The organism is Microcoleus sp. D2_18a_B4 (assembly GCF_036702475.1).
GTDB lineage: Bacteria > Cyanobacteriota > Cyanobacteriia > Cyanobacteriales > Microcoleaceae > Microcoleus.
Genome location: NZ_JAUBTL010000017.1, coordinates 63,059 through 112,207, shown reverse-complemented (window position 1 = coordinate 112,207; position 49,149 = coordinate 63,059). Strand labels below are relative to the sequence as shown.

Annotated in this window: 40 protein-coding genes; 23 read left to right on the top strand and 17 right to left on the bottom strand. The window is 45.3% G+C overall.

Annotation, left to right across the window (positions count from 1 at the left end):
* Positions 1 to 299: 299 nt before the first annotated feature.
* Entirely contained in the window at positions 300 to 986 is a 687-nt protein-coding gene (gene bchM / locus QUB04_RS12875) for a magnesium protoporphyrin IX methyltransferase (RefSeq protein WP_333144434.1), read from the bottom strand.
* Between the two features lie 318 nt (positions 987 to 1,304).
* Between bchM and QUB04_RS12870 the strand changes: the two genes are divergently transcribed.
* Positions 1,305 to 2,036 carry a DUF4058 family protein gene (locus tag QUB04_RS12870; RefSeq protein WP_333284709.1) on the top strand — a complete coding sequence of 244 codons (732 nt, stop codon included), beginning with the start codon at positions 1,305 to 1,307 and terminating at the stop codon, positions 2,034 to 2,036.
* A 74-nt stretch (positions 2,037 to 2,110) separates the two neighbouring features.
* Here QUB04_RS12870 and nagA read toward each other — a convergent pair whose 3' ends face one another.
* A complete protein-coding gene (gene nagA, locus QUB04_RS12865) occupies positions 2,111 to 3,340 on the bottom strand; it encodes an N-acetylglucosamine-6-phosphate deacetylase (protein ID WP_333284707.1) in 1,230 nt (409 codons plus the stop codon).
* Positions 3,341 to 3,736: 396 nt separating this feature from the next.
* Here nagA and purE point away from each other — a divergent pair, with 396 nt between their 5' ends.
* Both purE and QUB04_RS12855 read left to right on the top strand, forming a co-directional pair.
* Complete coding sequence (gene purE / locus QUB04_RS12860) at positions 3,737 to 4,258, top strand: 5-(carboxyamino)imidazole ribonucleotide mutase (protein ID WP_333284705.1); 522 nt, start codon at positions 3,737 to 3,739, stop codon at positions 4,256 to 4,258.
* Between the two features lie 83 nt (positions 4,259 to 4,341).
* Positions 4,342 to 5,943, top strand: coding sequence for an ammonium transporter (locus tag QUB04_RS12855; protein ID WP_333284703.1), 1,602 nt, complete (start codon positions 4,342 to 4,344; stop codon positions 5,941 to 5,943).
* Between the two features lie 422 nt (positions 5,944 to 6,365).
* Here the strand turns inward: QUB04_RS12855 and QUB04_RS12850 are convergent, their stop codons facing one another.
* Positions 6,366 to 6,968 carry an IS607 family transposase gene (locus QUB04_RS12850; protein ID WP_333284701.1) on the bottom strand — a complete coding sequence of 201 codons (603 nt, stop codon included), beginning with the start codon at positions 6,966 to 6,968 and terminating at the stop codon, positions 6,366 to 6,368.
* A gap of 280 nt (positions 6,969 to 7,248) precedes the next feature.
* Between QUB04_RS12850 and QUB04_RS12845 the strand changes: the two genes are divergently transcribed.
* Both QUB04_RS12845 and QUB04_RS12840 read left to right on the top strand, forming a co-directional pair.
* The gene (locus QUB04_RS12845) at positions 7,249 to 8,166 is read left to right on the top strand and encodes an SGNH/GDSL hydrolase family protein (RefSeq protein WP_333284700.1); all 918 of its coding nucleotides are present in this window, start codon (positions 7,249 to 7,251) and stop codon (positions 8,164 to 8,166) included.
* A 499-nt stretch (positions 8,167 to 8,665) separates the two neighbouring features.
* Complete coding sequence (locus QUB04_RS12840; protein ID WP_333284699.1) at positions 8,666 to 10,102, top strand: ammonium transporter; 1,437 nt, start codon at positions 8,666 to 8,668, stop codon at positions 10,100 to 10,102.
* A gap of 125 nt (positions 10,103 to 10,227) precedes the next feature.
* On the opposite strand, the gene QUB04_RS12835 is transcribed toward QUB04_RS12840, so the two are convergent.
* The gene (locus QUB04_RS12835) at positions 10,228 to 10,761 is read right to left on the bottom strand and encodes a GxxExxY protein (protein WP_333284697.1); all 534 of its coding nucleotides are present in this window, start codon (positions 10,759 to 10,761) and stop codon (positions 10,228 to 10,230) included.
* Between the two features lie 33 nt (positions 10,762 to 10,794).
* Here QUB04_RS12835 and QUB04_RS12830 point away from each other — a divergent pair, with 33 nt between their 5' ends.
* From QUB04_RS12830 to QUB04_RS12815, 4 genes are all read left to right on the top strand, one after another.
* Complete coding sequence (locus QUB04_RS12830) at positions 10,795 to 12,003, top strand: 4-hydroxy-3-methylbut-2-enyl diphosphate reductase (protein ID WP_333284695.1); 1,209 nt, start codon at positions 10,795 to 10,797, stop codon at positions 12,001 to 12,003.
* An 839-nt stretch (positions 12,004 to 12,842) separates the two neighbouring features.
* Positions 12,843 to 14,801 carry a CHASE3 domain-containing protein gene (locus tag QUB04_RS12825; protein ID WP_333284693.1) on the top strand — a complete coding sequence of 653 codons (1,959 nt, stop codon included), beginning with the start codon at positions 12,843 to 12,845 and terminating at the stop codon, positions 14,799 to 14,801.
* Positions 14,764 to 15,225: a response regulator gene (locus tag QUB04_RS12820; protein WP_333284691.1), complete on the top strand. Its 462-nt coding sequence runs from the start codon at positions 14,764 to 14,766 to the stop codon at positions 15,223 to 15,225. Before QUB04_RS12825 ends, QUB04_RS12820 begins: the two co-directional genes overlap by 38 nt.
* A 287-nt stretch (positions 15,226 to 15,512) precedes the next feature.
* A complete protein-coding gene (locus tag QUB04_RS12815) occupies positions 15,513 to 16,484 on the top strand; it encodes a response regulator (RefSeq protein WP_333284689.1) in 972 nt (323 codons plus the stop codon).
* Between the two features lie 12 nt (positions 16,485 to 16,496).
* Here the strand turns inward: QUB04_RS12815 and QUB04_RS12810 are convergent, their stop codons facing one another.
* The gene (locus QUB04_RS12810; RefSeq protein ID WP_333284688.1) at positions 16,497 to 17,768 is read right to left on the bottom strand and encodes a transposase; all 1,272 of its coding nucleotides are present in this window, start codon (positions 17,766 to 17,768) and stop codon (positions 16,497 to 16,499) included.
* A 90-nt stretch (positions 17,769 to 17,858) separates the two neighbouring features.
* Here QUB04_RS12810 and QUB04_RS12805 point away from each other — a divergent pair, with 90 nt between their 5' ends.
* The 4 genes from QUB04_RS12805 to QUB04_RS12790 all read left to right on the top strand — a co-directional run bounded on the left by QUB04_RS12805 (position 17,859) and on the right by QUB04_RS12790 (position 22,681).
* On the top strand, positions 17,859 to 18,149 hold the full coding sequence (locus QUB04_RS12805) for a hypothetical protein (protein WP_333284686.1): 291 nt from the start codon (positions 17,859 to 17,861) through the stop codon (positions 18,147 to 18,149).
* Positions 18,127 to 18,249: a hypothetical protein gene (locus QUB04_RS12800; protein ID WP_333284684.1), complete on the top strand. Its 123-nt coding sequence runs from the start codon at positions 18,127 to 18,129 to the stop codon at positions 18,247 to 18,249. Before QUB04_RS12805 ends, QUB04_RS12800 begins: the two co-directional genes overlap by 23 nt.
* 565 nt (positions 18,250 to 18,814) lie before the next feature.
* Positions 18,815 to 21,733 (top strand): response regulator, encoded by a 2,919-nt coding sequence (locus QUB04_RS12795; RefSeq protein ID WP_333284682.1) that lies wholly within the window; start codon positions 18,815 to 18,817, stop codon positions 21,731 to 21,733.
* Positions 21,734 to 22,183: 450 nt separating this feature from the next.
* Positions 22,184 to 22,681, top strand: a complete 498-nt coding sequence (locus QUB04_RS12790) for a hypothetical protein (RefSeq protein WP_333150221.1) — start codon at positions 22,184 to 22,186, stop codon at positions 22,679 to 22,681.
* 65 nt (positions 22,682 to 22,746) lie between these two features.
* On the opposite strand, the gene QUB04_RS12785 is transcribed toward QUB04_RS12790, so the two are convergent.
* A complete protein-coding gene (locus tag QUB04_RS12785; protein WP_039886668.1) occupies positions 22,747 to 23,112 on the bottom strand; it encodes a response regulator transcription factor in 366 nt (121 codons plus the stop codon).
* Between the two features lie 201 nt (positions 23,113 to 23,313).
* On the opposite strand from QUB04_RS12785, the gene QUB04_RS12780 reads away from it, so the two are divergent.
* Positions 23,314 to 23,595, top strand: a complete 282-nt coding sequence (locus tag QUB04_RS12780) for a hypothetical protein (protein ID WP_333284680.1) — start codon at positions 23,314 to 23,316, stop codon at positions 23,593 to 23,595.
* A 24-nt stretch (positions 23,596 to 23,619) separates the two neighbouring features.
* Here the strand turns inward: QUB04_RS12780 and QUB04_RS12775 are convergent, their stop codons facing one another.
* Together QUB04_RS12775 and QUB04_RS12770 are read right to left on the bottom strand one after the other, a co-directional pair.
* Positions 23,620 to 25,956: a polysaccharide biosynthesis tyrosine autokinase gene (locus QUB04_RS12775; protein WP_333284678.1), complete on the bottom strand. Its 2,337-nt coding sequence runs from the start codon at positions 25,954 to 25,956 to the stop codon at positions 23,620 to 23,622.
* Positions 25,957 to 26,091: 135 nt separating this feature from the next.
* Positions 26,092 to 27,564: a polysaccharide biosynthesis/export family protein gene (locus QUB04_RS12770; RefSeq protein WP_333284676.1), complete on the bottom strand. Its 1,473-nt coding sequence runs from the start codon at positions 27,562 to 27,564 to the stop codon at positions 26,092 to 26,094.
* Positions 27,565 to 27,769: 205 nt separating this feature from the next.
* Between QUB04_RS12770 and QUB04_RS12765 the strand changes: the two genes are divergently transcribed.
* From QUB04_RS12765 to QUB04_RS12755, 3 genes are all read left to right on the top strand, one after another.
* The gene (locus tag QUB04_RS12765; RefSeq protein WP_333284674.1) at positions 27,770 to 29,191 is read left to right on the top strand and encodes an O-antigen ligase family protein; all 1,422 of its coding nucleotides are present in this window, start codon (positions 27,770 to 27,772) and stop codon (positions 29,189 to 29,191) included.
* 267 nt (positions 29,192 to 29,458) lie between these two features.
* Positions 29,459 to 30,796 (top strand): flippase, encoded by a 1,338-nt coding sequence (locus QUB04_RS12760; RefSeq protein WP_333284672.1) that lies wholly within the window; start codon positions 29,459 to 29,461, stop codon positions 30,794 to 30,796.
* A gap of 161 nt (positions 30,797 to 30,957) precedes the next feature.
* The gene (locus QUB04_RS12755; RefSeq protein ID WP_333284670.1) at positions 30,958 to 31,989 is read left to right on the top strand and encodes a hypothetical protein; all 1,032 of its coding nucleotides are present in this window, start codon (positions 30,958 to 30,960) and stop codon (positions 31,987 to 31,989) included.
* A 39-nt stretch (positions 31,990 to 32,028) separates the two neighbouring features.
* Here the strand turns inward: QUB04_RS12755 and QUB04_RS12750 are convergent, their stop codons facing one another.
* Both QUB04_RS12750 and QUB04_RS12745 read right to left on the bottom strand, forming a co-directional pair.
* Positions 32,029 to 32,730: a CatB-related O-acetyltransferase gene (locus QUB04_RS12750; protein WP_333057259.1), complete on the bottom strand. Its 702-nt coding sequence runs from the start codon at positions 32,728 to 32,730 to the stop codon at positions 32,029 to 32,031.
* 13 nt (positions 32,731 to 32,743) lie between these two features.
* Complete coding sequence (locus QUB04_RS12745; protein ID WP_333284668.1) at positions 32,744 to 33,637, bottom strand: glycosyltransferase family 2 protein; 894 nt, start codon at positions 33,635 to 33,637, stop codon at positions 32,744 to 32,746.
* Between the two features lie 443 nt (positions 33,638 to 34,080).
* Between QUB04_RS12745 and QUB04_RS12740 the strand changes: the two genes are divergently transcribed.
* From QUB04_RS12740 to QUB04_RS12720, 5 genes are all read left to right on the top strand, one after another.
* Positions 34,081 to 34,989, top strand: coding sequence for a glycosyltransferase family 2 protein (locus QUB04_RS12740; protein WP_333284666.1), 909 nt, complete (start codon positions 34,081 to 34,083; stop codon positions 34,987 to 34,989).
* A gap of 1 nt (position 34,990) precedes the next feature.
* Positions 34,991 to 36,151 (top strand): glycosyltransferase family 4 protein, encoded by a 1,161-nt coding sequence (locus QUB04_RS12735; protein WP_333284664.1) that lies wholly within the window; start codon positions 34,991 to 34,993, stop codon positions 36,149 to 36,151.
* Between the two features lie 99 nt (positions 36,152 to 36,250).
* Positions 36,251 to 37,480, top strand: a complete 1,230-nt coding sequence (locus tag QUB04_RS12730; protein ID WP_333284662.1) for a glycosyltransferase — start codon at positions 36,251 to 36,253, stop codon at positions 37,478 to 37,480.
* A gap of 59 nt (positions 37,481 to 37,539) precedes the next feature.
* Positions 37,540 to 38,622: an NAD-dependent epimerase/dehydratase family protein gene (locus tag QUB04_RS12725; RefSeq protein WP_333150197.1), complete on the top strand. Its 1,083-nt coding sequence runs from the start codon at positions 37,540 to 37,542 to the stop codon at positions 38,620 to 38,622.
* Positions 38,623 to 38,700: 78 nt separating this feature from the next.
* Positions 38,701 to 39,546 carry a WecB/TagA/CpsF family glycosyltransferase gene (locus tag QUB04_RS12720; RefSeq protein WP_333284660.1) on the top strand — a complete coding sequence of 282 codons (846 nt, stop codon included), beginning with the start codon at positions 38,701 to 38,703 and terminating at the stop codon, positions 39,544 to 39,546.
* 610 nt (positions 39,547 to 40,156) lie between these two features.
* Here the strand turns inward: QUB04_RS12720 and QUB04_RS12715 are convergent.
* The 7 genes from QUB04_RS12715 to QUB04_RS12685 form a co-directional block, all read right to left on the bottom strand.
* Positions 40,157 to 41,095: a class I SAM-dependent methyltransferase gene (locus tag QUB04_RS12715; protein ID WP_333284657.1), complete on the bottom strand. Its 939-nt coding sequence runs from the start codon at positions 41,093 to 41,095 to the stop codon at positions 40,157 to 40,159.
* A 633-nt stretch (positions 41,096 to 41,728) separates the two neighbouring features.
* A complete protein-coding gene (locus QUB04_RS12710) occupies positions 41,729 to 42,688 on the bottom strand; it encodes a DUF362 domain-containing protein (protein ID WP_333284655.1) in 960 nt (319 codons plus the stop codon).
* 125 nt (positions 42,689 to 42,813) lie between these two features.
* Positions 42,814 to 43,140: a hypothetical protein gene (locus QUB04_RS12705; RefSeq protein ID WP_333284653.1), complete on the bottom strand. Its 327-nt coding sequence runs from the start codon at positions 43,138 to 43,140 to the stop codon at positions 42,814 to 42,816.
* 173 nt (positions 43,141 to 43,313) lie between these two features.
* Entirely contained in the window at positions 43,314 to 44,738 is a 1,425-nt protein-coding gene (locus QUB04_RS12700) for an aspartate ammonia-lyase (RefSeq protein ID WP_333284720.1), read from the bottom strand.
* Between the two features lie 605 nt (positions 44,739 to 45,343).
* Positions 45,344 to 45,988 carry a peptidase M15 gene (locus QUB04_RS12695; protein ID WP_333284651.1) on the bottom strand — a complete coding sequence of 215 codons (645 nt, stop codon included), beginning with the start codon at positions 45,986 to 45,988 and terminating at the stop codon, positions 45,344 to 45,346.
* Positions 45,989 to 46,178: 190 nt separating this feature from the next.
* Positions 46,179 to 46,385, bottom strand: a complete 207-nt coding sequence (locus QUB04_RS12690) for a hypothetical protein (protein ID WP_006631417.1) — start codon at positions 46,383 to 46,385, stop codon at positions 46,179 to 46,181.
* A 5-nt stretch (positions 46,386 to 46,390) separates the two neighbouring features.
* Complete coding sequence (locus QUB04_RS12685; RefSeq protein WP_333284649.1) at positions 46,391 to 46,810, bottom strand: GIY-YIG nuclease family protein; 420 nt, start codon at positions 46,808 to 46,810, stop codon at positions 46,391 to 46,393.
* A gap of 315 nt (positions 46,811 to 47,125) precedes the next feature.
* Between QUB04_RS12685 and QUB04_RS12680 the strand changes: the two genes are divergently transcribed.
* A partial coding sequence (locus QUB04_RS12680) for a WD40 domain-containing protein (RefSeq protein WP_333284647.1) occupies positions 47,126 to 49,149 on the top strand: 2,024 nt, incomplete at its 3' end.

The following is a 49,149-nucleotide window of genomic DNA, read 5'->3' as shown; positions in this document are numbered from 1 at the left end:
GAAGAAGGAAGAAGGAAGAAGGAAGAAGGAAGAAGGAAGAAGGAAGAAGGAAGAAGGAAGAAGGAAGAAGGAAGAAGAAAGAAGGAAGAAGGAAGAAGGAAGAAGAAAGAAGGAGGAGGAGGGAAAAATATCTAATTGTTGAGCGGGAAAGTGCGCGGTGCGTGCCTTAGTTGTCATTGCGAGCCTCCGCGAAGCAATCGCATAGTAGAGATGTTCACTGGCCTAACTCTGGGAAGGGAAGGTGCGCTAGGCGCACCCTAGGCTGATGAGAAATTAGCTTTTTTGCAGATATTTTTAACCTATTTCCGCACAGCTTCCAGCAAGCGAGAATAGTAAAAGCTAGTGCTAGTCATCGCTGTTCTGTTAATAACAAAACCATTGTTTTCTAAGATTTTGATAATATCAGCTTCGCGGTGCTGGTAAGCGCGGGTAGTTTTGCTCGGGCCGGGGAAAAGTTCGCCAAATTTTTTGAGGGCGGTGAGTGCTAAAGTTTTGGGGGCAAAACTGATAATTAGTCGCGATTGGGCGATCGAACTTAGGTGAGCGATCATTTCCGCAGCCTTATCTTGAGGATAGTGGATCAGCACGTCCAAACAAATGACAGTGTGAAATTTGCCCGTTAAAGCTTCCAAATCTTGGGCGGCGAAGGAGATGTTGTAGAGCTTGCCGGGAACGGCTGTCGATCGAGCGTAGGCTTCTGCTACCATCTTTTCAGAGATATCGCTAGCGCAAACAATTGCCCCAGCCTCAGCCAGAGGAATGCTCAGAGATCCCACACCGCAGCCGGCATCGCAGACACAAAGCCCGGGTAAATTGCCGTCAGCTTGCAGCCATTCGATGACTGTATCCACCGTTTTCTGGTGCCCGGTGCGGATGTCTAGCTGAACTTTATTGACTTTGCCGTCGCCGTAAATTCGCTGCCACCGATCGAATCCCGTCGAGTTAAAATACTGTCTAACTATAGTCTTGTCGTCTACCAAATTCATCGATCTGCCTGCTGCTGAGTTATTGCCAACGGTTAAATATTATAAAGCCGCAGCGACAGTTATTGTTGACCGAAAGTAATTTAATCCGGGGCCCCCGGATTTATCAGTGGGCTAAGTTCTTCAATTTTAAATCTAAAATCTAAAATCTAAAATCTAAAATCCATTGACACTCCCCACCCAATTAAATTGAGTTAAATTTACTTATACGGGCGATCGCAACTCGAACAATCCCGAATTGAGAAACTAATTCCATAAAAACCGAGTTCAGCCGATCGCACATTCTAGCGATAATTTTAATCAGCCCTAAATTTAAAAAATATGGTGCTACAAGACCATTTCCGCCCGCCGCTGTCGGTTCGCCGTCACTGGCACGCCTTTCACAACGCCTGGGCGACTTACATTGCATCGGATTTGAATGCCAAATTACCCGCAAATTACTTTGCCGAACCCAACGTGCAGTTTGGGATTGAAATTGATGTAGCAGCTTTTGAGGAACCTCTACCGGAGTTTGATTGTCCAGAGACGGTAATTCGTTTGCAAAGAGATTTCCCAAACAATTGGATGTCACCCCCAGCCCAAAGCGTGCCTTTTCTAACTGCAGCGGAAACCGTGCAAGTCAGTATTTTTAACACTGAAGCCGGCCCGGTATTAGCCGGTGCAATTGAATTAGTAAGTCCTGCCAACAAAGATCGTTCTACTCATCGCGGTGCTTTTGTTTCTAAGTGCGAGACGTATTTGCGCCAGGGAATTGGGTTGGTAATAGTTGATGTTGTGACGGGAAGGAAGGCAAATCTTCATAATGAATTGTTAGCCCGTCTGGCGGGAGGAAGCGCTTTGCCCTTCGACGCTGAACTTTATGCTACAGCTTATCGACCGATCGAGCGAGACGGCAACCAATGCCTCGATATTTGGCAGGAAAAACTCGCTGTGGGCTGCGCGCTTCCTGCTTTACCGCTGTGGCTGCGGGGCGAGATTTGCTTGGCTGTGGAATTAAATAATATTTACGATCGAACTTGCCGAGAACACCGAATTGCTGTTAGCAGCGCTTAGCATAAGGACTCTTCGTCCTCACTACGAATTCTACTGTGCGAGAAACTAATGGCATGGAAACTAAATGGAATCACTTAAAACAACCGATGCCAAGCCAATTCTTTTGTCGGTTCATTTAAATTCCAGCGCAATAATTGAGTTGCTGAATTGCCGATAATTCCCGAAAGTCCGATCGCCTTTCTTGGAGATTCAGTTGCCAGGGCGATCGCACTTTCGGCATCGCAAATCCCCCACTCCACCAAATTCTGAACTCCCGCCAACAGCGGCAGAGTAGTACCTGCCAAAGTAGCACATTCCAGGGTCGAGTGATAATCTAATCTTACCCAAGCTGTACCTTTTCTGACTTCAATTTGTCGGGAATCCCAAGGATAAACACCGTCAGGCAAACCCAAAGGAGCCAAAGCATCGCTCACTAAAAAAACGCCTTTTTGATACCTACCAGCGCGTAGCAAAAAATCAATCATTGTCGGAGAAACGTGTTTCCCGTCAGCAATTAAACCGCATTTTACGCCCGGATAAACAATCGCCGCTCCCAACAAACCCGGTTCTCTGTGGTGCAAACTCGGCATCGCATTAAAAGCGTGAGTTACCATTGAAGCTCCCCGCTCAAATGCTTGTTGCGCTTGCTCTCCCGTCGCTTGGGAGTGTCCGAGACTGACGCAAATTCCCAAACTTTGCAAATAGGAAATGACTTCGCCAGTGCTGTCTAGCTCCGGCGCTAAAGTAATTATTTTGACAATATCGGCACAATCTCCTAAAACTTGCTTGACATTTTCTATAGTTAGCGGTAACAAAAACTCAACTGGGTGAGCTCCTCGCTTCTGGGGGTTGAGAAAAGGGCCTTCGAGATGAACGCCGAGAATTTCCGCTGTTTTGGGTTTAATTGTTGCGCGATCTGCGGTTTGTACAGTGCGGATATAATCAGCTATAGTCGAGAGCGATCGCCTAAACTTATCCAACGAAGTTGTCACCAAAGTAGGCAAAAAAGCATCGACTCCCTGATTCCACAAAAATTGACAAATTTTCGGCAAAATTTCAATATGCTTGCTTTCTAAATCGGGAAAAGCAAAACCGAGGGCGCCGTTAATCTGCAAGTCAACACCGCCCAGAGAAAGCCAATCGCCTCCTACATCAACCACGTGCAAATGGGGAGGACAAATCCGTTTAAATACGGCGTCCATCGGCAAAACTTCTTGAATGATTCCCGTTTCGTCAACAGCAAGCATCTGCAAATCCTTGCAACCGGGGAGGCGAGCATTGAGAATATCTGTGGGGGTGGCAGTTGGGGTTGTGGCTTCAGTCATCCGATTTTAGATTTTAGATTTTAGATTTTAGATTTAATATTCGCTACGGATAAATCCGGTGGCTGGCGATGAGGATGGGGAGCTTTTTGCTTTTTGCTGGCTCCAGGGCGGCTCAGACGGGGGATTGTGGCCAAATTGCTTTTAAGGGTCAGTTTCAGTCATCCGATTTTAGATTTTAGATTTTAGATTTTAGACTTAATATTCGCTACGGATAAATCCGGGGGCTGGCGATGAGGATGGGGAGCTTTTTGCTTTTTGCTGGCTCCAGGCCGGCTCAGACGGGGGCTTGTGGCCAAATTGCTTTTAAGGGTCAGTTTGGGTACAAAATATCTAAATTTGAGTTAACGCAATCATTTAAAATTAGCATTTATCTGAAATCTCACATCGGAAAATTTTATGAATCAAGCGACAGTTGGAATTATCATGGGTAGCGATTCGGATTTGCCAACCATGAAAGATGCGATCGCAGTTTGCGAAGAATTCAACGTTGCTTGCTCCGTGGCGATCGTCTCGGCGCACCGTACCCCCGATCGCATGGTGGAATACGCCCAAACCGCTCACCAACGAGGCTTGAAAGTCATTATCGCAGGTGCCGGGGGAGCGGCGCACCTCCCAGGTATGGTAGCATCTTTAACGCCCTTGCCCGTAATTGGGGTGCCCGTACCGAGCCGCCACCTGCAAGGGGTAGATTCGCTGTACTCGATCGTGCAAATGCCAGCCGGGATACCCGTAGCAACAGTGGGGATCGGCAACGCTAAGAATGCTGGCTTGCTGGCAGTTCAGATACTGGCAGCTCATCAGCCAGAATTGCTAGAGCGAGTTTTGCATTACCGCAAAACTTTGTCCGAATCTGTACTGAAAAAACAAAATCAACTAGAAGAGCTAGGCTATCATAACTATCTCAATCTCAAAAAATAATCCATAAACTTTTGTAGTAAGATTGGAAAGTTTTCCGAATATTGCTGAGCTTACTAGCCGTAAAGAGGGTAAAAGTGATTAAAATGACTGTCGGAAAGAAAAAGTCGAAACCCGTCAGGCGGGAGTCTTTAAATTTGTCAGCAGCTAATTTTTTTACGAAAGTCAACAGGTTGAAGAAGTTACAAAGGGCGATCGCCCGCCTCACTCCAAGTTGGCAAGCCTGTATACCTTTAGCTGCAATCATCGTCTTGGTGTGGGGATATGCGGCGGTAGCCCAAACAGCTCCCGCACCAACCACCGAGGAACAATTAGCAAGCCTTAAGGTGGGCATGGATACCATGTGGGTCATGGTGGCGGCGATGCTAGTGTTCTTTATGAACGCGGGTTTCTGTATGTTGGAAACCGGTTTTTGTCGCCAAAAAAATGCCGTCAACGTGCTGTCCAAAAACTTGATTGTTTTTGCGCTTTCTACGATCGCATATTGGGCGATCGGCTTTGCCTTAATGTTCAGTGACGGCAACGGTTTTATCGGCACCAGCGGCGGATTTTTCCTGTGGAACGTAGCTGACAACAGCCCCGCCACAGGAGAGGCTTATCAAGGCATTTTCGACTCGCTTAACTGGACGGGAGTGCCTCTTAACGCTAAATTCTTTTTCCAATTAGTTTTTGCGGGAACTGCTGCGACGATCGTTTCTGGAGCCGTTGCAGAGAGAATTAAATTCCTTGAATTCTTAATTTTCAGCTTGCTGCTAGTAGGCATTGCTTACCCAATTACCGGACACTGGATTTGGGGCGGCGGCTGGCTGGCAAAAGCAGGCTTCTGGGATTTTGCCGGTTCGACAGTGATTCACTCGGTAGGCGGTTGGGCTGCTTTGATGGGAGCGGCATTTTTGGGGCCGCGGATCGGCAAGTACCGCGACGGCGATACTGTGGCGATGCCGGGACACAATATGAGCATTGCCACCCTGGGCTGTTTGATTCTGTGGTTGGGTTGGTTCGGGTTCAATCCCGGTTCGACAATGGCAGTCGATCCAAATGCGATCGCCCACATTGCGCTCACCACCAACACCGCCGGTGCCTTCGGGGGAGCTGCTGCAACCATTACTGCTTGGCTGTACCTGGGCAAACCCGACCTTTCGATGATTATCAACGGCATCCTTGCCGGCTTAGTCGGCGTAACAGCGAGCTGCGCTTGGATCAACTTGCCCAACTCTGCCATAATCGGCACGATCGCCGGTATCCTGGTAGTTTTCGCCGTAACTTTCTTCGACAACTTGAAAATTGACGACCCTGTAGGCGCAACTTCAGTTCACTTAGTCTGCGGCATCTGGGGAACTCTGGCAGTTGGCTTATTTGCTGACGGGCCTACAACTGGACTTTATACCGCAGGCCCGGCAGCCGGATTGCTTGTGGGCGGAGGTTTCGGTCAACTATGGGCGCAGTTGGTTGGCATTATCTCTGTAGGCGGGATGACCGTGCTGCTGACTACGATTTTTTGGATGGCACTCAAAGCTTTGCTGGGTATCCGCGTTTCTGCTTTAGAGGAGGCTGAAGGTTTGGATATCGGCGAACACGGGATGGAAGCTTACACCGGGTTTGTGAAGGAAACGAGCTTGGATAACAGAAGTGAGAGCGGCTACGGCGTTTATGGTGGGGGTTCTGGTGGGAGGCCTAACAAAATGTAGAGCGTGCGAAGAGATCGATCTATTCAGCTTTCGTGTCCTAAATTAGCTATTTATCAGCTAATTCACCCCTTTATTCAGAAACACCCGAATCTGAAATACCCGCCAACTTAAGGCTGTCTATCGTTGTGCTCGCGTTTCAATCTTCGATACGAACGCGGGCATATTTTTATTTTTAGTTGACCTTTAATGGCTGACATATGGCGTTGCACAATTTGAGGATGATTATGCTGAGGTGTCCCGCCTGCTGTGAAAATACACGCCTTCGAGCTACGAGAGTCCATCCGACAAAAAAATCAAAATCATCCCGCTATTATGCAACACCTTACATACAGTAGTTTTCGATTGCATGAGATGTGCGCCGCTAATTGGTAATTGGTAATTGAGAATCTGTAACTAACGAACTTTGCAAACGGGTGTATTGATTAGAGTTTACCCGCAATTGCTTTCAGTTCTTCAACGACGCGCTTGTTCTTGGGATTCCTGCTGCCATCAAGGCGGGCGGAGACAACAGTGATTATTTCTAGTATATCTTTAGCTAAATCCTCGTCACAGCTAGTATTTTCGGTTTGATTTATAATCACTACCTCTGTCCCAAAGTGTTCGCACAAATTAAAAATTAGTTCAGACCCAAATCTCAGCAGTCTGTCTTTGTGAGTTAATACCAACCTTTCTACTTGATTGTCTGCGATCGCCCGAATTAGATGTTGTAAACCCCCCTTACTGTAATTAACCCCAGAACCTACATCCTCAATGATTTGGAATTGCCATCCCTGAGATGCACAAAACAATTCCAAAACTTGTTTTTGTCTGTCTAAATCATCTTTTTGGTTTTGACTGCTAACCCGAGCGTAAGCTATGGTTAAAGCGCCGTTGGGTTTTAAGCCGAGAAGATGAGCTAGGTCATAGCGTCTGTGACCATTAGCGGTGCGTTCGGGTATTAGCTTGCCTTCGGCTTCCCACCGGCGCAAGGTGGAAGCGCTCACACCTTTAAGTTTGGCTGCTTCTGTTATAGTTAATTTTTTCATTTTTGGATTTTAGCATCAGAAATGGGTAATTTCGGTAAGTTTTAGATATATTTTTGTCCCGGTCTGCGGGTTGGGCAAATCCGATTTATGGCAAGAAAGTTTGGTAGGCAGATTTTTTATGGTAAAGTAGTGCGAAAAAGCAAAGTTCTGCATCGCCGTCGCGCCCAACACAGCACAGTGCTTGATTATTACAAGAATTGAGGCTTTAATTGAGCGGTAAAGTTTGATGCAGCAATCAGTGCAAATTATTCGGTGTGATGGCTGCAAATAGCTTGAGTTTATGGAGAAGTTTGGAGGAGGTAGCAGAAGTAGAACTCATAAATCCCTCTTAGGGATGGAAGTTAGCCGATCGAAAACTGTTCCGGTTTGGGCTTTGCTATCTTTGGTGACGAACGGGGTACTGATACTTACAGTCGCTCAACTACTGCTGCGGGGAAACAACTTGACAGAAAGCTTCCAGGCGAATGATGCGGTGACGGCAGAAGTGGCCCAGGAACAAATTGACCAACCGGCGATCTCTGCAAAGGCAGTGCTAGACGTGCCCGTTCCCGGGCCGCGACATAAATGGACTTACCAGCAGTGGGTGACGCAGTTGGGTCGCGAAGCTGAGGCGGTGGCGGCGAATCGACCCTCAAGACTGAGTGTTTTGGCTGGGGATTCTCTGAGTATGTGGTTTCCGACAAAGCTGTTACCAGTCGATCGAATTTGGCTGAATCAAGGGATTTCGGGGGAGACTTCCGTGGGTTTGCTGAAGCGGTTGCAGTTGTTCGATCGAACTGCCCCGGATACGGTGTTTGTGATGATCGGGATTAACGATTTGTTGCGGGGGGCCAGCGACGAAGGGATTTTGGACAACCAGCGGCAGATTATTCGCGATTTGCGGTGGGCTCACCCCAAAGCACAAGTAGTTGTGCAGTCGATTTTGCCCCACAGCGGGGAACAAGCTACTTGGGAAAATCGCGATCGGCTGTTGGCGATTCCTAACAGTCGGATTAGGGCAATAAATCGACGGCTGAAAGAAATTGCTAGTTCGGAAAATGTTTTGTATCTGGATTTGTACCCGCTGTTTGCGGATGCTGAGGGCAATTTGCCAACTGAACTCAGCACAGATGGCTTGCACCTTAACGATCAAGGTTATCTGGTTTGGCGATCGGCCCTGCAACTGTTCGATCAGATGCAGTTGAAAAATGAGTCATGAATCATTAGTTATTAGTCATTAGTCATTAGTCCTTAGTCATTAGTCCTTAGTCATTAGTCCTTAGTCATGAGTCCTTAGTCATGAGTCCTTAGTCATGAGTCCTTAGTCATTAGTCCTTAGTTAGAAAAATAAAGGATGAAGTCCTATTCTCCCCAACTCTCCCCCTCTCCGATTACTGTGTTGTTACTGGCTATGTCAAGTAGCGACTGATACATTAAGAAATATGATAGTTAGCTATTTAGTATAGGGTGATACAGAATAACTGTTTGTACAAATGGTGCAATCCAAAAGGCATAGACCATTAGATTGATAGTTGACGAATTTAGATGAGTCCGGCTATACGAAGTCGGGAGGTTGAGGATTGGGGAATTATCTATTGAAGATTTGTTCCGCTAAAACACGGACTTAAAACCAAATAACTATTGCATCTAAAATCCTCGCATCTAAAATCGGCTCGGTCTTCCCTGAAAATTGCTGAGTATGAAAAGGTACAACTAACGTGATCAAAAAAAGTTTAACGATCGGCATCATGGCGCTGTGGCTGTTAAGCGGGCCGCTGATGGACAATGCCTTAGCTCAAGATGCTGGTGCCGCGGCTGCGGTGGCGCCGAATCCGATCAACAGCGGCGATACGGCCTGGATGTTGGTTTCCTCAGCACTGGTATTGCTGATGACACCGGGGCTGGCGTTTTTCTACGGGGGACTGGTGCGATCGCGCAACGTCCTCAACACCATGATGATGAGCTTGGTGATGATGGGAACGATCGGCGTCACCTGGACGTTGTGGGGGTACAGTTTAGCCTTTGATGTCACCGCCAGCAACCTCAATGATAAAGGGTTTGGTCAAGGGATCGAAAGCTTCATCGGCGGTTTCGACTGGATGTTCTTGAACAACGTCACGGCGGACACCCCAGATCCGATCGGCTACGCACCGACAATACCCCACCAAGTCTTCATGGTTTACCAGATGATGTTCGCCATCATCACTCCAGCCTTGATTTCCGGGGCGATCGTCGAAAGGGTAACATTTAAAACCTATTTCTGGTTCGTGCTGCTGTGGTCTACCTTCATCTACTCTCCTTTAGCCCACTGGGTTTGGGGTAGAGGCTGGCTGGCGGCGATCGGATCTCTGGACTTTGCCGGCGGCACAGTCGTACACATTAGTTCCGGTGTTTCTGCCGTTGTCGCAGCTTGGATGATCGGGCCCCGCAAAGACCACTTGAACAAGCCCCACACCCCTCACAACGTACCCTACGTCTTGCTGGGAATTGGGATGCTGTGGTTCGGCTGGTTTGGCTTCAACGGCGGTAGCGCTTTGGGATCTGGTTCTTTAGCAACAGTGGCTTTTGTCACCACGATGATTTCTGCAGCAGCCGGCGGTTTAACTTGGACAATTGTGGAATGGGTGCTCAGAGGCAAACCGACAGCAGTGGGAATTGCTAGCGGTTTCCTCGCGGGATTGGTGGGAATCACACCTGCGGCTGGATTCGTGCTGCCAGTGGGAGCGCTTTTGATCGGATCGATCACTTCGGTTTGCTGCTTCTTTGCCGTTAGTTTCCGGGCTAAGCTGGGATTTGACGACTCCTTGGATACCTTCCCGGTTCACGGCGTCGGCGGAACTGTGGGCGCGATTCTGACTGGCGTGTTTGCGACTAAAGCCGTTAACGCAGCCGGAAATAACGGGCTGTTTGCCGGGAATCCGGGGCTAATTGTGACCCAGTTTGTAGGCGTTCTAGTTACTTACCTGTTTGCGGCTGTCGGCACTTTTGTGATCCTGAAAATTTTGGAACAGTTTATGGAACTGCGAGTGCCCTCATCTGCTGAAGACCAAGGTTTGGATATCGGCCAGCACGGGGAAGAAGCTTACGGTGAGGATTTCGCCGGCGGTTTCAGTTCGTTTGAATCGAGTTCTCCTTTTGCGCCGAAGAAGGTTTGAAGCTGATTTTCTGTGGGAGTTCGATCGTGCAGAGACTCAGCAATCTTGGTCTCTGCAATTTTTTTAAGTTTTTTTTAACGAACCGCGAAGGCGCGAAGAGCGCGAAGAAGGAAGAGGAAGAAGGGTTAAGATGAGAGAATTATGCGTTTGATGCCTTCTTTGAGGATCGGAACGTTGAAGTTGATCAGAAGGCCTAGGGTGTTTTTGGTCATTTTAAGATAGGAGATAACTTGGGCTTCATGGATGGGAGCTAGCTTTTCGACAGCTTTTAATTCGACAATGAGGATATCGCCAACCAGAAAGTCTAATTGACCTTCGCCCACTGGATAACCTTTGTAAGTGATTGCTACTGGCTTTTTAGGGTGACAAGCTATCCCCCGCATCCGAAATTCAACTTCTAAGGATTCCTGATACACTGATTCTAAAAATCCTGGCCCCAAAAGCCGATGCACCTCAATAGCCGCCCCAATCACTCTATAAGCCAACTGTTCTAGCTGTTCGCCCAATTGTCTCATTCTTCTTTCTTCTTCCTTCGCGTTCTTCGCGTCTTCGCGGTTCATTCCTTCTTCCCTGTCCATGTGTCGATCGTATAAATAGCATATCCCCTCTTCGCTACTGAGCCAATAAGCCCGATCGCACCCCAGGCATTCTAAAATCAAAGGTAATTAACCTAGATTTCTACTCGATACCGCATGGATACTAAAGCTTTTAAACGATCGCTCCAACAGTCGGAAAACTACCACCGCAAGGGTTTCGGACACGAAGCTGAGGTAGCTGGGGTAATGCAGACGGCTTATCAAAGCAGTCTGATCCAGCAAATTCGCGACAATAATTACAGGCTGGAACGCGGCGCAGTCACGATCCGACTCGCTCAGGCTTTTGGGTTTTGCTGGGGGGTGGAACGCGCTGTAGCTATTGCTTACGAGACTCGCCAGCATTTCCCCTCGGAACGGATTTGGATTACTAATGAGATTATTCATAATCCGTCTGTGAATCAGCATTTGCGCGATATGGAAGTTGGTTTTATTGCTGTTGAAAAGGGGCAGAAAGATTTTTCGGTTGTCGATAGTGGCGATGTGGTAATTTTACCTGCTTTTGGAGCGAGTGTCCAAGAAATGCAGTTGCTTAATGATAAGGGCTGCAAGATTGTTGATACTACTTGTCCTTGGGTTTCTAAGGTTTGGAATACTGTTGAAAAGCACAAAAAAAAGGATTACACTTCGATTATTCACGGTCAGTACAAGCATGAGGAAACTGTTGCTACGAGTTCTTTTGCTGATAAGTATTTGATTGTGCTGAATTGGCAAGAAGCTGAATATGTCAGCAATTATATATTGCATGGGGGCGATCGCGCTGAGTTTCTTGCTAAGTTTAGTAAGGCTTATTCTGTTGGTTTTGACCCGGATCGGGATTTGGAAAGCGTTGGGATTGCTAACCAAACTACTATGCTCAAAACTGAGACAGAGAATATTGGCAAGTTGTTTGAAAAAACGATGATGCGGAAGTTCGGGCCGGAGAATTTGAACGAGCATTTTCAGAGTTTTAATACTATCTGCGATGCGACTCAGGAACGCCAAGATGCTATGTTGAGTTTGGTTGAAGAAAAGTTGGATTTGATGCTGGTGATTGGGGGTTTTAATTCTTCTAATACTACGCATTTGCAGGAAATTGCGATCGACAAAACTGTTCCTTCTTATCACATTGATTGTGCGGAGCGCATTTTACCGGGAAATCGGATCGAACACAAGCCTTTGGGGGGAGATTTGGTCGTAACTGAAGGTTGGCTACCGGATGGTAAAATTGTGGTGGGCGTGACTTCGGGTGCTTCTACGCCTGATAAGGTTGTTGAAGATGCGATCGATCGCATTTTCGCGATGAAATCAGCGGCTGCGATTGTGTAATTATATTGTTTCGGCACTGCACTCGGAATCATAATTTTCTCAGTTAATTTTCTCAGTGCAGCGCGAGTGTCTCTTTGCCAGTGCGATCGAGACGCTCGCTCGTAAAAAGATATAATTCCGATGTTAAACTATAGCCTTTCTCAGAAAGATGAGGTACTCATGGGCATAGGGCATAGGGCATAGGGCATAGGGCATAGGGCATACCTCACTACGCTTGAGAACCGCTATAATTTCAACCCCTTAATTCTCCCCAATTACCCGATCGCTCGCATTTCTGATTTCTGATACTATTCACCCGCGTCATCGCTTCTGTGAATTTCTCCCTCCCTCCAAAAGATTATTTTTTAAATAATATATTAAAAATTCGCCTTTTTTTTGGGGGTAAAAAGCTTGACTTGGCTATTTTGATAATGTATTATTTAATAATGGGAATAGTAGCAAAATTTAAATTTATGTCACCACTTCCATTATTTAAAATATACCCCAAAAATCAACTGGAGTCAATAGGTAAAAACTCTTTTCTTTGCGCCGCAATTTGAAACTGCCCAAGGAACAGGAACGATACAAAAATTGATGCAAAAAAAGGCGAATTAAGCTTTGCAGGCTATCCTAGATTGTCTGGTGTCTGCCTGAATCACGAGACGCAAGAGAGCGATTTATGCCATCTCCGACTTAAGGGGGATGCGAAGAGGAGCGAGGCTAAATTAGAAACAAGATCGATCGCACATTTGAGCCTTCAATTTATAGCCTTTAGTCGCCGTCTCTGACCGCCCCCAAAATTCGAGTAGTCCGTATCCAGCTAAAATAAAAAAAAGCAGGACTCGCGTGCCGAGTATTTCATGAAACAATCCCTGACTCGCCAAATCACCGCAGGTATCGGAATGGCCGTGGCGCTGCTGATTTTCAATGCGACTACTTCCTATCGCAATACTCTCAAGTTAGTCGAAAACGAACGCCGGGTAGGCCACACTCACCGAGTTTTAACCGAACTCGAAGCTACGCTTTCCACCTTAAAAGATGCTGAAACCGGACAGCGCGGTTATTTGCTGACGGGAGAAGAACGGTATTTAGAACCCTATCACAGCGCGATCGCCCGCATCAACGAGCAAGTAGTCGAATTGCAGCAGCTAACGGCTGACAATAATCGGCAGCAACAGCGCATTCGCAACTTGAAAATTGCGATCGACTCTAAATTAGCCGAACTTGAAGGAACCATAAATCTGCGACGCCAACAAAAGTTAGAAGCAGCCCTGCGGGAAGTAAAATCCGGTAGGGGAAAGCAAATCATGGGCGGCATTCGGCAGCAGATAGCCACCATGACTGCGGAAGAAACTCAGCTATTGCAGCAGCGTGCCCGAGAATCTCAAACGAGCGCTACTTTGACAATCCTGACTTTTACCGTTGCCACTTTAGTAAATTTCCTGTTGATGCTGTTGGTTTACTATTTGGTGAAGCGCGATCGAACTTTGCGCGACAATGCCGAAATCAAGCAAAATCAACTCTTAGAACAGCTAGAACACGATCGCCACTTCCTACAATTAACCGAAGAACGTTTCCGCCTCGCCATTCTCAACGCACCGCTGCCCATTATGCTGCACGCTGAAAACGGACAAGTTTTGCAAATTAACTGCGCTTGGACAGAACTCTCAGGGTACGAATACTCAGAAATTCCCACAATTGAAGATTGGACAGAAAAAGCTTACCACAACCGCAAATCGCTAGTGCAAGCAGATATCGATCGGCTGCACCAATTAAACACGCGCATTTCTGAAGGCGAATATATGATTGCCACAGCCAGTGGCGAAACTCGAATTTGGGACTTTTATTCCGCACCTTTAGGCGAGCTTTCCGACGGCAGAAGTTTAGTAATTAGTACCGCCATTGACATAACTGCGCGCAAACAAGCAGAAGCAGAAATTCGGATGCTCAACGCTACCTTAGAAAGGCGAGTGGAACTCCGCACAAATCAACTTCAAGCAGCTAACGAAGAATTAGAAGCTTTTACCTATACCGTCGCCCACGATTTGCGGGCTCCCCTGCGGGGAATGCAGGGATTAGCTGAAGCTTTATTAGAAGATTACCGTGACATCCTCGACGAACTTGGTCAAGAATACGCCCAGCAAATTGTTAATTCTGGGCAACAACTAGAAGAATTAATCGAAGATTTGCTAGCTTACAGCCGCCTGAGCCGCACTGATTTATCGCTGCAAGTTTTAGACTTAGAATCTGCTGTGGCCGAGGCAATTGCTATGGTAAAAGCCGACGCTAAATCCAGCCACGCTCAAATCAGTGTTCAATCACCCTTGCCTGCGGTAATTGCCCACCGCGTTACTTTAGTTCAAGTAATCGCCAATCTGCTCACCAATGCTATAAAATTTGTGGAAGGCGTATCACCCCAAGTGGAGATATGGGCCGAGGAACTGGAGCTGCCTCAAGAGGGACAGACAGACAGGGATACAGGGGGAGAATTGGAAAGGGGAACTGTGGGACAGTGGGAGCATTCTCAGTTACTTATGACCAGCCCTCTATTGCCAGTCGGCTTCATCCGTCTTTGGGTAGAAGACAACGGCATCGGTATTGCTCCAGAACATCAAAAACGCATTTTTGGGGTTTTTGAACGGCTGCACGGTATTGAGTCTTACCCCGGAACTGGTATAGGATTAGCTATTGTAAAAAAAGGAGTCGATCGCATGGGCGGTCAAGTTGGAGTGGAATCTCAATTAGGACAAGGCAGTCGATTTTGGATACAACTGAGGAAGCATGACCGAAACGCAGACGATTTTGCTGGTGGAAGATAACCCTGTTGATATTCTATTGATGCAGCGGGCATTTCGCCATGAGACTTTTGCTAATACTTCGCTGCAAATTGTGCGAGATGGAGATGCAGCGGTTTTTTATTTAAATGGGGACGGAGAATACGGCGATCGCGATCGCTATCCTTTACCTGCGATAATTTTACTAGACTTGAAATTGCCCAGGCGATCCGGTCACGAAGTTCTAGTTTGGCTGAGGCAGCAGCCGGAACTAAAACGCTTGCCGGTGGTTATGCTTACTTCTTCTAGGCAAACACTTGATGTCAAGCGCGCTTACGATTTAGGGGTAAATTCTTATTTGGTTAAACCGGTCGGGTTTGCTTCTTTATTGGAAATGATGCAGAGTTTTAGCGAGTATTGGCTCAACTATAGCGAACTGCCGGAACCTAGAGAATTGTCTGGTTTGTAGTAGCCGTTTCCCGGTTTTTATTGCTTGTTTACTCGTTACCAGGCTCTTTCGGGTAACGAGTAAATTAAGTTTCTAGTGAGTAAGCTGTTCTGCCTTTAAATTGTATGTCAAAAACATTTAAAGTCTTGTGGGGAGTAGGGGTTGGGCGTCGCGCCCGCCCTGAATATACAGTTTAAATGCGCGACAGCTTAAGCCCGTCCTGTATCATCTTAAAGGGGCGATTTCTAACATTTTTATGATAATATATATCGCCACTCTAGCTAATAGCAAAATTATTAATTGTTACAGTGCTACACATTTTGGTAATTGACGACAACCCAACAGATAGGCTGCTGGTCAAACGCGAATTAGATCGGCAATTCTCGCAATTGCAAATAACGGAAATTTTTGACGATAGATTATTCGGAGAAGCACTGAATCGAGGGGGATTCCATCTGGTAATTACTGATTACCAACTACGCTGGACGAACGGTTTAGATGTGCTGAAAACTATTAAAGCTAGTTATCCAGAATGCCCGATTGTAATGTTTACGAATACTGGCAACGAAGAAATTGCTGTAGAGGCAATGAAATCAGGATTGGACGACTACATTATCAAGTCGCCGAAGCACTATGTCCGCCTTTGCGTTACGGTTCGCGCAGTGCTCGATCGAGTTGCCGCCTGGGAACGAGTCGCCCGACTGGAAAATCAACTTCATTCTCTGCTAGAACACTTAAATGTCGGAGTTTTTCGAGCGACTTCCGAGGGGCAGCTTTTGGAAAGCAATCAAGCTTTTTTGCGCTTGTTTGATGCCAGCAATTTAGCAGATGTCCAAGGGATTTATCTTCAGAAATTGTTTGTGCAACCCCTAGATTCCGGGGAGTCTCGGTCTCAAAATATCGAAATTACATTTCCTTTGCCAGACGGTCGAGTAAAATGGATTCGGTTTACTCAATATCTCTACAGCGCAGAAGGTGAAAGTACCATTGAGGGATTGGTTGAAGATATTACTGAGCTCAAGCAGGCTGAACTTGCTTTGCGGGAATTTAATGAAACTTTGGAAGAGCGGGTGAGAGAGCGTACTGCTGAGTTAGAAGAAGTTAATGCACAGCTCGAATCGTTTACCTATTCAGTTTCTCACGACTTGCGCGCTCCTCTGCGGGGAATTTCGTTTTTTGCTGAAATGTTGCTTAAAGATAAAGCCAGCGAGTTGGAGGCTACCGCACAGGATTACTTGTATCGGATTAAGGACGCTGCAAGTCTGATGAATAGCTGGTAAAAGTATAGTCGTTTATGACATGGCATGGGAGGCATTAAGTCCCTCCCCTTTCACTTTTACTTTGAGCGGATTGACCCGCCTCGGCTGAACTACGCAGCTCTCTATCCCATTGCTAAACGCATTTGGGATTGCTTTTCTGAGGATATTGTAAGACCCGTTGACATCGGAGTTGATTAATTGACCGATTGATGTTCTGTACAAACCTCTCTTGATTCGCTTACCGCTAAATGCGACATCATCAGTGCCAGTATGCCCGTACAGAGGAATCGGATCTAGATTCAGGAAGTTCGACTTAGATGTGTAAGATTCTTCTTGCACGATCACCTTAATCCCAACCAGTCGAGCTTTGTATTCCAACATCTCAATTAATCGAGCGTGAGGAATACTGACGAAGTTTTGGTTGGTTTGCTTTCCTAAATCAATCTCGGTTTTCCATTGTGCATTCTTGCCAATTACTAGCGTCCCAATTTGTTTGGCGACCAAGATACCGATTATTAGCCGACTGGCGTGATGCAAGTAATTATCGACTTTTTGGTTGCGACAGCGAGTTATGCGCTGAATGCGAGGTGAACTTTTGCGACTTCCTTTCAATTGGGACTGTAACTGTGCTTTACGTTTGTTGTAGAACTGGTTGATTGATTTCAATGGTCGCCCGTTAATCAGGAGAGGGACGAAACCCGGCTGATTTGAAGTTAGCGCCACCAAATTATTCAGTCCTAAATCAATACTAGCTATAGATTTATCGTCGCTGACGGTGGACTCCGGCTCATCATAAATTACCTCAATCACATAGGAATCGCACTTGGGAACCAGTCTAACTTGGCAAATTAGATCGGGTTTCACTTTGGTTTTTATCAAAATTGCCATACCCGAAAGTTTAATAATTCCTTTCTTTAATTGCTGGCTACTAATCGCCTGAACTGTATAGACAAGAATATTCCGACCCTTGACTTTATCTTTATACTTCGGTAGCTTAGGGCGACCAGTAAATTTAGAGGAATCAATTTTGTAAGCTTTAACCGCTTCAAAAAACGATTTCCAATTCTTGTCCAATACCATCAAGATTTGTTGACTGACTTTAGCTGGTAAAGCCTTGTATGCTTGATGAGATTTCATCAAACGGTTCATTGCATTATAGTTGATATAACCCCATCCATAGACAAAACTCTGACGAATGACGTAGTTAGCGGCATTGTAGAGATTCTTGGATTTAAAAGCTAATTCATCAATCAGTGCGAACCGGTGTTCCGTAGATTTAATGATGTGCCTCTCTGCTAGTTGCATTTAAGGTTTCCATCCTTTAAGTCATGTGTTTTTTACTCGACTACTATGATAATATGATACTACTGTTGTTGATTGATGCTTACAAACTTAATGAAGTTTCACAATACTTTAATCGAAAATTTGCTAGAGTACAGCCGCCTCAGCAAAGCTAACTTGCCACTAAAAGCAGTCTCTCTTCATTTAATTGTGGCTCGATCGATCGCGCAACTAGAGGCGGAAATTGCCGAAAAACAAGCTCGGATAACGGTTGTTCAACCCCTACCTACGGTGTTGGCCCATCCTGCTACGCTGCTGCAAGTCTTGACTAACTTGCTTTCCAACGCTCCACCAGTTCGTGCAGCCTGGGATAGAGCCGCAGGTGCGAGTTTATGCAGAAGCTGAGGAAGAATATATCTATCTTTGGGTAGAAGACAACGGCATTGGTATTGCAGAAAGATTTCAAGAGAGGATTTTTGGGTTGTTCGATCGCCTGCACGCTTAAGAAGTGTATCCAGGGACGAGAATAGGGCTGGCGATAGCGAACAAAGGAGTCGATCGGATGGGGGGTGCGATCGGGCTGAAATCGACTCTGGGAATCGGTACCAGCTTCTGGGTAAAATTACGCAAGTGCCAGAGTTGAGGAAGCAAGTTCGGCAACGCGCAGTGAATCGGGATTTAAAAGATGAGGTTCTAGGGAAGAGGGTTTTAACAGCAATATTCTGCTGTAACTCCAAGAATCAATCAACCCGCTTGTGCACACCAGAAGACAGAATAAACAATTAGTATAGTAAAAGTTAAGTAATCTCTTGCACCTTTCCCGCCAGAGCCGGCTTTCTGATCTGTTTGACAACAACTTACTTAATTAATTAATTTGCTTGTGGACAGGCCCCTAAAAGGCCTGTTGAGGATATTACTAGCTTTAAAATATAATAAAATACAAGCAAATACAATAAAATTATTGGCAAGTCTAATTAACCCACCAAGTACATATTTAAATTGTCGAGATTGCTCAATAACATATTGTTAGATTTAAGAATGTTTGCGCCCATACAAAAACTAAAAGGCTAATGGTGTCTATTCTATTAATCGACGACAACCCGAACGATCGCCTGATGATCGAGCGAGAACTGAGAAAAACTTTTCCAGATTTAGAAATTAAGTCCGTTATTGATATCCAAAGTCTCGAACAAATCCTGACTGCCGGGGGTTTTGATATAGTAATTACCGACTACCAACTGCACTGGAGCGACGGATTAACTATTCTCCGCAAAGTTCACAGCCTCTACCCAAATTGTCCGGTAATTATGTGTACTGACAGTGGCAGCGAACAAGTGGCAGTCGAAGCTATGAAAGCGGGTTTGAGCGATTACGTGTTCAAAGGGCGACACTTAAAGCGGCTGGCGGCGGCAGTGGGCGAAAGCTTGAAAAATCAGCAGTTGCGCGAGAAATACGCGAAAACGTCGGCGCAGTTGGCAATTTCGGAGGAAAGGCTGAGGTTGGCGATCGAAGCCTCGAAAATGGGAACTTGGGATTGGAATTTATTAAATGGCGAGGTGGTTTGGTCGGAGGGACACGAACTGTTATTCGGGCTGGAAAAAGGCAGTTTTGCGGGAACTTACGAAGCTTTTTTTAGCTGCATTCACCCGGATGACCAGGCCTCGATCGCCCGGGCTGTTACCTTGGCTTTAGAAAACAAAATAGAATACCAATACGAATTTAGAGTCATTTGGCCTGACGGCAGCTTGCACTGGATCGCGAGTAGGGGCAAGTTTTTTGATGATGATACGGGTAAATCGGTGCGATCGAGCGGGGTGGTTTGGGATATTACCGATCGTAAATTATCGGAAGCCCGGGTGCAAGAAAGCGAGGAAAACTTGCGCTTTGCCCTAGAAGCAGCTAATACGATCGCTTTTAGCTGGGATGTGGCATCCGGGGAAGTCCGCCGTTCGCCCAATGCCGAAACACAGATGGGTTTGGGCCCAGACAGCACCTTTGGTACTTTTGAGCAAAAAAAGAATACGGTGCATCCAGAAGACCGCGAAAGCTTTTTGGCAGATTTGGATGCCGCACTCAGCGGGACGGGAGTCTACGAGTCGGAATACCGCCACGTGCGCCCCGACGGCTCAGTGATTTGGCTTCACGACAAAGGGCGGGTGGTTTTTGACCCATCGGGCACACCCCTTCGGCTGTTCGGCGTGGCGATCGACATTACGGATCGCAAACAGTTAGAATACGAGCGCTCGCGCGCGTTGGCCCGCGAGCGCTCGTATTTGCGCCGCCTGCAAAAGTTAACCTCCGCGTCAGTTGCTATCAACTCCACGCTGTCGGTGGCAGAAATACTTCAGTTAGCTGCCGATAGCGCCCGCCAAATTCTGGAAGTCCACCAGGTAGCGGTCAACCTCAACCCGGCGGCTAACTGGGATGCGGGAATTAGCAAGTTTTCCATGTCAGAAAAATACGCCGCGTGGCAAGATTACTGCGAAGAACCAGACGGTACGGGCATTTACCAACAAGTTTGTCAGCAGCAACAGGCGATGCGAATGACTCAAAGCGAGTTAGAGGCTCACCCGGCCTGGCGGGAGTTCGGCAAGGCTGCAGGGAAGCGCCCGCCGATGCGGGGCTGGCTGGCTGTACCGCTGACGGGTCGGGACGGCAGAAATCTGGGATTGATTCAGTTGTCGGACAAGTATGAGGGGGAGTTTGCCGAAGATGATGAAACTATTTTAATGCAGTTGGCTCAGGCTGTGTCGGGGGCGATCGACAATGCCCGACTTTACGAGGAATCTCAGCAAGCAAATCGAATGAAAGATGAGTTTTTGGCAACTCTTTCTCACGAGTTGCGATCGCCCTTAAACGCGATTTTGGGCTGGGCGCAACTGCTGCGGCACCGCAGTTTTAGTCCGGCTGCTACTGGGCGAGCTTTAGAAACGATCGAGCGAAATGCTAAATTGCAAACTCAATTGATTGATGATTTGCTGGATATTTCTAGAATTATTCGCGGCAAGTTGACTTTGAATCCTTGTGCGGTAAATTTGATTTCGATGGTGGAAGCAGCGGTGAATACGGTGCGGTTGGCCGCCGATGCTAAGTCGATCGATTTACGGTTTGCAATTGTAGATTTGGGCTTGGAGACTGCAGAGTTTTCCGAAGCCGGGGAGATTTCTGGCAATCCTGAATCTCCGTTAAATCCGAAATTTTGGGTATCAGGAGACCCCGGCCGCTTGCAGCAAGTGATTTGGAATTTGCTGACGAATGCGATTAAGTTTACGCCGCGCGGGGGGCGAGTTGAAATCCGGCTTTCGAGAGTTGATTCGGATGTTGAGTTGGCTGTTACCGACACGGGAATTGGGGTTGCACCGAATTTTTTGCCTTACGTGTTTGAGTCTTTCCGCCAAGCGGATGCTACGATTACTCGCAATTATAGCGGTTTGGGGCTGGGTCTGGCGATCGTCCGGCAGTTGGTGGAACTCCACGGCGGCACGGTTTGGGCGAGCAGTCCGGGACTGGATATGGGATCGACTTTTACTTTCCGTCTCCCTGCGATGCAGGTAAATTCGATCGCCGGCGAGGAAGCGCAGGTTTTGGCTGGCGCTGGTAATTTACTGGGAGTTAAGGTTTTGCTGGTTGATGACGAGGTTGATTCGCGGGAATTTATGAGGTTTGTCTTGGGGGATTCCGGGGCCACTGTCAGGGCTGCATCGTCTGCTGCTGAGGCGTTTGAGGTGGCTTCGCAGTTTGAGCCGGATGTTGTGGTCAGCGATATCGGAATGCCGGAGGAAGACGGCTATTCGCTGCTACGAAGGCTGCGTTCTTGGAACACGCAGACAGGGAAATTTTGGGCGATCGCTCTGACGGCTTATGCTAGGGATGAAGACCGCGATCGTGCTTTTGCTGCGGGTTTCGATCGGCATCTGTCTAAACCTGTGCAACCCGATGTGTTGGTAGAGACTATAGTCAAGTTGAGGCAGCAAGGGCTAACAACATAAAAAATTCTATTAATAAATGGTAAATGGTAAATGGTAAATGGTAAATGGTAAATGGTAAATGGTAATTGGTAATTGGTAATTGGTAAATGGTAAATGGTAAATGGTAAATGGTAAATGGTAAATGGTAAATGGTAAATGGTAAATGGTAAATGGTAAATGGGAATTGTGTTTGTAGTGGCGACTTTAATCCTCGTAAAACTCGCTCGTACTTGCCTTCCTCACTACCAATCTATAATGCTGATTTTACCGGACACCACCTGATTAACCGGACTGGATATCGACGGAATCGCTCAACTGAGAAATATAAAAATTTGTATTTTTCAAACTCTTCAACTTCTGCTTGTGGGGCTTTGCTTCTAGCCCGCCTAAAATATGCAATTTCTATGCCGATTAGGTGATTGGTTTGTGTTAATATGCTAAAATATCCAACAACCACGCGGTAATAATTAGGTGGACAAACTTCAAACAGATATAGAGGCAATTTACTCTCAAATTGAGGAATTGCGCCTGGAACGCCAGCAGCTTAGTATTGCCGATGTTGTCCCAGCCGGTGATTCGCCCCAAGCGATCGCCGATGCTTATCGTCGTCACGCGAGGGAAACAGCACAAGTGTCGGCAGAAGTCAAGGGTATAGATGACGCGATCGCGGCTCTGTCTGCTCAACTAAGTCAGAAACAGCAGCAGTCGGTAAAGTTGCAAAGAATCACTCCGATGGAGGAGCAAGTTGAAGAAGGAAGATTACTAGCTCAGGGACACGCGGAACGGATTAATGAACTGGCGGCGGAACTGGCGGCGGAAGTGAAGGGACTCAAAGCCATCGCCGACCAAATTAGTCCCAGCTACTGGCAGGTTTATTACAAGCCTTTTATTACGGGTTTTAAGAGTATTTCAGTTCCCTACGTGCGATCGGACGGGGATGTTTGGACTATTGTCAATCGAGTAGTTTAGAGAGGCTGCGGGAGCAGAAATAATCAGCGCTCAAGACATTTTTTTCCTGTCCCTATTCCTCTACCTCAACCTCGCAGCAATTGCTTAATAGTCCCGACCAATTCTTGAGGGTGAAATGGCTTGGCGATGTAAGCGTCGGCTCCTTGTTTCATTCCCCAATAGCGATCGAACTCTTCGCTTTTGCTCGAACACATTACCACCGGCAAATTTTGGGTTTTAGGGTCGCTTTTGAGCCGGCGACAGACTTCGTAGCCGTTCATCCGGGGCATCACGATATCCAGAACGACTAAATCTGGGCGGTTAGCCTTGATTTGCTCTAGAGCTTCTACGCCATCACTCGCTACGGTGACGTTGAGTCCTCTACCTTTGAGCAAGTCGGCGATCATCTCCCGCAGAGTGACGCTATCATCAACAACCATAACTGTACTCATAGAATAATCCCTACCAAGTTTCTGGGTTGAAACGTTCTCATTAACGTTTACACTAACGTTCACCTTCAAAGGTGTCTTTTCCTGATTGAGATTGCGCTCTGCTAAATGTAGTTTACCCACTTTTGCTGATTTCTCAATCATTTTCTGAGTAATTTCGGCCAAATTTAAAGTTCCGCGCAATCTCGGTTGACACAGGAGGCTATGTCCGTTAGTCTATCATTTTCTTTCTCAAATGGTACTATTATCAAAAAATCAGGGTATAGCTTGGTTGTGCGTTTCCGGTTGAGGACGGCGGCCCTCGGCTGCCTGCATCAACGGGAGCATCTCAATGAAAGCAGCCCTCCGCTAGAAATTGGAGTTTTGAGGCAGAAGGCAGGAGGCAGAAGGCAGGAGGAAAGAGGAAGAAGGAAAGAGGAAGAAGGAAAGAGGAAGAAGGAAAGAGGAAGAAGGAAGGAGCTAGAAGAAGTTTTTTTACAAATATGAGATGCTCCCTGCATCAACATTTGTCTAATTAGGATTTTTCGTACCTAAAGCCGATAGTTTTTGGTCGTAGAGCGTGTCTAAAACGACCGGGCGCTGGCGGTAGCTGTGACCGGTGTTTTTGCAGCCGTTAGCAACGATTCCCAAGACGGAAGCTCCAGAAATTTTTAATTCTTCTAAAACTTTGCGAACTTGCGATCGGTCTGTTTGCCCAATTTGGACGACCATAATCGTAGCGTCTGTGCGAGCTGCGATCAAGTGGGTGTCTGCCAAGCCTGCTACTGGCGGGGTGTCATAAATTACTAAGTCAAAAAATGCTTGAAATTGCTCCATTAGATACTGCATTTTTTTGGAAGAAAGAAGCTTGATCGGATCGGGGGGAATTTGGCCTGCGGTGAGTACGAACAAATTTTCTTGGTTCGGGGCTCGTTGAATCGCGTCGTTGAGGCTGAGATCCGTGGAGATGGCATCGCCCAGGCCACGCACGTTTGGGAGTCCTAACTTAGCGTGCAGTTGCGGGCAACGCAAATCTGCATCTACTAACAATACTCGCTGTCCGACTGCTGCTGCTGTGGCTGCTAGGTGCAAAGCTACTGTAGATTTGCCGTCTCCGGCTACGGCTGAGCCGACTAAGAGCGATCGAATTGCTGTGCCTGCACTCAGCAAGTGAATGTTCGTGTATAGCGATCGAAATGCTTCTAAAAATTGATAGTCCAAGTCGCTCAAAATACTTTGCCCCCCGCTCATCGGACCAGTATGTCTAGCTTCGGCCGGTTCGACTACTTCCACTTTCGAGTTCGATCGAGCCGATGTTAGTTTCCTCTGTCTAGCTGGCGGTCGGCGCTTGACTTTCTTTGTAAACGGAATCACCCCGAGTATTGGCAATCTTGTGGCCATTCTGAGTGATTCTGGAGTGTGGAACACAGTATTTAGTACCTCTACGAGCAAGCCGACTGCTATGCCAAGCAGACTGCTTAAAATTACTGCCAGCGCTAACTGTTTTCTGGTTTGTTTGACGGTAGCTGTTATGGGGTTGCCGAATTTGTCTAGCGGAATTTGCGGAGGATTTATCAGCACCCAGGGTATTTGCTCCTGAGCCGCATCAATCCGCAAGGCTTCTCGTTTTGCCAAGAAGTCCGACAAACTCTTAGTAACTACTTGCAGTTCCCGCTGTAAATTGTCGTATTGTCGGGTTGTAACTGAAAAGTTTCTAATTTTTTGGTTGAGAGCATTTTGCAAAGCGGTCATTTCGCGATCGCGCGCTTCAATTTCTTTGATTTGCGTCTCTAAATTTCCCATCACCACTTCTTTTGCTTGTTGAGTGGCGGTTAAAATCAGTTCTTCCCGACTTTTTCGCAGCGCTAAAACTGGCAAACTGTCTTCTCTGTACTGAGCTGATTTTAATGACAATTCTGAGTCTATTCTCTGAATTTGACCTAAGAGTCCGCCGTAAGCTTGTCCTTGGGTCATCAGCAGCCCCTGGGGATTATTTTCGTTGAGTAGTTTTTCATAGCTTTGGTAGAGGTTTCGCATCCCTTTTAGCTGAACTCTAATTTCTACTTGCTTGCCCCGAATGCTTTGAACTTGTTCAGACAGAGATCTTCCCTCTAGCTGGGGTTCAAACAAGTTGCTCTGCTGCCGCAGTCTTTGGACTTGCAATTGCAGAACTTCTACTCTTTCTCGGAGCTTGGGCAGCTCCGCATCTATAAATTTAATACCTTGATTAATGCCCGTCAGCCGTTGCTGCAAGCTGTAATCTAGATAAGCTTTTGAAATTTTATCCAATACCGTGTAAATTTTTTTTCGGTTTGAATCTTTGTAACGAACTTGTAAAATTTTTGTGCCTTGCTGTTTACCATCTTTCGTGTAGCTGATGCGGTTGATCGACATTTTTGAGTTCAGTTCGCTATAGCTCATTTTGGGATACCAAGCCCGCAATTCCTCAATCACTGGCTGCATCATTCTGGGACTTCGCAAAATCCTAATTTGGGTTTCGTAGTCTAGTAGGCTAATTCCTTCTATATTAATTCTTGCTAAGTCGGCAGCTTGGGTGTTGTTTAATTGTTTGGATAGCAAACCTTCAGCCGTGGCTGGTTCTACCAACAAGGAAAAGGAGCCTTCATACTCGATCGTAATCTGTTTAGACGTGAGGACGATCGCTGTTCCTGCCAGGGCGCTCAAAGCAATTGTGGCTGCTGCCATGACCAGGAAGCGACGGCGCACGACGCCTAACAGCCAGGACAAGTCTAGCTTTTCTTCTTCTCTCTCCTCTACGAAGTGATCTCTGTAGTTCTGAGCAGATAACTCCGGCAGTTTGCCATTCGATTTGGGTGTGAAGGGTTGGTAATCTTGTCTGCTATCCATATTCAGCCTGGGTATTTTTGAGGTTGATATTTTTGAGGTTGATATTTTTGAAGCGGCCAGCTCGCGGCTGGGTAATCTTATTGTTTAGTTTATTCTAGCCTTTGCCAGGAATTATCCACCTCACCCGCCGCCTTCTTACCTGAATAAAAAGCGGAGAACGTTTATAAAATTTAACACTCCCGTAGCTGGCCCGACAGGTCCGATTACAGCGTTCATGCGATCGACAAAATCGACGAGACCCCTGCGAGATACGATAATCATGTCGTTGTTGCGAAGTTGAGGATTGGTTTCTTCGTTAATTCCTTGAGTTAAATTGACTTCGATCGTCCGTTTAGTAGCTGTACCGTCGTTATTGAGGCGGACTAGCTCAACTTTATCCCTTCTAGCTCTGGTATTCTCGTAGCCAAAAAATCCTCTGGAAACTAAAGCTTGATTCAGTGTGGCATTAGCTGGGAGCCTCAAGGGATCGAGGGATGTTCTGAGTTCTCCTACTACAAAAACGTTAATGCCAGTGGGAGCAAAGTTAGTGCTCGCGAGTACGCCAGCTTCTGCAGGGTTGACGATCGTAGCTTTGGGCACGATGATCGTGTCTCCCTCCTGGAGGATGGTATCTTGGGCGCCGTCGCCGGACTCTAGGAACTGCCACAGGTTGACTGGGATAATTTGTTCGCCTCTTCTGGTGACGCGCCGCACTTGGATTTGCCGGATGTCGGCATCGGAGGTGATGCCGCCGGCTAGCTGAATGGCCCGGATGACGGTGGGAAAACCTTCGCGGCTGAGGTCGTTTGTGGTGTTCCCGCCGATCACGACGTAAGCCCCAGGGCGGGTGACTTGGCCAACGATGGAGATCGATCGAGGTTTTTCTGGGGGTGGCGAAAAGTTAGCCGTCGCAAATTGACGAGCTTCTGCTTGGTTGAAGTTGGCGACTGTGGGAATCACGATTGTGTCTCTGTCTTGCAAAATGATGTCTTGAGAGATGTCTCCTTCTTGCAAGAATTTCCACAGGTTGACGTTGAGCACTTGATCGGGGCCGTCTCGTTGGGGACGGCGGACGCGGATGTTGCGGATGTCGGCGACACCCGTGACGCCTTCTGCGAGTCTGATCGCTTGGGTGACGGTGGGGTACTGGACACTCGGCGAGGCTCCCGGCCCGGGAGTTAGGGTAATGGTGAAGTTTCCGGGCCTGGTGACTTCTCCGATGACGCCGACGTTGAGGGGGCGGGCGGCGACGAGGCTGACTGTGACTATGGGGTCTTTGAGGACGCGGCGGTAGGCGTTGCGGATGATGTTGGTGGCTTCTACTAAGGTGCGGCCCCGGATGGAGACCAAGCCGATCAGGGGTAGGTTGACTGAACCGTCGGAAAGGACTTCGTAGCCGCGGCTGAGTTCGGGTACTTCGAGTATTTCTACTTGGATGCGATCGCCGCCGCCGAGTTTATAGCTTTCCGGCGATCTCCTAACGGGCGCAACGGTCTGGGCTTGGTCTGCGCCTAGCGGGATGGGAAGTTGTGCCGGGGTGCTTCTGGCGTCAGCGATGACAGTGGAAGCAAACAAGACAACACCCACAACCGACGGGGCTATCTGTCTTGGAAAATGGGTGTTAACCATACACCACCTAATTTTATTGACTATGATTTATACAAGTGTAGCCTTTTTAGTGATCGGCAAAAAGCTCATTATTTTAAGCGATCGCCGAAAAAAGGATGCTGTATTTTTGCTTTATGCCTAATTTATGTGTTAGCGTGGTTGCGGGTTGACGGCTATATTTTATATCTATATAATTTGATATTGTTGGTGATAAAGGAAAGCAATTATGAATCAACCAGTGTCTCTACCCAATATGCTGAGAGAGCTGATTTTAGGTAGTTCTTCATTGACTTTGATGCTAATTGCTCTAGTCGGGATGGCAACTATACTATTATTTCAATTTTCTAGCTATAAAAAAATCGGTTTGGCTTTAGAAAAAAGCTTTGCTGGTCTTTATATTTTTATCTCTCCCTTTTTGATCCAACCTCCTTTTAATTACTTGCATTTTGTTAATTTGAAAGCTCCAGACGGTGGTATATTAAAACTAATACCTTATTTTTTTTACCCCTGGGTAGTATTAATTTTGATTTCAAGAATTAAAATCTTTATGAGCAATTTCATAGATATTTTTGCCAAAATATTGAGAATGAATCCTTTCTTTTTACTTTATATATTACTTCCCTTACTGTCTACATTATGGTCTCTAGTTCCTGAAGAAACGCTAAGAGCAAGCCTAGCTTTTTCAGGATTTACTGCTTTCGGGTTTTACATTGCAGCCCAATATAAATGGGAGGATTTATCTCGTTTTTGGCGGTGGGGATACACGGCGATCGGTTTGGCAAGTTTTGTAATGGAACCCCCTGGAGCAGGCGATTTTGTTGGCTTAACCCAATCTAAAAATTCTTTGGGGGGAGTCTTAGCTCTCTGTACGGCATTTTGGTATTTGCATTATTTTCAAGGAGCTAAAACTCAGAAAGATCGCTGGATTGCTTTGGGAATGATGTTCTTTTCATTTTACCTAGTAAGGGCTAATAAATCGAGCGCGGCTCTAGTGATTACAATCCTATTAATAATTGCAGTGTCGTCACTAAACTTTCTAAAGAAATTAAGTTTTCAGTGGGCCTTTACTGCGATTATATGTTTCCTGGTCGTCAGCATAATTATGACTGTTTTTGTAGTAGACAACCTAGAGGATATTATTGTAGGTGGCTTAGGCAAAGACTTGACTCTAACTGGGCGGACAGAATTCTGGCCGCAGTTAATGGCTGCGGTCAATCAGCGCCCCTGGTTTGGCTACGGATACGATGGATTTTTTCAACAAGATAAGTTAGGAGCGGGTACTCCTGCTTATTTTATTTATACTCCTAATGGATTTCAACCTAAAAATCCTCACAATGGCGGGCTCGGTATCTTGTTAGCCTTCGGTTGGCCGGGATTAATCTTAATGATGACTTCCTTGCTGCTCAATTTAGCTTACGCAGTTCGGTATTTGAGTCGTAGCACCCTGGAAGAAGCGGGAATACCTATTTGTTTTCTAGTGTCTATTATTATAAGCAACATCACAGAAAGTTATATTATAGAGATAGCAAATCCTTGGCTGAGTTACGCAATGTTGACGGTTCGACTGGCGATAGATAATGCTAACAATAGTTCTAACAGTAGCACCAGTAGCCCTCAAAGGCGTTCTTTAGCTGGCACTGTCCATTGAAGTAAGCATTGGGCGGACCGTGGGTCAATTTGGGGAGCATCTCATATTTGTAAAAACACTTCTTCTGGCTCCTTCCTTCTTCCTCTTTCCTCCTGCCTCCTGCCTCGTGCCTCCTGCCTCCAAACTCCAATTTCTAGGTGGGCTGCTTTCATTGAGATGCTCCCTCAAGTTGTGATATGTTGTTATAGGATCAACCAGTCTAATTTTGCGAGATTGCCGACCCTGCCAGAACTGCGTTTGTGTTTTGTAAAGATTTAAAATATTCTGATGCTAGATAAGTTAACTGCGGTCAGTAAAAGGCTCGGCCCTAATCTGCGCCAGGTACTCAGCAACATAGCTTGGCTGTTCACTGACCAAATCTTGCAGATGGGTCTAGGTCTGTTTGTCGGCCTTTGGGTGGCTCGCTATCTGGGTCCGACACAATTTGGATTGCTCAACTACGCGATCGCCTTTGTGTCGCTGTTTAGTTCGGTGGCAACGATGGGGTTGGGTACTCTGGTAGTGAGGAATATCGCTCGCGACCCAGAATGCAAAAATGAGACCCTGGGAACTGCCTTCGGAATGCAATTTACTGGTGGCTGCATCACTTTGTTGTTAAGTGTCACGGTGATTGGGCTACTCAAGCCCAACGACACTCTGACTCGGTGGCTGGTAGGTATCATCGCTGCGGGAACTATCTTTAATGCTTTTGAAGCAATCAATTTTTGGTTTCAGTCCCAAATCCAGTCAAAATATACAGTGTTGGCTAAAAATTCAGTATGTTTTTTAGTTGCTGCTGTCAGAATTGGGTTAGTGACAATTAAAGCTCCCCTGCTTGCCTTCGCCTGGGTTCGATTGACAGAGGTCGCATTGGTAGGAATCGCTTATGTATATTTTTATAAGCTTACGGGCAATAAAATTAAGGATTGGCACTTCAGTTGGGAACGGTGTAAGGAACTGCTATCTGAGAGTTGGCCGATAATTTTGTCGGGATTGGCAGTTTATCTGTACTCAAAAACCGATCAGATAATGCTCGGTGCGATGAATAAAAATGCAGAACTGGGCTATTATGCTGCAGCTGTTAAAATTTCGGAAATCTGCGATTTCTTGCCGATGATCATATCCAGCTCTATTTTCCCCAAATTAGCGAATTTGAGAAAGACAAATTATGAAGAATATCTAAATAAATTTCAAATTTACTCGGATATTATGATATTTTTCTGGTTGGGAGTTGCCATACCGATATCATTACTTTCTCCCTGGATAGTGCATCTACTTTACGGGGAAAAATATGCGAAGTCAGCAGCGGTACTGGCTCTCTATGTTTGGGCGCAATTTGGCAGTAACTTTGGAGTAGCACGGAGTACATATTTGAACATAGAAGGTCAGTTGCGCTACGGTCTTTACTTGACTGTAGTCGGATCTATTTTAAATGTAGGGTTGAACTTTTTGCTGATTCCTAAGTATGGAGCTTTTGGAGCAACGGCGGCTACTCTGATAACTTATTTTTACGTGATTATATTAGTCAATTTCTTGATTAAGGAATTGCGGCCTTTTGGCAATTTCATCTGGCGCTCCCTTAACTTATACAAGGCAGCTTGTAGAATCAGAGGATTAGTAAAGTGATTCAAATTAAACCGAAAATCGAACAGCGATCGAATTGCCCCTATTGTGGAACAGAACTTAATCCCCAAAATGTTGTGTGGCACGGTATCCACATTGTTCTAGACTCTAAGTGCGAGGGATGTGGCAGCGAGATAATCGACGATTTGAGAGTAGGTCATGGAGTGAAAAACTACATCCAAGTTAATTTAATAAAAGGAGAAATTTTTGCAGCCGATGCTTACAAGAAGGAATGGTTAGGCCAACCATTACTTAATTCACTCCAAAATCCTCAACCGGAAAAACTTGAGATTGTAAAAGAAATTTTTAAACCCTGCAATCGGGTAATTATCTTAAACTGTATCGATCATCTTTATGGTCACTCTCTGCTCAAGTTGCTCAATGCACAAAGGCATTTAGAATGCAACTCTGACCACGGGTTAGTTGTGATAGTTCCTAAGTTCTTAAGGTGGATGGTTCCTGATGAAGTGGCAGAAATCTGGACAGTACCTATTTCTTTAAAAAATGGTCAAACTTACTATCCCAGCTTCGCCGAGTTTGTTGAAGAAGAAACTAAACGCTTTGATGAAATTTATGTCAGCGAAGCTCATTCTCATCCCAGTCAGTTCGACATCACGCGCTTTACTAGAGTTCCCAAACATAACTTTGAGAACAAAGAAATAAAAATTACTTTTATTTGGCGCGAAGATCGTTTATTAGTTAACCGTTTGCTGTTTCGAGTGCTTAGAAAAATCGATCAAAAAGCAATGTCACTGCGATTGCAAAATTTAAAAATTCAGCAGTTATTTGAGAATATCAGGTTGCAAGTACCAGAAGCAAAATTTGCCGTAGCTGGTTTGGGGACAAAAACTAAGTTTCCAGAATGGATTGAAGATTACAGAGTGGATAGTTTTAATGAAAAAGTTGAAAAGGAAATATGCGGTCTTTATTCACAAAGCCGCTTAGTAATTGGTCTTCACGGCTCTAATATGTTGCTACCTTCGGCTCATGCTGGTATGACAATTGATTTGATAGATGAGCGTTGGGGGAACTTTGCCCAAGATATTTTATACCAAGAACGTGACCCGAGAATGGCTAGTTTTCGCTATAGATTTTTGCCATATCAGACTAGCAATGATACACTGGCATTCATAGCGGCTGTGATGGTTCTGAATTGGTCTAAGTTTAAATCCCAGATGACTGCTGATGTTATATAACCTCGGGCTCATTAGAGATAATACCGAACCCGCTAGCATTCAACTATTTTCCGTGTTATAAATATGGATAAATTTGTCAATGTTGTGAAAATCTTTGACATTTTTTCTCAACCATTTTTCATCATTGTCCCACCACTTAAACTTCAGCAGAAAATCAATCTTTTGTTCATCAAACCTATAGCGAATAAGTTTTGCCGGAATTCCTCCATATATAGCATAAGGTGGCACATCTTTTGTGACAACGGCTCCGGCTGCGATAATGGCTCCATCACCAATAGTTACACCATCTACAACAATAACATTTGAGCCAATCCAAACATCATTGCCGATATGGACAGTTTTTTCCTCTTCCTCAAAATATTTTTGGTCTACAAAGGTTGTCCCTACTAGCATCTTTGGCGAATAAAATATCGGATGGCTGGAAACAAAATTTCCCACAGGATGTACGCCTAAGCGAATGATGCAGTTTGGCCCTATCGAACAAAAATTGCCGACAACACCATTGAAAATTCGCGTATTATCGCGCACATAAGTGTAAGAACCAATGACAGAACCTTCTATGGCTACACGACTAGACACACTAACATTGTGACTGATAGTTGAATTTGTAACCAAAGCCATATAGTCTTGATAAAAATTATTATATTTAAACTTGTTTTTCCACCAATTGACTAAAAATCGCAGATATTCAGTGATTGGATTTTTGAGTAGAGAACTGAGAAATGTTGAGATTTTAGACATGGTTACTAATTACTTAGTGAAGGTTAAATATTGTGTTCCCACATAGCTTATTTAATTTTTTCTTGATGCGCCTGATTAATGGGGGATGATAATCATAAAATGTATCTTGAGTGAATTGATCCGCTACAAAATTTCGGATCGCGTGGTTGGGATGCCTTAAAGGAAAGGTCATTGCTTCCGTTGGCATATTACTGTATATACTATCTTCTCCTGAAGTATGGGTGGCTTGACTGCCAAATCCAATATTAGAAATTAAATTGTTTTCTGGAATAATAGCAAGTCCATTTTGAACCCAACAAGTAAAAAGCCATCTAAAAAACCAATTGTTGACAGTTCCATCATAGGAAACTTGAAAAGCACTATCCCAAACTTTTACAGATTGAGGATTAGCTAATAAATTTTCGAGAAAACCTGCTTCCCGAAGTTGAGGCCATAACTTCATGTCAACATCATAGTATTGCCATGCTCTGCGCCAAGTCGCCCATCCCCAACAGTTACTAAAACGGGAAAAATAGTAACTGTCTTCTGTTCTTTTTCTCCCAAATTGTAAATTTACGCCAGCGATTGACATAATCCGTTTGTCATCTCGATAATGCTCTAATAACTGCTCACAAAAAGGGAAGAAGTTCGGGTGGGGCAAACAGTCATCTTCGAGTATAATTGCTTCTTCTACGGTATTAAATACCCAGTCGAAACCGCTAGAAATGCGATCCCTGCAACCTAAATTAATCTCTGAATAATTTTTCAGAACTTCACAGTCCCAATCGACCAGATCGATAATTGCACGTACAGCGGCGCACTTTTCAGCTTCCCCAGGTTTGTGGGCACGAGGGCCGTCAGCAATTACTAACAGCTTAGGGGGTTTAACTTGTCGAATCGCCTCGAAGACTTTTTCAGTAGTATCCACTCGATTGAAAACCACAAAAACAATGGGAGTTTTTGTATGATAATGTGGCATTTAAACTGTTCAACTCCTATGAGTATAAATATTTTTGCTTAGTAGAACTCATCAATATTATGAATGTGCTAGGAAGCTGGCCGGCTTCGCTTGTTAACTTAAGTTCTCAATTCCAATTTATCACCAAAAAGTTCGCGGGTCAACTATAATACAGCAATAGTTTACCCAGACAGACTTCTAGGACTGCCGCTCTTAAACTCTAAAACCTTGATACCCCCTCCCCGTTGCCCAAGTGGGGAACTCTTAAAGCCCCATTGTGAAAGGGGGGGGAGCGACTGCGTAAGCCCTAATTTCATTTTTGTAGCGACGGTTGCAACCGCCGAGCCAGTGGTAAAATAAAACACTGTTACTTTTAGCCTTACCTATCGTTAAAAGCAGCAAAATTGGGAATAATGAACCGTACTAAGATCGCCGCCCTTTTAACTTGCTTCAACCGCAAAGAGAAAACATTAGCTTGCTTAGAGGCACTTTTTAACCAGGCACTTCCAGCCAATGTAGATATTTGTGCCTATATAGTCGATGATGCCAGCACCGACGGTACCACCGATGCAGTCCGTCAAATCTATCCTCAAGTCAAGATTTTTTCCGGCGATGGGAACTTATTTTGGAACGGGGGAATGCGTGGGGCTTTCAGCGAAGCAATGAAAGATGATCCTGACCACTACCTATGGTTAAATGATGACACTCTTATTTATCGAGACACCGTAAGTGTATTGCTAGAAACCACTCAAAAATTATCAGAAAAAGGGGAAACCAAAGCCATCGTTGGCGGTTCGACCTGCGACCCCGAAACGGGTAAAACAACATACGGCGGTCTTGTGCGAAATAACCCTTTGCACCCCTTCCGATATGGTATCCTAGAACCAACAACAGAGCCTCAGATGTGCGATACTATGCACGGCAACTGCGTATTAATTCCCCGCAGTGTTGTGCAAAGGGTCGGCAACCTCGACCCGGCTTTTGTCCATTATATTGGCGATTGGGATTATGGTTTACGAGCCAGGCAGAAAGGATGTACAGTTTGGATTGCTCCTGGCTATTTAGGCACTTGTGCTCTCAACCCCCAAGTGACTAAAACGGCTGCTGAGAATTTAAGCGAAGGATTAGATAAAATGAGCAAACCGAAAGGTTTATCATTCAAAGATACTACCCTGCAACCGGCTCAAGAGTGGAAAGTATTTACTCAGCGACATGGTGGCTGGTTGTGGCCAATTTATTGGCTGCTACCTTATCGCAGGTTAGTTTTGCTGTCAGTGTTGAGTAAACTGGGATTGACTAAAAACAAAACTCAAGGTGAATAGGATGGTTGATAGAAATGAACTCCGCATTGCTTGGCTTGTCCCGGAAGTGGAACTGGGAGCTTACTGGCAGCCTGTTTTGAGGGAATTTACAAAAATTTTTAAGAATACTGTATTTTATACTGGTCGTGTTTGGTCTGGGTTCGATCCGACCCTGCCGGGAGCATCGGCAATTCAGTTGGTAGGGGAGACTAAATTTGTCGAGACGGAAAAGATAGAAACAGGATACGATCGCGGATTCATTGTAGTATCGCCTAGTATTATCGGCTATTTGCTAAAATTTAGACCTCATGTGGTCTTTCCCCAAGCTTTCTCTTTGTGGACTGTAATTGTTGCGTTTTTAAAACCGCTACTGAGGTGGAAAGTTGCGATCATTTACGATGGTAGTTCCCCAAATACAGACTTTCGAGATTCCAGTGTTAGGACATTTGTGCGCCGCATCCTTGTGCGGTTTGCCGATGCTTTTGTTGCCAATAGCAATGCGGGTAAAAAATATCTGATGGAAGTTCTAAACGTACCGGAGGATAAAATTTTTACCCGAACCTATCTCGTACCTGATGCGGGAGCTTTGCTGAAACGATTAGATCAAACTCAGCCCCCCAACTTGCAGTTGAAACGCCCGATTTTTCTGTATGTAGGGCGCATCACCGCAAGAAAGGGAATTAAAACGCTTTTAGAAGCTTGCGCTATTCTTAAAAATCAAGGTTATGTTGATTATTCGCTGTTGATTATTGGCAAAGGAGATCAGCGGGAAGAACTGGAAATATTTATTAAAGAGTGCGATTTTGAAGAGCAAGTAACGTGGGCGGGATGGGTAGAATATGGAAATTTAGGTGCTTATTTTCAGCAAGCTGATATTTTTGTGTTTCCTACTTTTGAGGATGTCTGGGGTATGGTTGTACCGGAAGCGATGGTGTTCGGGAAACCAGTGTTGTGTTCAAATGGTGCAGCTTCCTGTGAGTTAATTATGTCAGGCGAGAACGGTTATATTTTTGATCCTAGCAGTGCTCAAGAGTTAGCGGAGAAACTGCAAGCTTTTCTAGATGAGCCTGATTTGATTGAGTCGATGGGAGAGCGTTCACGACAGATAATTTCTCAAAAAACGCCAGAAACAGCAGCTAAAGCTTACGTCGAAGTTACATCTTTTTTGATGGAGAATAGGTGAAGCAAGTTCGGCAACGGATTTTTTAAAGGATTTAACGGAGGGATGGAAGAGGAAAGAGGGAAAATTTAGCAATTATCAATTAGCAATTACCACTTAGCCATGAAAGTTTTATTATCTGCGTTTGCTTGCGAACCTAATCTCGGCTCCGAAGAGGGAGTAGGATGGAATACTGTTATCCAATCTGCTAAACATCACGAAAGTTGGGTATTTACTCGCACTTTTTGTCGATCGTACATTGAAGCAGAACTAGAGCGGAACCCAGTGCCCAACCTGCACTTTGTTTATTTCGATCCGTTTGGGTGGAGCGAAGATTGGAAGGGGAAACAAGGATTGCTGCAACTTCACTACTATCTGTGGCAAATCTGGGCTTATTTTATCGCTCGGAAGCTCGATCGCGAAATTGGTTTTGACATAGTACATCACGTAACTTATGTCAAACATTGGTCTCCAAGTTTCCTGGCGCTGTTGCCACATCCTTTTATTTGGGGGCCTGTGGGGGGTGCAGAAGCAGCACCAAAGCCTTTTTGGCAAGATTTTAGCCGCCGGGGCAAAATTTACGAAACGCTGCGGGCATTGGCTCAAAGCATAGGAGAACGCGATCCGTTTGTGGGTCTGACGGCGCGCCGCAGTGCCGTGGCGCTGGCAACTACGGAAGAAACCGCAGCCAGACTGCGATTTCTCAAAGCAAAAAACGTGAAGATTTTCTCACAAGTCGGTTTGTCGCAGCAGGAAATTCAAGAACTAGAGCAATTTCCTACCCCGCCGGAGCAACCAATTAGATTCATCAGTGTCGGTCGTCTCTTACACTGGAAAGGGGTGCACTTGGGACTCCGTGCATTTGCGGAGGCGAAGCTGGAACAATCGGAATATTGGATTGTGGGAGACGGCCCGGAAAGGCAGCGTTTGGAAGCTTTGGCAACAGAATTGGGACTGGCAAATAAAGTATTTTTTTGGGGAACTTTATCTCGCGCTGAAACTCTTTCTAGAATGGGGGAGTCTCACGTTCTCCTCCATCCGAGTTTGCATGACTCTGGTGGTTTTGTTTGCACGGAAATGATGGGGGTTGGCCGTCCGACGATTTGTTTGGATTTGGGGGGACCGGCTACTCAAGTGACGGATCAAACGGGGATTAAAGTGACTGCTACTGAACCTGAGCACGCTGTGCAAGGTCTAGCAGAAGCTATAGTGTGTTTAGCCAAGGATCGTGAATTGCGAGATCGCTTGGGTCGATCGGGTCAAAAGCGCGTCAGGGAAATCTATGATTGGAATATCAAAGGTAAATTCTTTGCCCAATTGTGCGAAGATGTATTCGACGGAAAATTAGGATAACTTCTGATTTGTTCGATCGGACCAAACAAAGAAAACTATATTTTTTCAGGCGGTGAAACGTGGGCGTTGCAATCATTACTGGCTCGGCAGGTTTAATAGGCTCTGAGGCGTGTAAGTTCTTTGCCAAACAAGGCTTAGATATAGTTGGCATCGACAATAATATGCGCCAGTTCTTTTTTGGTGCTGATGGTTCTACAAACTGGAACCGCCAACTGCTCGAAAAGTCTTTGGGTACCAAGTATTATCACTTAGATGTGGACATTCGCGACTATGAAGCGATTACCAATATCTTTCAGCGGTACGGCGAGTCGATCGAATTAGTAATTCACACAGCAGCGCAGCCCAGCCATGATTGGGCTTCCCGTGCTCCGAAAATAGACTTTACCGTCAATGCCAACGGCACTCTCAATCTTCTAGAAGTAACTCGCTTGTACTGTCCTAAAGCGGTTTTCATTTTCACTTCTACCAATAAAGTATACGGCGATACGCCTAACAGTTTGCCTTTAATTGAATTAGAACACAGGTGGGAAATTGCACCCGGCCATACTTACGAAACCGGCATTCGGGAAGATATGTCAATCGATCAGTGCCTGCACAGTTTGTTTGGTGCTTCTAAGGTAGCTGCTGACGTTTTAGTCCAAGAATACGGTCGATATTTTGATATGAACACCGCTTGTTTTCGTGGCGGCTGTTTGACGGGGCCAAATCACTCAGGAGCTCAATTGCACGGCTTTCTCGCCTACTTGATGAAGTGTGCTGTCACGGGAACTCCTTACACCGTGTTTGGCTACAAAGGCAAGCAAGTTCGCGATAACATTCATAGCGCTGATTTAATTTCGGCATTTTATGAATTTTATAAAGCTCCCAAAAGCGCCCAAGTTTATAATACAGGAGGAGGCAGGTACAGCAATTGTTCGATGTTAGAAGCTATCCAGATGTGCGAGGCCATTGCAGAACGCAAGTTTAATTGGACTTATGCTGAAGGGAATCGCATTGGCGATCACATTTGGTGGATTAGCGACAATTCAAAATTTTCCAGTCACTATCCCAACTGGAAAATGAAATATAACGTTAAACAAATCTTACAGGAGATTTATGAATGTAACCGCGAGCGTTGGCTGAAAGAGGATGCCAATGAGTGAGCCGGGCAAAAAGAATGTGCTGGGAATTTCGGTAAACGATTGAAGAATACAAGGTTAAACAAATCTTAGGGGAGATTTATGAGTGTAACCGCGAGCGTTGACTTAAAGAGGTGCTCCATGATTGATAAAGGGAAAAAGAATGTACTGGGCATATTAGTAAATGCGGTTAATTATGAAGCGGCTGTTAGCAAAATTATTGCGGCAGCCAGCGCTGGAAAACCAATGTCAGTTTCTGCTCTCGCGGTTCACGGGGTAATGACTGGGGTTCTCGACAGCACTCATCGTTATCGGATTAATCACATTGACTTAGTATTGCCAGACGGACAGCCGGTCAGGTGGGCGTTAAATTTGCTCTACCATACGGAATTGCCCGATCGAGTTTGCGGGCCGAATGCGATGTTACAAATTTGCGAACGTGCGGCAGAAGAGGGATTACCTATCTATTTGTACGGCTCTCAAGCTTCTGTACTGGAAGCTTTATCTCGCAATCTCTGCCAGCGTTTTCCCAAGTTAATTATTGCTGGATCTCAGCCTTCTAAATTTAGGCACGTTTCGCCCGAAGAGAAACAAGAAATTGCACAGCAAATTCGCAACAGCGGTGCAGCAATTACTTTTGTCGGTTTGGGGTGTCCCCGGCAAGAAGTCTGGGCTTACGAATACCGGGACGACTTATCAATGCCGTTGATTGCTGTAGGTGCTGCTTACGATTTTCATGCGGGTAATTTGGCTAAATCTCCTGACTTTTTATCTAAAATAGGTTTGGAATGGCTGTTTCGGATGATGAAGGAACCTCGGCGCCTTTGGCAGCGGTATGTTTTTTTGAATCCGCTTTATATCTGGCTGTTTTTGCTACAAGCTTTGAAAATCAAACAGTTCGACCCCACAGACGCCACGCCACCTGTAGAAGAAGTATTATATGGTTGAAATTTAAAAGTTTCTTGTGAATTATCGGTGCTCACAAGAAAAAATTTAAAAAGCAAACACATCGTAATATCAAATCCGTTAGCATCGGAATAGTAAATTCGACTTCACGGCGTTCACGGCGTTCACGGCGTTCACGCCGTCAACAGTCAACAGTCAACAGTCAACAGTCAACATCATATATGAGTATAACCGGAAATGATATAACTAATCTTTTTGAGGTGCAACTACGATCGCATATTCAAGAAAACTGATATCAAATCCGGTGGCATCGGAATTATAGTGGGAGCTTAAGAGCTCGCGATTTGGGTAGCGAGATATTAAGCTCCCACTGACATGATCCGAATATATTATTCCGATGCCACCGGAAACGATATTACGCCAGAAAACAATTTTTACATTATCTATGTGGTAAGCTGCCGACTGCACACATTACATACAAAGTTTCTGCGTCAGTCTCGATCGAGTCAGGTGGATTGCTGGGTCAATAGTCGCATTTGGTTTGAGCGCACTCCTGGCCTTGGGGATTATCGCAGGGGAGCGCAAAAGTATTGTGACTGTGTAACCAAACTGGATACAAAACCAAAAGTTTATTGCCCTTACCTCGCTCTTGCTATGGCTTTTGGGCTACAATCCGGATCGAATCGTACTTGTTTTCATCAGCCGCAAAAATTGTTTTCAGCAGTAGATTCCAAGCTTGGGCCTTACTGTTTTCTTTGGGCTTTACCATCCGAGGGGATTCCATTGAATCGAACACACTCAAAATTTTTCTTTCATCATCGATCCAACTGTTGGCAAATTGGCGATAGTAGCCATTAAACTCAGTAGAAATTATCTCAAATCCCGCTTTTTCACAGATAGCGCGGAAGCTCTGCGGTGTGAAGAAATACAAATGCCTTGGTACATCTAGATGCATCCATGCAATCCCTGATGACTTCAGCCCAATACAAGAGTTATTTGGTACTTCCATTACCAATTTGCCGCCATCCACGAGCAACTGCATGGCATTGCGGAGTGCAAGTAAAGGATCTCTGGTATGTTCGAGTACGTGGTTCATCACAATCATGTCGTACTGTGTAGACGTGACTTCCGGGGGCAAAGATTCAGCAGTACCATAAAATACATCAAGACCTCGCTGCTCGGCCAAAACCAAAGCTTGTCGATCGGGTTCTACGCCCCAGACTTTGTGACCATCTGCTTGCAGTTCTTGCAGCAGGTACCCGTTGGCGCAACCGATTTCTAATATCGAGCAGGAAGCAGTCCCGAACTGTTGCTTCCACCATTGACTCGTGACATCTACTCCGCGATCGAAACGCCAAGCTAGATGCGTGCGTAATTTATCCAAGAAGGAAATAGAAGAGGAAGACTCGGGACCTGTAGAGTCTGTATGATGAGTATAGTAGTCGTCAATCTCGTAGAAACTGGCGATTTTGTTGACTTCGGGTAAAGGATGAATGCATCCAAGTTGTGACTTTTCGCACCAGTACAATTGAAAGGATTCTTTGTTTGCAGGTCTGCGCCAATCACCGGGTATCAATAGCCACGGTTTCATACTCTGTCCCGATATCGGACAGACGACGGTAGGACTTAAGCAATTTTGACTTGGCATTTTAGTTTTCATTATTTAGGTACTTGATGTACTAATAACCACTGATGTTGGATTTCAAATCCGGAAATAAATTATGTGCCAGTGACAATTGCCGAATCTGAAATACAGCGGATGACTGCCCCAAAATTATTAGGTTTCAGAAACAGGATTGCTGCGGCGTGGTTTTCAGCTTACATCGAACTTTAAGCTAACGCATTTAACTTGCTTTGTCACGTGTGATAAAAAACTACACATTCCGCGATCGGGCTGTGAGTAAGTTTTCCTATATTTAGGAATTCAGCAATAATTAAAGTATAAATTAAGTTATAAAACTGGGTAGCGATGTCGGCTGCGATCGATATAAATAAAAGCTTTATCACCTTTGTGCCTAAATAATATTGCTGATTTTGTTGCAAAAGCGAAGTATAAAATTTGCGATTTCATATATATCGGTGGACGCAAATGTTGCGTTCGCTATTGTTCCTTGAAGTAAAAATTTAGCTCCCAGTTGAGTTGGGAAACCAAACTTTTCTTTAATCTTCAGCACAAGAGGTGATTGACAAGCACTGATTTTTATGTGTAGGTCGCGAAGGTCTCCTATCGATCGGCGTAAGCCCCGATCCGTTCTTTGATAAACCGGATATAAAAATGCCTGAAAGTAGACTTAATCACCCGTGGCATACCAAAGTCAATTGGCATCATATTTTCCGGCAACTTCCAATCCAAAACCTTGAGATTTTCCGGCTGCAAAAGCGGAAAATCAATCGCCTCTAAATTAGAGCAAAGTCCCAATCTCATCGCTGCAGCTACAGTGGGAACCGCCGCCGGATCAGCATTAATAATTTCAACTAAAGTTCTGTCCAAAGCAAACACATCATCAGAGGCGCCCAAAATTCCCAAAAACTTAGGTTCGCCGCCGCTTGGCCCGTTACCTTCGTGGCCGATAATGCCATCCAAAATCGTCAAATTTGGGTTAATTGCCCTGGCCGTTTCTACTAGCATTTCACCGAATCGGGCGCTATCTTTGCCAGCTTCCATGTGCCACCAAGCCTTCATTTTACCGGGGACGCAGCCGAACAAATTTTTCACGCCCATTGTCACGGTTAATTGAACGTGAGATTTGAGTTTGGGCAAATTAATCACTACATCCGCTTCCATTGCTTCTTTGCAAATTCGCAGATGATTGAAATCTTCGCTGACAGTTTCGTAGCGTTTTCCTTGAAACTCAACTACTGGCAAATTCAGTTCTTGCAACAGCGGCAAATAACCGTTGGCTTTGGCTACACCCATCGCGCTGCCAAAAGCTGGACTATCGCCTAAAAATGGTTTTCCTCCCGCTTCAATGACCATTTTAGCCACACAGTAAACCAATTCCGGGCGGGTGACGCATTCTTTTGTAGGGCGAGAACCGGTAAGGAGATTGGGTTTGAGTAAAACCCGATCGCCCGATTTGACAAAAGCCGAGATTCCGCCCAAGGGTGCGAGCAAACTTTCTAAAGATGTTTGCAAGATTGGGCGATCGTAGGAATTGGCCTGAATTAAACTAACAGCAGACATAATTATGAATTAATTTGTAATTGGTTATCGATCGGGAATAATCTCAGTGTAACACAGGCACATAAAACCATAAGCAGGGTGATCTGCGCCTGCGTTACCAAGAATAATCTCAATACAAATGAACCCTAACTATTCGTTGGCAATCTACCAACTGCCGCCCGCTGCATCGTACTAACTCGCAGCGAGTTAGAGAATATTCCTTGACCTTGCAGTTCAGGGATAGCAGGTTTTACTTCTACTTTTACCACCCTGGCTGTGCAGATAAAAACCGTTTGATCGGCTAAATGGAAAGTCAACCAAGGTTGATTTAATAAATGCAGCACTTCCTCTTGGAATTCTTGTGCCGGTATCGGAAGAGTGAAAGTTTCAGCCTGACCTTCCACATAATGAAATGTCACTTGAGTTGTGTTCTCTTTATCTTGAGTTAATTTGGCAAAAGAACCTGCGCGCATAAATCTTGCTCCCCAACTTTAGACTATAAAAAAAATTCAGAATTAAATGTAAAAAAATGAATTCTGAATTGTTTAACTTTCACCTGTGACAGCGATCGGGCAGAACTCAGAAGGCAGAAGGCAGAATTAAATCGAGTTCAGCCTTCTAGTTTCTAGCTGATTCCTGCGAGATCCTATACGTTAGCAGAAGATGTTGGCATCGCACTCATTTTCTCTAAATCTAGAACTTTTGCCAAGTCTTCTGCACTCATTAAACCCCTTTCTAGCACAATTTGCCGCAAAGATTTGCCGGTTTCTAGAGATTCTTTGGCGACGGCGGCGGCGTTGAGATAGCCGATGTGAGTGTTGAGGGCGGTAACGAGGGCGAGACTGCCTTCTGCGTAGGCGAGACACCGATCGCCCTTAGCTTCTATTTTTTCGAGGCATTTGGTGCTCAGGGCGCTGATGGTATTGCCCAAAATTTCGATGCTGTGAATGAGATTGTAGGCGATCAGGGGCATCATCACGTTCAATTCTAATTGTCCCGCTTGGGCGGCAAGGGCGATCGCGCTATCGTAACCCATAACTTGAAAACACACCATCGATGTCATTTCTGCCATCACAGGATTGTATTTTCCCGGCATAATGGACGAGCCAGGTTGCACAGGAGGCAGTTGAATTTCTTTCAAACCCGTTTTCGGCCCGGAGTCCATCAAACGCAAGTCGTGGGACATTTTAACGCAATCCTGAGCGAGATTTCGCAGTGCACCGGAGACATTTACAAACGGTGCCATACTCTGCATCGCAGCCATTAAATGCCTTGCTGGTTTCAGGGGGTGATCGATTAATTCTGAGAGAATTTCAGCAACTTTTTGACAGTATTCAGGGTGAGTATTTAAGCCTGTTCCGGCAGCACTTCCCCCCAATCCCAGGGATGTCAAATCATCGGATGCCCTGTCAATTCTCAAGGTATGTTCTTTCAGAATTTGCGCCCAAGCGCCGAAGGTATCGCCGAGTCGAACCGGCACAGCATCTTGTAGGTGAGTGCGGCCGGATTTAACAATATTTTTGAATTCTTCTGCTTTGTTTTCAAGGGCAACTACGGCCTCCGACAAAGCCGGAAACAGAGTTTTTTCTAACGCCAACAATCCGCCGATCCGAATCGCCGTCGGAATCACATCATTTGTCGATTGACCGTAGTTTACATGATCGTTAGGACTAACGCGCTTGTAATTACCTTTTTCATCGCCCATAATTTCCAAAGCGCGATTTGAAAGAACTTCATTAACATTCATGTGGTGAGAAGTTCCGGCGCCGGCTTGGTAGACATCAACTACAAATTGATCGCGCAATTTGCCAGCTAGGATTTCATCTGCTGCTTGGACAATGGCTTGACTGATGTCTTGGGGAATGCAGCCGAGTTCGCCATTGGCGATCGCCGTTGCTTTTTTAATTAAAACACAAGCATCAACGTATGTTGATAAAGGCTTAATGCCGCTGATTGGGAAATTTTCAACTGCGCGCAGGGTTTGGATGCCGTAGTAGACATTAGATGGGATTTGTTTGTCTCCCATCGAGTCGCTTTCTGTGCGGTAGGTTGCGGTTGGCTTTTGAGTCATATCGTCTGGTTTGTGATAATTAGGAATTGTGGAAACAGAACTTACGCACAGTTGGTCAGAAACCGGGTTTCTTGTCGGGGAATCTGTTTTAAAGCGTAGTTTTTTGTCAAGAAACCCGGTTTCTGAAGGTTTTTGTGCGTCCTGGACTGGCAATTTTTTTGGTAACACGGCTGACGGGCGATCTTACTTTTGGGCGCGCGCCGGCAAGTTTACAGTAATGCGTAAGTCCCGATCGTACAAAATTATCCCACATCTGAGGCTTCAATCTAAAATCTAAAATCTAAAATCGATTGACAGTTTGCAAAAGCTAAAATTAGTCGATCGGCAAGGGCGATCGCACGCACACAAGGCGAGTCAGGTATAATCATACAAGTAAATCCATTTCACTCATAGTGTTAAACTCCCACGAACAAACCAGCAAAAACTTTCAAACACCCGCTAAATATTTTGATAATCGGCTTTAAGTGCCTCTGCGATTTTTCCGGCTTCAGTAAAGGCTATATCCAGCATTGTTCCCACCGCAGCCATCCCGGAAAAACCGACGATTTTAATGGCTCACTGAACAGGGCTACAGTTATACTATTGAGGTTCAAGGCGATGGTTAGTCAGCGATCGATAAATTCTTGGTAAAACTGCTCATGCAAACCTAAGAAATTATCCATCCCCTCCTTTGTCAGATACCCGCTATTCTTACCAGTGTGCGGGTTTCTTACGTAGCTAGAAATGGTTTTTGAAACGTTAGGATTCTCGCTCCACCTAATGTTGAACGCTGCATAGTTTGGGAAAAAGGTCATTGCTGCATAAGCATCAATGTGGTCATGTATCCACCATGCCAAGGCTGTCCAATCTTGAGTGCGTTCATAGTAAGGGATGAATGATGTAACAATAATACATACTGTTGCTCCCATATACCCCTCTGAATCTTTTACGTCCCAGATATGTTCTGCATAGTTGGCCTCATTACTGGCACAGTTGTACTGATTTTTATTCTCTGCTCCTTTGGCGTTCACCGCACAAGAACGATAGGCTGAGCGGATACTAATCCGACCAAGCGCATCTTGAATTGGTTCAAGCACTCTCTCACACAAATTCTTTCCGGCTGCGATCGCCAAGTCAGGATCGCTAGGAATGTTAGGGATATCTTCAATTTGAGAGATTTCTGAATAAAGAAACTCACGCATGAAAAAACTCTTAGAGAGTTGAACCCGTCCTAGCTCTTCCAAAGCTTTAACAGTTTGTGGCTTTCTCATAGATTGAACTCCAGCAATTAGAGGTAAATAGCTTAATGTTAAACACTGGCAGATAATTTAGAAGCATTGTTGCAGCCCAAAGCAACGTTCCGGTTGAGTGGCTAGAAATAACTTTTGCATCACCGCCAATATCTTTCGTTAGTCCGCTCCAGCCGGGTTGTTAGACCGGGGCGATCGCCACTTGACGCTGTTATTGTCCGCGTCCTGGTTTGCAATCTGCAAAACCTAATGCCTCTGTGTCAAGGAAACTAGCGATCGCCATCTCAATGACTGCTTCGATTGGATATTCAATTTCAGCAGCACGAGCAATTAGGGCAGCACGAATTCGTTCAGGAAAACGTCCTAAAATAACTTCGGCATCAGCGAGGGAAAGTTGCTCTTGAAGTTTGGCTTGCATGGCATTTACATCTCAGTTGGAATTTGGACGTTGTAAGGGGGTTCAGTAGCTCTTAGAATGATGGCTTCTAGCTCCAATAGTAACGCAGGCTTCTGCCAGTGAGAAATTGTCTGTACTGCAATCCGTATGTCTTCATCGCTATATTTATCGAGCCATGCCCACAAAAAAGCTTTGTGCCCACCACTGAAGCGACCTCGTAAGCTCTTGGTTTTACCGATGTAGAGCAATCCATCAGTTCTGTGCCTGATTGCATAAATGCCAGGACGCGCAGGAATGCTCTCAAACCCACGGGTCAAGGGTTGACATTGCTCAAAAGGAATGAAAGCAATCGCGTCTAGAATTCTTCGTGCTTGGATTTGTAGGTCAGAATCATTCGTTGGCATGAAGGCAAGAAGGCTAATTGCACAGAAATCATAATCCCACAAATTCTGTTACAACCATCATCAACTAGGGATGGTTTCCTGCGCGATCGCACAGAGAAGGCGATCGATCCCGAGCTGATTTGAGCCTTGGCCGTGCCTGTGTTTTTCTAGGATATGGGAAAGGGGCGAGCGATCGAATTTTACCTGCCGGTAAAAAATGTAAGGTTATTTCCGTAAAAAACCTGGTTTCTGCGTCCACGAGTCTCAATGATTAAATTAAATCTAAAAAGCAACAAGTGCAGAATATCTGGCAACCATCCGAATTATACCTCCTAACCTCCTGCTACACTATTAATAACCGCATCCTCACCCACATTTATGTTCCCAAAAGCAATCCTCGCTCTCGGTCCCTTAATATCGGGAGTGCTGTCAGTCATCGCCAGCCATATCGGTCACAAACTAGGAGAAACCCTCGGCAATAAAGCTCAACAATGGGTAGAATTTCTGATTCCCGCTCCCAATCAGATATCCTCTGATTCGACTGAGATAGAGCCAGTAAAACAGCGTTATTCCCAGGAAATGCTCGAATACGCGAAAGCGAAAGATGCCAGAGATAACGAATTGTTAAAGCTGACAGTAGCACAAACAGCACGCCGCCTTGAGTTGCAGGAACAGGAACAGCGAGACAGACGGAAGCTGGGCGCCTTGCAACGGGATTTGATGCGGGAATTGCAAGCCAAGGATATTCAGGTCAAGCTGGCTGAAATTCAAACAATTTGGGATAAAGATACTTGGTTTTCTAAGTTGAATCGAGAGGAAACTAAGCAGATTTTACTTGAGCAGCAACATCGCCTCTTAATCTTACTATCACCGCCCAAAATTAGCAAGCAATGCCCGGAAACCTTCTGTGAAGATTTGCCAATTGAGATGAGAAGTGTGGGAGATTTTCTCAGACAGCATTATCCTCAACAGGATGTCTTACGCCCCGTTAAGTTTTATAGCGACTATTTCACTGAGTCGATAGGTGATATTGATGTGGAACGCTTGCAGCGAATTTTATCTCCGGTTCCTACTACTATTTTATATAGCGATATCAGCGACTATGCGGTAACTTTTCGCGTCGGGTTTTGGGGATTCCTGAACAATCAGGAAGTCTCCCTGTTTTCTACCAAAGTTTTTGACTGGGAAGAGGCAAAAGATGCACTTTTAGCATCTGGGATAAGTGAGAAAAAAGCCCTCCGCATGATTCGGCAGTTGATTGTGGCGATTCACAAGTTACTGGCGGGATTTTTAGCCGATTTGTATTATCTCAATATTGACCCTGGCTATGAACCTCAGTTGTTTAATTTAAAGGATGAATTGGCTGAAGATGGGTTGGCAGAAGAATGGGTGAAACCTTATTTTGATATTCTTCAGGATATTCAGCGGCGGCATCGAGAACAATATGAACAGGAGTTGAAAAAGCTGATTGAGCAAGTAGAGGCTGAACGTCAATCTCAAGAGACTGCCAAAGCTAAAGCAAAACCCCAACAACAAATAGAAAAAGCGGTCAAAGCTGAAGCCCAACGCCAACAACCAAGAGAAGAACAAATCATTAGAAAAGCTCACTCCTTCAAATGTGTAAAAACTCTTAATGGCGTATGTTTTTCACCTGTTACCTCCGTAGTTATTAGTCCAGATGGCAACACTTTTGTTAGTGACAGCAGTGGAAATTGTAGCCAACTTTGGAATCTCCATACAGGAGAACTGATTCGTATTTTTTCAGGGCATTCAGGTGCGGTTTATTGCGTTGCCATTAACCCTAATGGAACAATTTTAGCTAGTGGAAGTTCTGACCAACAAATTAAGCTGTGGAATCTGGAAAATGGACAAAAAATTAGCACTCTCAAAGGTCACTCATTTTTAATTCGGTCTCTTGCTTTTAGTCCAGACGGAGAAACTCTTGCTAGTGGCAGTCAAGACAATATTATCAAACTGTGGAATCTGAAAAAAGGGCAGGAAATTCGCACTCTCATAGGGCATTCATACTCGGTTTGGTCTGTCGCTATCAGCCCGGATGGAAATACTCTGGTTAGTGGTAGTTATGACAATACTATCAAGGTTTGGAATTTGAAAACCAGACAGGAAATTCGCACTCTCATAGGGCATTCACAGTCGGTTTTTTCCGTTGTCATCAGCCCGGATGGACAAATTATTGCTAGTGGTAGTGGAGACAACACTATCAAGCTTTGGAATCTGAAAACCGGACAGCAAATTCGCACTCTCACAGGGCATTCAGAGTCTGTTTTTTCCGTGGTCATCAGCCCGGATGGACAAATTATTGCGAGTGGTAGTGGAGACAACACTATCAAGCTTTGGAATCTGAAAACCGGACAGCAAATTCGCACTCTCACAGGGCATTC

Excerpts from the sequence above, each read along its gene's own strand:
- bchM (WP_333144434.1), bottom strand. The coding sequence starts at position 986 with ATGAATTTGGTAGACGACAAGACTATAGTTAGACAGTATTTTAACTCG.
- QUB04_RS12870 (WP_333284709.1), top strand. The coding sequence starts at position 1,305 with ATGGTGCTACAAGACCATTTCCGCCCGCCGCTGTCGGTTCGCCGTCAC.
- nagA (WP_333284707.1), bottom strand. The coding sequence starts at position 3,340 with ATGACTGAAGCCACAACCCCAACTGCCACCCCCACAGATATTCTCAAT.
- purE (WP_333284705.1), top strand. The coding sequence starts at position 3,737 with ATGAATCAAGCGACAGTTGGAATTATCATGGGTAGCGATTCGGATTTG.
- QUB04_RS12855 (WP_333284703.1), top strand. The coding sequence starts at position 4,342 with ATGACTGTCGGAAAGAAAAAGTCGAAACCCGTCAGGCGGGAGTCTTTA.
- QUB04_RS12850 (WP_333284701.1), bottom strand. The coding sequence starts at position 6,968 with ATGAAAAAATTAACTATAACAGAAGCAGCCAAACTTAAAGGTGTGAGC.
- QUB04_RS12845 (WP_333284700.1), top strand. The coding sequence starts at position 7,249 with ATGGAGAAGTTTGGAGGAGGTAGCAGAAGTAGAACTCATAAATCCCTC.
- QUB04_RS12830 (WP_333284695.1), top strand. The coding sequence starts at position 10,795 with ATGGATACTAAAGCTTTTAAACGATCGCTCCAACAGTCGGAAAACTAC.
- QUB04_RS12825 (WP_333284693.1), top strand. The coding sequence starts at position 12,843 with ATGAAACAATCCCTGACTCGCCAAATCACCGCAGGTATCGGAATGGCC.
- QUB04_RS12820 (WP_333284691.1), top strand. The coding sequence starts at position 14,764 with ATGACCGAAACGCAGACGATTTTGCTGGTGGAAGATAACCCTGTTGAT.
- QUB04_RS12810 (WP_333284688.1), bottom strand. The coding sequence starts at position 17,768 with ATGCAACTAGCAGAGAGGCACATCATTAAATCTACGGAACACCGGTTC.
- QUB04_RS12805 (WP_333284686.1), top strand. The coding sequence starts at position 17,859 with ATGAAGTTTCACAATACTTTAATCGAAAATTTGCTAGAGTACAGCCGC.
- QUB04_RS12795 (WP_333284682.1), top strand. The coding sequence starts at position 18,815 with ATGGTGTCTATTCTATTAATCGACGACAACCCGAACGATCGCCTGATG.
- QUB04_RS12785 (WP_039886668.1), bottom strand. The coding sequence starts at position 23,112 with ATGAGTACAGTTATGGTTGTTGATGATAGCGTCACTCTGCGGGAGATG.
- QUB04_RS12780 (WP_333284680.1), top strand. The coding sequence starts at position 23,314 with ATGTCCGTTAGTCTATCATTTTCTTTCTCAAATGGTACTATTATCAAA.
- QUB04_RS12775 (WP_333284678.1), bottom strand. The coding sequence starts at position 25,956 with ATGGATAGCAGACAAGATTACCAACCCTTCACACCCAAATCGAATGGC.
- QUB04_RS12770 (WP_333284676.1), bottom strand. The coding sequence starts at position 27,564 with ATGGTTAACACCCATTTTCCAAGACAGATAGCCCCGTCGGTTGTGGGT.
- QUB04_RS12765 (WP_333284674.1), top strand. The coding sequence starts at position 27,770 with ATGAATCAACCAGTGTCTCTACCCAATATGCTGAGAGAGCTGATTTTA.
- QUB04_RS12760 (WP_333284672.1), top strand. The coding sequence starts at position 29,459 with ATGCTAGATAAGTTAACTGCGGTCAGTAAAAGGCTCGGCCCTAATCTG.
- QUB04_RS12750 (WP_333057259.1), bottom strand. The coding sequence starts at position 32,730 with ATGTCTAAAATCTCAACATTTCTCAGTTCTCTACTCAAAAATCCAATC.
- QUB04_RS12740 (WP_333284666.1), top strand. The coding sequence starts at position 34,081 with ATGAACCGTACTAAGATCGCCGCCCTTTTAACTTGCTTCAACCGCAAA.
- QUB04_RS12735 (WP_333284664.1), top strand. The coding sequence starts at position 34,991 with ATGGTTGATAGAAATGAACTCCGCATTGCTTGGCTTGTCCCGGAAGTG.
- QUB04_RS12730 (WP_333284662.1), top strand. The coding sequence starts at position 36,251 with ATGAAAGTTTTATTATCTGCGTTTGCTTGCGAACCTAATCTCGGCTCC.
- QUB04_RS12720 (WP_333284660.1), top strand. The coding sequence starts at position 38,701 with ATGAGTGTAACCGCGAGCGTTGACTTAAAGAGGTGCTCCATGATTGAT.
- QUB04_RS12715 (WP_333284657.1), bottom strand. The coding sequence starts at position 41,095 with ATGAAACCGTGGCTATTGATACCCGGTGATTGGCGCAGACCTGCAAAC.
- QUB04_RS12710 (WP_333284655.1), bottom strand. The coding sequence starts at position 42,688 with ATGTCTGCTGTTAGTTTAATTCAGGCCAATTCCTACGATCGCCCAATC.
- QUB04_RS12705 (WP_333284653.1), bottom strand. The coding sequence starts at position 43,140 with ATGCGCGCAGGTTCTTTTGCCAAATTAACTCAAGATAAAGAGAACACA.
- QUB04_RS12700 (WP_333284720.1), bottom strand. The coding sequence starts at position 44,738 with ATGACTCAAAAGCCAACCGCAACCTACCGCACAGAAAGCGACTCGATG.
- QUB04_RS12695 (WP_333284651.1), bottom strand. The coding sequence starts at position 45,988 with ATGAGAAAGCCACAAACTGTTAAAGCTTTGGAAGAGCTAGGACGGGTT.
- QUB04_RS12690 (WP_006631417.1), bottom strand. The coding sequence starts at position 46,385 with ATGCAAGCCAAACTTCAAGAGCAACTTTCCCTCGCTGATGCCGAAGTT.